Genomic DNA, 57,671 nt, shown 5'->3' with positions numbered 1-57,671 from the left:
CATACTATAATCGGGGTCTGGTTCTTTCTTATCTTAAAGAATATCACCGAGCAATTGAAGATTTTAACCAAGCATTAAAGCTGAATCCTGATGATGTGCAAGCCTATTGTGAGCGGGGTCTTGTTCGGAGTATTCTTGATGATTATCAGGGTGCGATCGCAGATTATGACCGGGCGTTACAAGAAAATCCGACTCTAGCTTTAGTATACGGTTTTCGGGCGAACGCTCGTCGCCGATTGGGAGACTATCAAGGCGCAATTGAAGATAGCAATCGCCTATTACAACTCAATCCTAATTTAGCTGAAGGATATTGCGATCGCGCGGCGGCTCGTCGTTCTTTAGGAGATCATAAAGGAGCAATTAAAGATTACGATCAGGCATTACAGATTGATGATAACTTAGCCGCAGCTTATTATGGTCGGGGTATTGCCCGCGAAGCCCTGCAAGATTTACAGGGAGCAATTGATGATAACACCCAAGCAATAGAACTTGTTCCTGAATTTTCTCAAGCGTACTGCAATCGCGGAAATGCTCGTCGTCTTTTAGGAGATGAACACGGAGCGATCGCAGATTATAATCAAGCATTAGAAATTAATCCCAATTTAATTGAAGCATATTACAACCGAGGTTCTACCCGCTATGCTTTAGAAGAATATGAAAGTGCGATCGCAGATTATACCCAAGCATTACAAATTAATCCCCAATCTGCTGCATTTTACAGCGATCGCGCCAATGCTCGCTATGCCCTAGAAGATTATCAAGGGGCAATAGAAGATTACAGCCGCGCGATCGCGATCGACTCCAGCTTTGCTGAAGACTGGTACAATCGGGGTCGTAGCCGTTCTTTATTAAAAGACTTACAAGGAGCGCTAAAAGACTTAAACCAAGCCTTACAGCGTCAGCCAAATTGGGCTTCAGCTTTCATCCTTCGGGCAGATGTCTACCAAAATCTGGGAGACTCTCAAAGAGCGATCGCCGATTTCCAGAAATCCGCAGAATTATATTACCAAGAAGGAAATATCCAGTATTATCAACAAATTATTCAGCTAATTGAACAACTTCAATAAAGATAGAATGTATCGGTAAAATCGATAAGCTCAAAGATCATCCTTGCTGTAGTGGCTCAACGGCAGTGGGTTGGAGATGGCTTAAATCAAACTGAGCAATTTGTTCAACCAACTATTAAATATATTAATCGGAATCTGCACTAAATGTTCCTAATTTATCAAATAGAGAATTAGAACTTAGTAGAGCATTTCATTAATTCGTAGCAAATTAAATTTGGCAATACCCTGTATTGTTAATGCATCGGCTTGCATTGTTAATGCATTGGCTTGCTTTGTTAATGCATCGGCTTGCATTGTGAATGCATCGGCTTGCTTTGTTAATGCGTCGGCTTGCTTTGTTAATGCATCGGCTTGCTTTGTTAATGCGTCGGCTTGCATTGTGAATGCATCGGCTTGCATTAAAAACGCTACGCTTTTACACAAAACTGTACTTAGTCTACTGAGATTGAAGTTTTACAGATGAATAATATTTGGGTTGGTGTGATTAACACATGCTTGCACTATTTTACCTGTGCCGTGCCGTGTCATGGTACTACCACTACACCTCTGTGTGTCTTCAGAAGTTGCGGAAGCCTTCCATGAAGCGGCGGTCAATCCAATCTTTGTAACGCCACAAGAGTTTATGAGGTGGTAAAGTGATGATACCTCGTGTTGCAATCGCTCGTTCATCTCCTGTACCAATTAAACTCAAATATTGTTTTTGTGGTCTATAAGGTTGGAGCGACTTACCTAATAAAATTCTCTGCAAATTCTCAAATAAAGGTTTACCTTGCTTAACAGCGAACACCCCAGCTTTCGGACGCGGATAATTTACGATTGTGGCAATGTCACCAGCAGCAAATACCTGCGGGTGCGTTTGAGATTGCAATGTGTCCTCTACCAGAATAAAGCCTTGCTCATTAGTTGCTAGTCCAGAGGTTTTTAACCACTCCGGCGCTGATGCTTGTGTTACCCAAAAAATTTTATTACAATCTACTGTAAAACCAGATTCACATTTAATCTCAAATATTTCTTTAGTTTCCTTGTGGTTTGGCGATGCGATATTACACACAGTTTCTCCAAGATGGAGCTTAATACCTCGCTCAGTTAAAATTTGCTGAAGTTGATGCCGCACTGATTGATGGTAATTGGGCATCAGTTCTTGTCCACGCTGGAATAAATGAATTTCCAGATTTTGAATTGGTTGTTGAGTTTGACGTAAAATCCGATGTAAATGAGATTGCATCGATAACGCCAATTCTACACCGCCAGCGCCTCCACCTGCGATCGCAATCCTAACTAATTCTTGAGGATTTTTACCTACAGCTTCAATTAGTTCATACCAATGTTCCAATACCTGCGATACTGGTTTAACTGCGATCGCATATTCTGCTGCACCTGATACAGACACTCTGGCCGGAGTGCTGCCAATATCAATAGACAGCACATCAAAATCTACCACAAGTCCGTTAGCACAAAGAACTTTGTTGTTTTCCAAGTCTAGGGCAACTACTCTGTCAATATACAACCGTGCTTGAGCAAAGTTCGCTAAAGGTCGCAAGTCAATATGACATTCATCGTGGCTGTAAAATCCGGCAATGTGTCCTGGCAACATTCCAGAGTAGGCTGTCTCTTTGGCTGCGGTAATCAACGTCAAACGAACTCCAGCTAAAGGCTTCATCCCAAACATTTTCAAGACAATCGCATGGCTGTGACCGCCACCAATCAGCACTAAATCTTTAACTATCGGCTGTAAGTTTTGCTGCATTGAAGTACTTAATAGCAATTCTATTTGAGTTGTGAGATTTTTCGTGTTAGCGTAGCGGCGACTGTAAAACATGACTGTCCCCGAAGTTCTAATGTCTGGGTTGGGCTACGCCAACGCCGAAAGCCCTAGCTCAGACTTGATTATTAGTAGTTTTTCACAAATGATTTATCGTAAATTAAAGAGTTTAAGATTCCCAATGTCAACACGTAGCTTTAAATACCCCGCAGTCGCCACAATCGAAGTGGAATGTGGTCTTCTCCCTTGGGGAGACGCTAAAAGCGATAGTGCAGCCTCTGGTAGAGAGCCTCTGCGGTCTGCCCAAGAGGAGCAACTCCGGGAGGAACCCCCACAAGGCGCTGCTGTGCTTATGTAACTCTCTTCTCTACGAGACGCTGCGCGAAGAATGCGTGAATCCGTGAATGCGTAAATTTTGAATTGTTAATGATGCTTTTCATCTCATGAAAAATATTTCACCAAAAAATAACATACAGCTATCAAAAATATTCGTGTGGATACATGCTCTCCAGGAACAAGTTAAAAAAACTCAGCATCAGTCGCTAAAAGAACGCTTAAGAATAGCAAGTGAACAGCTAGGAAATAAAACAATAGAAACCAGTCTAGTTGTAATTAATGATTTAGAGCAAATTGCCCATAATCATCCAGAGTACCACTGGATAATCATAGACATTCTTACTACTTTTGTGCGAGAAAATTCTCCTTATATTCCCCAAGAGCAAGTAACAACCAACCAGTCAACAAAAGTTCGTGTAGATATTCAAGCAGCCCTTACTGTTATCGCAAGAAGAGATGCAAACAAAGACCCAGAAAATGAGCAACTTGATTTGAGCCACACGGACATGAGAGGAGCAAACTTGAATGGGGCGAACTTAGAACAGATAAATCTCTATCAAGCTAATCTTGCTGGGGCTAACTTGAGAGAAGCTAATCTTGCTGGGGCAATTATCAGTGCAGCGAACCTAGAAGGAGCTAACTTATATCTAGCTAACTTAGAAGGGACAATCCTCAGTGCAGCGAACCTAGAAGGAGCTAACCTCTCTGGAGCTAACCTGCATTGTGCAAGTTTATATCTAGCTGGGTTGCATGGGGCAATTCTCAATGATGCCAGACTCGATGGAGCAAATCTCAGGGAAGCCAAATTTTCTGATTGAGCAACGTACAAGTATATTCGATGTCATTCCCTAGTTCAATGAGTGTCTTGACACCTATTATAATTTTCTGCTAAATGCTATACTATTTTTCCCCAACATCTAAGTAATAATTCTAGGTTGTAAGGAAAATCTTTACCATGTCTTCTAAAAAGACAGACGCTCTGTTGAATTGGTTGATAACTATAACAGTTATATTTGGCTTCTCATTGACTGTAATTTTCTTCGCCTTGTCTAGTATCAAGCAATTGTCAATTCAGGAAAAAATCCAGTATAGAAACCAAGCATTAACAACTACTGCAATAGTTTTTCTAGCATGGGCAGCAATGTTTAATACTTATTATGCAGCAAAGCGTGCCCAAGCGATGCAGAAAAATGCGATCGCAGCTGAGAAAAACCTCGAAATTGGCATTCAAAATACAAAAGTCAATCAAGACAGATTGATTGCAGAGCGCTTTATGGGGGCAATTTCCCAGCTTGGTCATGAAAAGGTTGAAACCCGGACAGGCGCAATTTATGCATTAGAAAGAGTTGCTCAGGATTTTCCTAAAGAACACTGGACAATCATGGAAATTCTCACTGCCTTTGTGCGAGAGAATGCACCAAAAGAGCAGGTAGCAGAGCAACAAAAGGCGGAATACTCACCAGCAGGTTACTCAAGTAGGCGTAGAGGTGGGTCGCGTCCGACACAGCAGTTGGAGCAAAACGTCCATGAAGAATTGCCAAAAATACGCACCGATATTCAAGCAGCCCTAAGTGTTATTGGCAGGCGTAATTTACTCGAAGACCCAAAAGAGCAGAAACTTGATTTACGTAATACTGACATTAGAGGGGCAGACCTGCTCAAAGCTAACCTGCAACAAGCAGACCTACGTGGGGCTGACCTGAGTGGGGCTGACTTGCGTGAAGCAGACTTGAGTGAGGCTGACCTGAGCGGCGCTAAACTCGTTAAGTCTATTCTCTATGAAACCAAATTACTAAACGCTAATTTATGTGGAGCTAACCTCTGTTGGGCTAATCTTAACCGCGCCAATCTTTGTGGGGCAAACATGCGTTCAGCCAACCTCTCTGGAGCAAGTCTGCGTGTAGCTAATCTGCAAGGAGCAAACCTCTATAAAGCTAACTTGCAACAAGCGACCTTGAAACTCGCCAACCTCTCTGGGGCAAAGCTATTTTTAGCTAACTTGCAAGGAGCAAAACTGGGTAAAGCCAATCTACAGATGACGGGTTTGATTGGTGCTAACCTCTGTGGGGCAAATCTAAATGGTGCTAACCTTTCTGGGGCTAACTTGAATGCAGCCAAACTCCAGCAAACTGAAGTTTATTTTGCCAACCTCTCAGAAGCCAGCTTAACGGAAGCTGACTTGTATCAGGCTAACCTGATTGGAGCAAACTTATATAGGGCAACCTTTTATCAAGCTAACTTGACTCAGGCAAACCTCATGGGAGCTAACTTTTCAGAAGCTAATCTCAGTGATGTCAAACTGGAAGGGACAATTTTAACAGGAGCTAAAAACTTAGAATTGCAGCAGATTAGAGAGGCACTTGGCGATCGCACCACTCGCCTTCCTGATTATATCGAAGCACCGACACATTGGCGGCAATCAGGTTGAGTTATCGCAGCATCATTAGTTATTTGGGCGCATTCTACCGTTTTCACAAAATACTATAGTTTCTACCAAAAGTCACCGTAATAATTCTGTAACTAAAAATATCTATACTATAACAGTGGCGATCGCACAACAATTTTACCGGAAAATCTTCAACCACCCAAACATTGGAAAGCTCAAGTTTTACCGTTGAACCTTTGAGCTTCATCGTTGAACCTTTGAGCTTCATCGCTGAACCTTTGAGCTTCATCGCTGAACCTTTGAGCTTCATCGTTGAACCTTTGAGCTTCATCGTTGAACCTCTGAACTTCACCGTTGAACCTCTGAACTTCATCGCTGAACCTCTGAACTTCATCGCTGAACCTTTGAGCTTCATCGCTGAACCTTTGAGCTTCATCGCTGAACCTTTGAACTAATACAGGTTCAGTTAGAGACGAAAACAGAGAAAATATTCCCTAAGTAGGATAATTAGTATAGGACACCTGTCTTATGCTAATTATCCTAATGGGGATCAAATACAGAGATGTCTGTAACAAAGCGGCTGGAAATTTTAGATTTAATTCGGGAGCTTCGGCAGCAACTCAATCTTTCTCAGAAACAGTTTGCTACTAAATTAGGAGTTTCTTTCAAAACAGTCAACCGTTGGGAAAATGGGCATACAATGCCTTCACCGATAGCGCTAAAACTAATAGAAGAAATGTTACGGAAGATGGGTGAACCCGGTAAAAGGCTGCTAAGTCAGTATTTTCCAGAAGCAGAGTAGGGTTATGAGTCATAAGGTGAGGACATCTAAACCCCAAAACATCTTTCCTAGCAGTAAAAACAAGGGCGGATTCATCCGGGAGCAACTGCTGCATTATGTTATTGCTTTGCTATCCGTTGCCCTAGCACTGTGGACAACCCTGCTGCTCCATCCATATCTTGCTCCAACGCCTGCGGCACTGTTTTTTGCTGCGGTGATGGTGAGTGCCTGGTACGGAGGCTTAGGGCCAGGGTTACTTGCAACCGTTTTGTCTACTTTGGCAGTCAATTACTTCTTTTTCAAACCACTCTATTCGCTGAACATTACAAATCTGAATATTCTAATCCCGCTAGTCGTGTTCATGCTGACAGCAGGGTTAATCAGCTGGCTCAACGAATCACGCCGCGCAGCCCAACGGCAAGCTGAGACAAGTCTGAAGTCATTACGCGAAAGCGAAGCAAGGTTTGGTCGCTTAACAGAGTCTAGCGAGGAAGCACTGCGGCAACTAGAAACAGAACTTCGGTTGATTACAGATACGCTGCCAGTTCTAATTTGTTTTGTAGATGCAGAACAACGCTACCGCTTCAACAACCGAGCCTATGAAGAGTGGTTTGGGCATTCAGCAACAGAAGTTTATGGGAAGCATCTTTGGGAAGTTTTGGGTGAATCCGCATATCAACTGCTTCGTCCTTATGTGGAACAAGTACTGGCAGGAGAGCAGGTTACTTTTGAAAGTGAAATACCTTATAAAGATGGTGGGGCACGTTACATTAATGCTACTTACGTTCCCCAGTTTGATAAACAGGGAACAGTTGAAGGGTATGCAGGGTTGATCACTGACATCAGCGAAAAGCAAGCTGCACTACGCGAACGCAACCAGACAGAAGCAGCATTGCGTGAAAGTGAAGCCCGCTTTCGCCAGATGGCAGACACCGCTCCCGTACTGATTTGGATGTCCGGCACTGACACACTTTGTAACTACTTTAATAAACCCTGGCTAGATTTTACCGGGCGGACTTTAGAGCAAGAGATGGGCAATGGGTGGGCAGAAGGTGTTCATGCCGATGATTTTCAGCGTTGCTTAGATATATACACCAATGCCTTTGATGCCCGACAAAAATTTAGAATGGAATATCGGCTCAGACGCATTGATGGGGAATTCCGTTGGCTTTTGGATACTGGTGTGCCTCGGTTTGCACCAACAGGGGAGTTTCTTGGCTATATCGGCTCCTGTGTTGATATCCACGATCGCAAGTTGGCAGAAGAAGCGCTACGTGACAGTGAGGAGCGATACCGAATTTTAACGGAAGTGTCACCACAGGCTATTTGGATGGGCGATAGCGATGGTGGTATTAGCTATTGTAATCAATACTGGCTTGACTACAGTGGACTGACAATGGAGCAGACCTCTGGCTATGGGTGGATTTATGCCATTCACCCGGATGACCGCGATCGCGTAGCCCGCCACTGGCATCGCGTCTTTAAAACTTCGATGCAGGCTGTTGCTAACCCTACAAACTACGAAATAGAAATTCGCTTCCGGCAAGTTTCTGATGGTAGCTATCGTTGGCATATTGTCCGGGGTTTACCATTTCGAGATGCAGACGGACAGATTATCAAGTGGGTGGGCATTGCCAGCGACATTCACGATCGCAAAGTTGCCGAAGCCGCCCTGCAACAACTCAACGAAATGCTGGAGCAACGGATTCAAGAGCGCACTGCCCAACTCCAAGCCGCCAACAAGGAACTCGAATCGTTTTCTTATTCAGTCTCTCACGACTTGCGAGCACCGCTTCGCCACATCGCCGGTTTTATAGAATTGCTTCAAAAGCGGCATAGCTCAACAACTTTAGATGAAACGAGTCAGCGCTATTTGAACATAATTGCCGAAACTGCAAAACAGGCAGGAATACTGATCGATGAGTTGCTGACATTTTCTCGCATGGGGCGCACCGAAATGCGCTATATCAACCTGAATATGGAGGAATTGGTACAAGAGGTAAAACGCGATTTGCTCACAGAAACCCAAGGACGGATAATCCATTGGCACATCGAGTCACTGCCATTCATCCAGGGCGACCCCTCCATGCTGCGGCTCGTGCTTCGCAACCTGATGGGCAATGCCGTAAAATATACCCAGGCTCGAAACCCAGCAGAAATTACTATCGGAAGCACTGACAATGAAAACGAAGTTGTCTTTTTTGTACAAGATAACGGCGTAGGTTTTAATATGCAATATGTCCACAAGCTATTCGGAGTATTTCAACGCCTGCATAGCGACCCACAATTTGAAGGCACAGGTGTTGGATTGGCAAACGTGCAACGCATTATTCATCGGCATAATGGCCGAGTCTGGGCAGAGGGTGTAGTTGACAGTGGAGCCAGCTTTTATTTCTCACTGCCTAAGTTGTTGACACAGGAAAGTGAATGAAAGAACTCAAGCGAATTCTGCTAATTGAAGACAGCGCCTTAGATGCAGAGTTAATACTAGCTGCTTTGTCGGAAAACCATCTCGCTAATGAAGTCGTGGTAGTACGTGATGGAGAGGAAGCACTGGATTATCTTTATCGCCGGGGGTTGTTTCGGTTGCGAATGGAAGGGTATCCTGTTGTAGTGCTGCTCGATTTGAAACTACCTAAAATCGATGGACTAGAAGTGCTGGCAGAACTCAAATCTGACCCAGTTATGCGAGTGATTCCAGTCGTAGTCCTAACTTCTTCGCGTGAGGAGCCGGATCTAGTTCGATGCTACGAATTAGGGGTGAATGCCTATGTTGTTAAGCCAGTAGATTACCATGATTTTGTCGATTCTATTAAGGGTGTGGGGCTGTTTTGGGCAGTGATCAATCAGCCACCCGTTGGCGCTCTACCTCCGGCACCTTATCGTCAACAGGAGAGTAATTAATGAGTGTCCTTCGTTTCCTGCTTTTGGAAGACAGTCCCTTAGATGCAGAGCTTACCGAAGCGATGTTAACCGAGGGGGAAATTAATTGCGACCTGATCCGAGTCGAAACTGGCGCTGATTTCCTGGCTGCTTTGGAAGCAGAGACTTTCGATTTAATTCTTGCTGATTATGCGCTGCCATCTTTTGATGGAATTTCTGCCTTGGAAATTGCCCGAAATCACTGTCCAGAGGTTCCTTTTATCTTTGTCTCTGCCGCACTCGGTGAAGAATTAGCGATCGAAGCCTTGAAGAAGGGTGCAACTGATTATGTGTTAAAGCAACGACTAGGGCGGTTAGTTCCCTCGGTGCAACGGGCATTGCGGGAAGCTAAAGAGCGCCGTCAGCGCAAGCGAGCAGAGGAGTCTTTACAGAAGAGTGAAGCCAGGTATCGCAGAATTGTTGATACCTCTTATGAGGGAATCTGGATGATTGACCAAAAAACCCAAACAGAGTATGTGAATCAGCGATTGTCACAGATGTTGGGCTATACAGCAGAAGAAATTCTCGGTCGTTCCTTATTTGATTTTATGGTTCAGGCTGATGGGATAGCACCCGAAGCGAAACTGGAGTGGTTTAAGGGAGAAGGGAGTGATCTTAAAGAAAGTCAATTGTGCTGTAAGGATGGTTCATACATCTGGACACTGATTTCTACTAGAGCTATTTTTGGTGAACAAAATGAGTTCTTAGGTGCGATCGCTATGCTAACTGATATCACCGATCGCAAACGCACCGAATCAGAACGCGATCGCCTTTTCCAACTTGAGCAAGCAGCCCGTGCAGAAGCAGAAGCCGCTAACCGGATAAAAGATGAGTTTCTGGCGGTACTTTCCCATGAACTGCGATCGCCCCTAAATCCAATTCTCGGTTGGGCAAAACTGTTGCAAAGCCGTAAATTTGATGATATATCGCTCAAAAAAGCGCTTGAAACTATTGAACGCAATGCCAAATTACAAGCTCAACTAATTGAAGACTTGCTGGATGTTTCTCGCATCCTCCAAGGCAAACTCAACCTCAAGATGATGCCAGTCAATCTCGCATCCACCATTGAAGCTGCAATGGACACAGTGCGTTTGGCAGCAGGGGCTAAAACCATTCAGATTCAGACGATGCTTGATCCGATGGGGAAAGTTCTCGGTGATTCAGTTCGCTTACAGCAAGTTCTCTGGAACCTGTTATCAAATGCTGTCAAGTTTACATCGGCTGGAGGACAGGTAAATGTGCGATTGGAGTGCATCGACGCTCAAGCCCAAATTACCGTCAGCGACACAGGTAAGGGCATTCACCCTAACTTCCTACCTCATGTGTTTGACTATTTCCGCCAGGGTGACAGTACCACAACTAGAAAGTTTGGTGGGCTAGGGTTAGGTTTAGCGATCGCGCGTCACTTGATTGAGATGCACGGTGGAACGGTTTCGGCTGAAAGTCTTGGCGAGGACAAAGGAGCGATCTTCACAGTTAAGTTTCCCCTGATCAAGGACGATGCAACAATTAAGGATGACACGAATACTGATTCCTCAACTGGCGTTTTTGCCTCTTCTCCCCTCACAGGTTTACAAATCCTGCTTGTGGATGACAATACTGATACCCGCGACTTTTTCACCTTTGTGCTGGAACAGTTTGGAGCGATCGTCACCGCAGTAACATCAGGAGAGGAAGCATTACAAGTGCTAATAGAGTCAAAGCCAGATATCTTACTTAGCGATATTGGAATGCCAGAGATGAACGGCTATATGCTGATACAAGAGGTGCGGACTCTGGAAGCACAAATAGGGAGAAAACAGATTCCCGCGATCGCTCTGACTGCTTATGCAGGCGAAATCAATCAGCAGCAAGCACTAAAAGCAGGGTTTCAACAGCACATCGTTAAACCTGTAGCCCCAGAGGAATTGCTCATGGCGATTTCTAATTTAGTGCAATCGGTTTAGGTGTTTGTTAGAAACCTGAGTAAAATCAGTCAGACCGGAAAACTTATGACAAATAGGTTGGTCAATTTAAAATCCAATTCCGAAAAACAACTTTCAGGAGTTAAAGATATCACTAAAAATTATATTAATATCAAATTCAAAGACATTTCTTATGAATTTAATTTTATTTAGTTTTCATGACAAAAAATATTTCCTTTTGGCTGAATTTGCCTATTGATTGTTGGCGCTGTTACAACCCATAAATTTGAAAACGTTTACTATACCTGAGTACTTTCAAAAAACAAAAGTAGTTCGTTAGTAACATAAGTCTCTTAATACAGGAGAAGAAGTTTTTGTGATCTTATCCACCTAAATCGCAGTATATTGGTAAATTCTCCACAATTTCCATTTTTTATGAACTCTGAATCGATAAATCAACAATAACTAACAAGGTAAGGAAAAAAGCCAATACGCTTGGGTTTGTGAAAAATAGCTTTGTTGGGTCTACGTTCCGGGACTGACAAATAAAAAAATACTCAACTACTTCTTGTGGGGTGGGCGACACGAGAGCCTTTGGCTGCGGGCGGGCGAGACGCCCACCCCACAAGTAGTAGTAATTTATTTGTTGTCAGTCCCTCCTCAAACGCCACTTGCTTCTCCCTCTCGTGAGACGCGCAATTTCCAAGTCGGGAAACCGCACCTGTAGCAGTGGCTCCCCAACTTACGCAGTTTAAGGTTTTTGGCGCTAACCCAAGCGTATTGGGATAAAAGCTTAATCTATTTAGTTTTTTCTGCGCCGCTAGTTAAGAGGTAATCTATGGTGCGAAACTCAAAGCTAGGGTACAGAACGTCCCCTAAGTTTATTCTGCGTCCATCCATTGCTATAGGTATAATTGCATCTTTATTGGTTGGCGGAATCAGTTTTTATATAGTAAAACGCTGGCACAATTATGCAAATTCAGAGGCACAAGTGCCAGCAACACAATTGCCACAGTTAAAAACAGTAACAGCTTTAGGGCGGATTGAACCACAGGGAAAGGTAATTAAACTCTCTGCTGCGGTGTCTGCAGAAGGAAGTCAGGTAGAAAAGTTGTTGGTGAAGGAGGGAGATCCGGTAAAAGCAGGACAGGTGGTTGCGATTTTGAACAGCCGCGATCGCCTGCAAGCAGCATTAAAAGAGGCACAGGAACAAGTGAAAGTAGCCCAGGCAAACCTAAACCGCACTCAAGCAGGTGCTAAACGCGGTGAAATTGCCGCTCAAAAAGCCGCGATCGCCCGCCTAGAAGCAGAACGCCAAGGTGATATTAATACCCAAGCAGCGACAATTGAGCGATTCCAAGCCGAAGTGCGTAACGCCCAAGCAGAAGACGAACGCTATCAGCAACTAGATCAACAGGGCGCAATTTCCGCCTCCCAACGGGATAGCAAGCGTTTAAACTTGGAAACCGCCCAAAAAAGCCTACAACAAACACAGGCACAATTAAATCGTACCCAATCGACTAGCCAGCAACAGGTGAAAGAAGCCACAGCAAAACTTGATGAAATCGCCGAAGTCCGCGGAGTAGATGTAGAAGTTGCTCAAGCAGAAGTCAATCGTGCCGTAGCAGCGATGAATTTAGCAAAAGTCAATCTCGAACAGGCCCAGGTGCGATCGCCCCAAAATGGACAGGTATTTGAGATCCACACCCATCCAGGGGAATTGGTATCAAATGATGGCATTGCAGATATTGGACAAACCAGCCAGATGTATGTAATAGCTGAAGTCTACGAAAGCGATATCGCCAAAGTACATTCAGGGCAGCAAGTGCGAGTATTTGGTGATTACCTCCCGATTGAATTGCAGGGAATCGTAGATCGCAAAGGCTTACAGGTGCGGCGGCAAAATGTCATCAACACAGATCCCGTCAGCAATATCGATAACAGAGTAGTAGAAGTCCATATCCGACTAGATGAAGCCTCCAGCCAAAAAGCTGCCACCTTAACTAATATGCAAGTTAAAGCAGTAATTGAATTGTAAAAAGGGCATTGGGCACTTGTACTGAGCGTTCGCGTAGCGTCTCGTAGAGAAGTCGTTGGCGCAGCCTCTCGTAGAGAAGTATAGGGTATTGGGCATAGGGAAAGTTGAGCTTCTGATGTGGATGAACGGAGTTCTGAAGTGGATGAACGAGTCTCTGAGGTGGATGAATGAGTCTCTAATTTTCCTTGTCTCCCTTGTCCCTTTGTTCCCTCATCCCCCACTCCCTACTCCCCACTCCCCACTCCCCATTTTTTTATGATGCAATTAATCAAACAACTGCGACGGCGAACCCCTCTAGGATGGCTGCAACTGAATCATGAAAAAAGCCGTCTGTTGGTGGCATTGTCAGGCATTGCCTTTGCGGATCTTCTCATGTTCATGCAGCTAGGCTTTCAGACTGCGCTCTATGACAGTAACACCAGACTACATCGCAGTTTGCAAGCAGACATTGTTTTAACCAGTCCCCAAGCCCGTAACTTGCCAAGCTTGTCTACATTTTCTCGTCGGCGACTTTACCAAGCAATGGATATACCAGGGGTGAAGTCGGCCGAACCAATGTATTTCAACAACACAATCTGGAAAAATCCCCAAACACACCGCGAGACGGGGGTGTTAGTTATCGGGTTTAACCCAGATAAGCCAGCCTTTGACTTACCGGATGTTAACCAGCAATTGCAAGCGATCAAAATGCCGGATACCGTCTTATTCGATCGTGGTGCAAGAGGAGATTATCAAAAAGCGATCGCTCAAATTGACCAAGGTAAAACCCTGACTGCCGAAATAGAACGGCGCACAATTACCATTAGTGGCTTATTCCAAGTCGGGGCTTCCTTTGGTTCTGATGGCAATCTAATCACCAGCGATGAAAACTTTTTGCGGCTATTTTCTGGGCGACAGTCCAGCAGTGTCAGTCTAGGTTTGATTCTTCTTAAACCAGGCTATGACCCGAAAAAGGTAGCAGCAACATTAAAAGCCTATCTCAGAGATGATGTCAGAGTATTAACCCACGCCGAATTTATTGAACTTGAGAACAACTTCTGGAGAACAAATTCCCCAATTGGGTTTATTTTCAGCCTGGGTGTATCGATGGGCTTTGTGGTGGGCGTAATTATCGTCTATCAAGTCCTCTCCACCGATGTTAATGCCCATGTTCGGGAATACGCCACCTTCAAAGCAATGGGATATAGCAATTACTACCTGCTAGGTGTCGTGCTTGAAGAATCGTTGATATTGGCAGCACTGGGCTTCTTCCCCGGATTGGGAGTGTCCTTAGCACTTTACCAACTGACTCGCAGTGCCACAAATTTGCCCATGTACATGACTGCGATTCGAGCGTTACAGGTATTAGTGCTGACTATCATTATGTGTGCAATTTCCGGTGCGATCGCCACCCGCAAACTCCAAGCCACCGATCCTGCTGATATGTTTTAGAACTAGGGGAGTGGGGAGTAGGGAATAGGGAAGAATTTTTACAACTGGTAACTTCTAACTCCCCACTCCGTACAGACGCGATTAATCGCGTCTCTCGCCACTCTCCACTCCCCACTCCCCACTCCCCATCCCCCAAATATGTTTCCCGTCATCTCCATCCAGAATCTCGACTACCACTTTGGTCACGGCTCACTCCGCAAGCAAGTTTTATGTAATATCAACTTAGAGATTAACGCCGGTGAAATTATTATCATGACTGGCCCCTCTGGTTCTGGAAAAACTACCTTGCTAACCTTAGTGGGTGGGTTGCGTTCTAGCCAATCTGGTAGTTTGCGGGTGTTGGGACGAGAACTTTGTGGTGCTAGTGGTGAACAACTAGTGCAAGCGCGACGCCATAACGGTTATATTTTCCAAGCACATAACTTGCATGGTAGTTTGACCGCACTCGAAAACGTCAAAATGGCTTTAGAATTGCACAGACATCTTGGGTTAAAAAAGATGCAAGCTAGGTCAGCCCAGATGTTAGAGCAGGTAGGATTAGGAAATCATTTGCATTACTATCCTGATAAACTGTCTGGGGGGCAAAAACAAAGAGTAGCGATCGCTCGTGCTTTAGTCAGTCATCCTCAAATAATCCTCGCGGATGAACCTACCGCCGCCCTTGATAGTCAATCGGGACGAGATGTAGTCAATCTCATCCAAAAACTGGCAAAAGAACAAGGCTGTACCATCTTGATGGTTACTCATGACAACCGCATCCTAGACATTGCCGATCGCATCGTTCACATGGAAGATGGCATCAAGTCAAAAGTAAACCTATCAGCCTAAATTTGTGCATTAGTTAGATTTATGGTTTTTTACAGCTAAAGCGCTACTACCAGCCTTTAATAAAAGTTTCTAGTTAGAGGATGTTTGAAAAGTATTGGGCGAATAAAATTCGCTACTACACAAACTCTCGTCTACCTCCGTGGACTAACGATAAATCAAGGTTTTTAACCCACGGAGGTGGGTTTCGCTTGTGTAGCCAAGCCAGTGCGTTGGGCGGCTTTGCCGACTTGAAGCACCTGGCGCGCGACTTCCAGTCGCCAGGGCTACTTCAGCCCTATTTTGTTCGCATAGCCTCTTTTAGAGACGCTACGAGCAAATTTGAAGATATTTACATTATTTAACGCTGTGTGCAACTTTTACTCAAACCTAACCCCCCAGCCCCCTTCCTCTATAGGGAAGGGGGAAATTCAAAGCCTCTCTTCTTTTAGCTTTTAAAAGAGAAGTCAGAATATTTAAGTTGCACATCGCGTTTATTTAATATAGTTTGATTTATCCTCGCCGACTGACTTACCTGGTTTGGGTGATTTACCTATACCGATTTCAGCCTCGCAGTGTGATATTAGTGTCCAGTTGAACAAGTGTCCAGTTGATACCAAGATTTCCTTCAAGTATCATTATGTGATGACTGTAACCACAACGAGTTTCCTTTGTTGCCTAACAAGTGACACCTATGGCAAGCCACGAGAGCCTTTTTGCCATCAATCTAGTTAAATTTTATGCTGATTGCCAATGTCATACACCTTGGTTATTAGAGTTAAGACCAATTCACTAAAATTACAGATCAAATGATTCCTTCTTGTAATCCATAAATACCTGGAGGATTTCCGAAAATTTACGGTTTTCAACAATATAAGCTTCAAACAGGAAACACTAGTTGTAATAAACTAGTCTATTTTTCAACACAAGCAAGGGATTTTTTGTAGCTCTATGATTATTGAGAATAGCGCTAGTAGTTCAAACAAAAAGTTGCTCGGTTTTGATGTCAAAGCTTTGACAACCAATCGCCGTGCAATAAATATCTTAAAGGGAATATTTGCTGTTCTCCCTCTCACCTTGGCATTGCCTGTAGATGCTTTGCAAGTACAGGTGACTCCAACTAATCCTAAATTAGGAGATACACTATCAGTAAAAATTAATTTAGATAATTCTGAGAATACTACAAATCCCACAGTTGCTACTGGTAAAAATACGTACCCAACCTTTAAAATTGCACCCAATCAGTATCGGGCTTTTGTTCCCACAACTCCACTAGAAAAATCTGGAACTAGAACACTTCGGGTCGCCGGAGATGGTCAAGTACAAAACTTGGCAGTGAATGTGCTTAATCGCAAGTTCCCCGTACAACGCATTACTTTGCCACCAGGGAAAGCCGGAGTGGATGCCACAGAGTATGAACTTAAGCGTGTGGCAGCTTTTAAGGCATTACAAACCCCACAAAAGTATTGGAATGGAGTATTCCTAAAGCCAAATACAGGGCGGATGAGTACAAACTATGGTGTACGTCGCTACTATAATGGTACATTTGCAAAAGACTACTATCATCGTGGTCTTGACTACGCTGGTGCTGCCGGTTCACCAGTAATTGCCCCAGCCTCTGGACGAGTTGCTTTGGTAGGTAGGGTATCCCAAGGGTTTCGGATACACGGTAACGTAGTTGGCATTGACCACGGTCAAGGAGTAACCAGTATTTTCATGCACCTGAGTCGTATTAACGTTAAAGAAGGTGATTTTGTGAAAGCTGGTCAACTAATTGGTGCAGTAGGTTCAACAGGTGCTGCTACGGGGCCACATTTGCACTGGGGTCTGTATGTCAACGGACAATCTGTTGATCCAACACCTTGGCGAACTAAGGTCGTTAACTAGTAGAGGCGGAATTGATCGCGTTTGTGCATAATTTGTGTTTTTTTTGCTGAGAATTAGGCAAAAGAAATTGGGTTGATACCGTCCCTACCAAGCTTTGCTAACTAAATGATGATAAGCATTATGAGCATCGAAAAAATTGTAGAACAAGCTCTCCAGGATGGTTATTTGACACCAGCAATGGAAGCAGAAGTCGGTAGAATCTGTGACAACGCCTCGGAACTCTCAATTGAAGAGTATATGGCGCTGGATCGGTTGATGGGAGCACTATTGACTGGTGAGGTAGTGGCGGTACCTCGCAAACAATTCATTAACGTTATGGAAGAATTGGTACTGACGGAAGCGATCGCGCGAGTCGCAGAAATTGAAGCCAGTAGTGAAACTTCTCTGGATGTCGGAGATATTGCTGCTTACGCTCTCAATCGGCTACCACCTTTGTATGCTACTACAGAAGAAGGTGCTAGCTTCCAGCGCCAAACGGCTCAGGCACAACTGCAAGAATTAATTTCTCAGCAAGTAAGTGAGGCAATTAACCGTTACCTCGATCAACCTAATTTCTTCCCAGAACGGCAAGCATTAGGCAAAAACATTGGCAATGAAATTGTCCGCCAAGTTAGTGCTTTACTCCAGACATACGCACCTAACTTTGAGCAAAATGACCAGCCAAAGGACGAGCCAAAGGACAACGACCCTTAATTAATTACGCACTACCACTGTTGTTCCTAAACTCACTTGCTCATACAACAATCGGACATCAGAATTACGCATTCTTAAACAGCCGTGGGATACAGCCGTTCCTACCAGGTCAATATCCGGTGTGCCATGAAAGCCAATTTCATTCCGTCCATCTGACCAAAAACCAATCCATCTGTCTCCCAAGGGACTATCGGTACCAGCTTGAAATACTTTGCCCGTAATTGGGTGACGCCAGATTGGATAATGTCGCATATGGATCACCTGGAAAGAACCTGTGGGCGTTTCCCAACCTTTCTTACCGATAGCAATTGGGTAGCTGGCGATCACCTCATCTCCTGCGTATACATAGGTGCGGCGATCGCTTAAAACAACCACTACTTGCGTCTTGGTATTTGCCAGCCTACTAGATGGTATTTGTTGGGCTGAAGCCTGAGACCATAGAGTTTTGGGCCAACTATCCGCAACCGGATTTTGTCTTTCTGCTTGCGCCACCAGCCGCGTCTTAGTTGGTACAGTTGCTTTAGCTAGATTATTCTTAATGATTTGGGGCTGAGTTTGAGGCTTAATACCAGAAGACCTGAGTGTAGCAGCCCTCAGAGTAGTTGCTTTGGCTATATTCTTCTTAATTATTTTCGACTTAGTTTGAGGCTTAATCGCAGAGGGCTTTGGTGTAAACGCTCTCTGGGCAGTAGTTGAGCCTTGGGTGACTTCACCAGGCGGCACAGATGCACCCAGCGCAATTTCCCCTAAACTCACTTGGGAAAGATTCTTGTAGACTCCTTCTGGGCGGCTTCCCTTGGGATTGGTTAGGGTAGAATCTCGCCGCATCGAACTAGATGCAGACTTCTCAGACAGCCGTGTTGCCGTAGTAATGCGCCAATGGACAGCTAAAGATAAAAATGCTGTGCCAAAACAGAGCAACATTACCATACGCCCTACAGATTCGTTTCTTACCATTGCCATCGCCTATTGTTTATCCCTGACATATCCAGCCGAGCAATTGGATGCGTTCATCATCCGATTATCAAAAATTTATCAATACTTATCATTTCCGATATAAATCTGCCAACACCTCTGGGCAAACTAAGACTATGCAAATTGTCCCAGCAGCAAAACTCCAAGAGTTTTGGGGGTTGTAAGCCAATACTTAGACTTTCTGGTGGAACTGAAATGTAGCAATCAATGATTAATGGTGTCGGTGGGAGAAAAACCATGCTTGAAAAACTATTGCTAGCAGTCACAATTACATTTTCCCTGAGTTTCTTTTTTCAAGTTCGCGTACCAAAGCAAAATAACCCTGGTGCTACCTACGGGTCACAAGTAGAACAATCAGCAACTATTCTAGTGACAAAATCAAAAAAATAAATCACCCTTATAGTAACTACAGCAACCCAACTTCCAGAAATTATTACCTGATTTTTAAAGGCATCAAGAAGCTAGAATTACAAAATTTTTATCTTCATCCTTATAACCAGATTTAATTATTTTTATCAAGCGTATATACCCAGTTGTCAAAAGTAGCAAAATGTGCATATAACTGCGCTTTTGTTAGTTGATGGGTCTTGGGCAACTATGCGAACAGTATAAGGAAAAAGTGGCTCTCCTTATTGCTATAAATGTATCCAAAATTGTCTGCCTCAGTGTTCCAGTCATAAATCCGTCACCTTAGCATGGAACTTCTGTCTCATTAGCAGGTCTAATAGATAGGGATGATTTAGAGCCAGTACGATCTATGAGTCAGTCGATCACTGTATCCTGGTCAACGGTTGATGCAAAGTATCCAGAAGCATCAGTGCAAGTTGACAAACTCCCTAACCACGATTTAATTTTGCGCTGTCAAGCGGGACTGCGACCAGATCGTGTTGCGTTTGCAGAACTATTACGCCGCTATCAAAGTCAAGTTGATAGAGTTCTATACCACTTGGCTCCAGATTGGGCTGACAGAGCCGATTTGGCTCAAGAAGTTTGGATTCGAGTGTATCGGAATATTAACCGATTACAAGATCCTGCTAAATTTCGGGGCTGGTTAAGCCGCATTGCCACCAACTTGTTTTACGACGAGTTGCGGAAACGTAAGCGGGTTATGAGTCCTTTGTCACTCGATGCTCCCCGTTCGCTAGAGGATGGTGAGATGGATTGGGAAATCGCCGGCGATACCCCAGGCCCAGAGGAAGAACTGACAACTAGAGAATTTTACGAGCAACTGCGGGAAGCGATCGCGGATCTACCAGAAGTCTTTCGTACTACCATTGTCCTCAGAGAAATCGAAGGCTTGGCATACGAAGAAATTGCCGAAATCACTGGAGTTTCCTTAGGAACTGTCAAGTCAAGAATAGCCAGAGCGAGAACGAGGCTGCAAGCTCACTTGCAGATTTATCTAGACTCCTAATTTACAATATCTTGCCTCTGCCATTAGGCAGAATTTAAGCATTGATTAAGAATTACCATAAAGTAGATCGCTTCTGCCGTTAGGAGGGAAATTGACAAATTTTCCAAATTTTCCCCCCAGTTTACCCGTTTATGAATTGGTAATAATGTTAAGATGACTACTGATTCTCAGTTTTTCGACCGTTCACCTTTGCGACTTCCTCAAGATTTGCCAGATGGAATGGGCAAGCATACCAATGAATCAACGGGTCTTATGGATATGGTGAAGCGCGATCGCTTCGAGTTATTGAGTGCTTACCTCGATGGTGAAGTCACAGCCCCCGAACGCAGGCAAGTAGAAGAATGGCTGGCAAATGATGCCTCAGTTCAATGCTTGTATGCCCGACTGTTAAAGCTGCGCCAAGGCTTGCGGACTCTCCCAGTCCCAACAGCCCAACATTCACCAGAAGCAACAGTTGAGCAAGTATTGACACGTTTGCGCCGCCGTTCCCGTTTAAACTGGGTGGTGGGGTGTGCAGCAGTTGCGGCTTGTGCGCTCGGCGCAGTATCGGGCTTAGTAGCTGGTGGTTCCAGGACGCCGCAACTGGCACAAGGGCCACAAATAGAACCGATACAAACGTCCTCAGTATCTATGGTTCCCCCTTCCCCTCTGATGGTGGGCCTAAATAACCCGGTAATTGAAATTCCGAAAGCAGCAGTAGCCTCTCCAGAAAATTCAATCTATCAGGTACAGCCGCAACGGCAGGACTCCAAACAGGACATAAACTAATCGCAAAGTTAATAGTTCATAGATCATAACTGTACTTTGTGGTTAAACCACAGCCGCTCCAGCAGCCGTCAGGTTGGAGGAAGCCTCCTAATTGCTCAACTCGCTCTAGAGTCATTAAATAAACCCAAGCCCAACCGAGAGAGAGCGACTGTGGCTGATAAACCTCGATAATTTGTCGATTATAGAGGTTTTCTGCCGTTTGTCTATTGGGCTGGTAATCTTCCAGCACATCTAGCTCATTTAAAATCCTTGAGTTGGGAAAAGAGAGTAAATATCCGTGAACTTGGCTATCCCCTAGCGTCATCGCTGGGTAGCCCATTGGCAAAGCAAACAATTTACCTTGTACAAAGGCTCTTTTGACATCTACTACTTTGCCAGCACAGTATCTTTGATAGTTAGCTTCACCTGGTTTAAGCGTGCCGTAGACAAAAACCCCTACTAAATTAGAAAATTTTATATTTGATTCAGCCATCGCCTATTTTTACCATCTGAATCGACAGCAATAAAAACTTATCATAGTGAATACCTTTAGATATTAATTCTAGAGGTATTTTTATTTACTCAGATTAATAGTTAAGCAATTAAGTACTACTCTTGCCCTTATTCCTGTCTAGCTTCTCTTGAATAGCTTCTCTACAAAATTCAGGAGGGTTATCTTGTTGCTGCACTTCCTCTTTCATTGTCTTAGTCATGCGTATATTCATTTTCTCGGTCAATGGCTCCTCTCTGTCAGTAGTAAATTTTTTTAAATTTTCTGGATTTCCTTTAGGATTAGCCATTCTTGAGAAATGTAAACATAACTTGATCTACGTGGAAGCGAGTAAATAAGATTTTAAATCGGTGGTGCTTTCATCCTGGTAAATGGTTCACCACCGATACCACTTTTACAAATGGGTAATTCTATTTTATGTTCACACGGTCAGAACTCGAAATCAAAACCACTGCCCAGTTGAGAGACTTATGTAGGCGTTACGGATTAAAGCCTGCTGGGAATGGAGGCTACAAAACTAGTTGGATTGTCACCTTGATGGCATTCCCACAGATAGCACTCGTTCAACTAAGGCAGGGAAGAGGGTTGAAGTCACCAGGTTTTAGCGTTACTCAATTCCTTGAAGGGGTGGTAGATGAGATGAATTCACCCACTGATGAGCAAGCAGCACTGATCAAGCTGACGATGGAAGGCAAAGCTATGAGCTATCCTGACAGATACGACCAAGAGAATTTGCTTAACTTGCACAAGGCTAAGATGCACCTTGAAATGGCGATCGGGCTGCTAACCCAGTAAATCAGTTTAGAACTATAACACATCTAGTCCCCACCATCCTAAGCTTAGGGACTTTTTTATGTCCTATATACCTCAACTTGTTGAACTTTAGGGATATAAGATAGATACAAATAGGGAGTAGAAAGAAATATAGGGCTAATGTTTGATTTCTGAAAAAGCTCAGTACAGATCGAAAAGCCTAATTCCTTATTCCCTACTCCCTACTCCCCACTCCCCGCCTACGTAGATAATTTCAAAAATCAAATACGATTCCTATAGTAAATTGATTTTGTAAATTAAATTAGAAAATTACTAGACAGATAATTCCCTCAAGATAGTGGCTCAAATGTACTAGTAAGGGTCAAATATTAGAAAATTAGTAGAAGTAAAGTGTAACAGGCATGAAACCATTGGAAATACGTGATTCTGTTGATTCTCGATATAACCCAGCAGCGATTGAGGAAAAATGGCAAAAAACATGGGTAGAACTTGGCTTAGATAAAACACCGACAGCTAGCAACAAGCCAAAATTCTATGCTCTTTCCATGTTCCCTTATCCATCGGGCAGCCTACACATGGGTCACGTCCGTAATTATACCATTACCGACGTAATTGCCCGCCTCAAGCGAATGCAAGGGTATCGGGTAATACACCCAATGGGTTGGGATGCCTTTGGCTTGCCAGCAGAAAATGCCGCCATTGACCGTGGTGTACCGCCAGCAAAGTGGACTTATCAAAATATGGCCCAGATGCGGCAACAATTGCAGCGTCTTGGTTTATCCATCGATTGGGAATGTGAACTTGCTACCTGTTCACCAGATTATTACAAGTGGACGCAATGGATTTTCTTGCAGTTTTTGCAAGCGGGGTTAGCTTACCAAAAAGAAGCAGCAGTAAACTGGGACCCGATTGACCAAACTGTATTGGCAAATGAGCAAGTCGATAACGAAGGACGTTCTTGGCGCAGTGGGGCCATAGTTGAGCGCAAATTATTGCGCCAGTGGTTTTTTAAGATTACCGACTACGCCGAAGAATTGCTCAATGACTTGAATAAGTTAACAGGTTGGCCGGAACGCGTCAAGTTGATGCAGGCAAACTGGATTGGCAAATCCACAGGCGCTTACTTGGAATTTCCGATCATTGGGATAGATGAAAAAATCGGCGTGTATACCACACGTCCAGATACCGTTTATGGTGTCAGCTACCTGGTGTTAGCACCAGAACATCCCTTAACAAAGCGCGTCACCACAAAAGAACAACAAGCGGCGGTAGAAGCCTTTATTAAAGAGGTTTCCCATCAAAGTGAGTTGGAACGTACTTCTGAAGACAAACCAAAGCGGGGTATCTCTACAGGTGGGGTGGCAATTAACCCGTTTACAGGGGAAGAAGTGCCGATTTGGATTGCTGACTATGTACTGTATGAGTATGGTACTGGGGCAGTGATGGGTGTACCAGCACACGATGTCCGAGATTTTAAGTTTGCCAAAAATTACGATTTGTCAATTGATTTTGTTATCGCTTCCCCAGATGATGTTGCAGGTTTTGATTTAACTCCAACATCAGAGATAGATGAAGTCACGCAACTCATCCAAATTGAATATAACCAGGCATACACTGAACCAGGAATTTTAATTAATTCTGGGGCTTTTACTGGCATGACTTCCACAGATGCTAAACAAGCAATAATTGAATACGCCGAACAACAAGGTTTTGGTAAAGTGCGGGTGCAATATCGCTTGCGGGATTGGTTAATTTCGCGGCAGCGTTACTGGGGCGCACCGATACCTGTAATTCACTGTCCCAACTGTGGGATAGTGCCAGTGCCTGATAAAGATTTGCCAGTAAAGTTGCCGGAAGAGGTGGAATTTACTGGACGTGGCGGTTCACCTTTAACTCAGTTGGAAAGCTGGGTAAATGTGCCTTGTCCAACTTGTGGTACTCCGGCGAAGCGGGAAACCGACACGATGGATACTTTTATTGATTCCTCGTGGTATTTCTTGCGCTTCCCTGATGCTAAAAATGAGCAACAGGTTTTCGATTCCAGTAAAATCAATGACTGGATGCCAGTTGATCAGTATGTGGGTGGGATTGAACACGCGATTTTACATTTGTTGTATTCGCGCTTCTTTACTAAGGTACTACGCGATCGCGGTTTGTTAAACTTTGACGAACCCTTCCAACGCCTGTTAACTCAAGGTATGGTACAGGGTTTAACTTACCTAAATCCCAACAAGGGCGGCAAAGATAAATGGATTCCTTCTAATCTGGTCAATTCAGCCGACCCCCGCGACCCCCAGACAGGCGAACCACTGCAACGTCTCTACGCCACCATGTCTAAATCAAAAGGCAACGGTGTAGCACCAGAAGATGTAATTGCCAAATATGGTGTAGACACAGCGCGGATGTTCATCTTATTCAAAGCGCCGCCAGAAAAAGACCTGGAATGGGATGAAGCCGATGTGGAAGGACAATTCCGCTTTTTAAATCGGGTTTGGCGCTTGGTAACAGATTATGTTGCGGCTGGGGTATCCCGTAAGAAAGCCCAACTCGCCGATTTAACTAAGGCAGAAAAGGAATTGCGGCGGGCGATTCACACGGCTATTCAAGCGGTGACAGAAGACGTGGAAGACGAATATCAATTCAACACAGCTATTTCAGAATTGATGAAGTTGAGTAATGCCTTAACTGATGCTGATGGGAAAAATTCACCAATTTACGCAGAAGGTATTCGGACTTTGGTGGTATTGCTAGCACCCTTTGCACCACATATTGCTGATGAATTGTGGCATTTATTGGGTGAAAGTGATTCAGTTCACACCCAAACTTGGCCATCATTTGACCCTGCTGCTTTGATAGCTGATGAAATCACTTTAGTGATTCAAATTATGGGTAAAACTCGCGGCGCAATTCAAGTACCAGCACAAGCAGATAAAGCAGCCTTGGAGAAATATGCGCGTGAATCAGAAATTGCCCAACGTTACATCGAAGGTAAAGAGATTAAAAAGGTAATTGTCGTGCCTGGAAAGTTGGTGAATTTTGTAGTTAGCTAAGTACAGCTTTGCGTAAAATCGTGGCGAATTCAGGGTTAAAATTTTAACGCAGATGCGCTTTGCCTTTCCGCAGGTAGGGGCGCAGAGAATTCGTTACGAATTATTAATGAGATGTTGTACTTAGCAATCGATAAAATTGCAAATGTAGCCTGATATCATGTCCGCTTGATTGCTTATTAAACCCGAAGAACCCCAAAGAGCCAAAGCTACCCTTTGTCTCCCCTCCCCGCTTGCGGGGAGGGGTTAGGGGTGGGGTGTAATGACTATGGTTAGCATAACTAATTATGCGGACATGATATGACATAACATTTTAAAGCCAAATAAATTTGGCATATTCGCTTATATCCCCCGGTTTCTAACCGGGGGCTTTACGCATCACGATTCGTAAGCGAATCGCTGCATTCAGATGTAAGCGTATCTCCTGCCTCAGTGATATTTCTTCTGACTTCTGCTGAACATTGCTACTTTAATCTGGCGCTGGTAGCGATCGCTAGCCAATCTTTGTGTATAGTTGCAAATTACACATGAAAATCATTTATTTATCACTATATGGAATAGTAGCGATACTTTGTCGAGTCCTGATTTCTGGTTGCTCTAACTGAATCAGGATGATAGTCAGCAAATATAAAATAATAATTTAATACTTAGCACAATTGGGCTGTATTCCAAAATGGAATATGGAAATGGAATTTAAGATATCGGAAAAATTATCGTGATCAACTGTGATACAGTCAAAACTACGGTAGCACTGTCGGGTTATGGTATATTACCACCATCAGATCCTAAAATTGTCTACTTGTAAACTCAGAGTAATTTCCAGTCGCTCTCAAGCTTTCGATTTTGACTAAGACTTTGCCCGATCAAGTTTTAGCTGATTTGTTAGTGATGAAAAATTAGGCTTTGTTGGATTACAAGCAAACTTAGACAAATAACCAAGCAGTGTCAATTACAAACGCCCAATCATGGTAGATATTAAGTTTGCATACTGGATTCCCAACGTTAGCGGGGGGTTAGTAGTAAGTAAAATCCCCCAACGGACAGATTGGACTTATGAATACAATGCTCAACTGGCTCAAACAGCTGAAGAAGTCGGATTTGAATATGCTCTAGCACAAGCCAGATTTATCGCCAGCTATGGCGCTGAGTTCCAGCTAGAGGCACTTACAACCGTATCAGCCCTAGCTCCTGTCACCAAAAAATTGAAGTTAATTGCAGCAGTTCACCCTGGATTGTGGCATCCGGGAGTGGTTGCTAAAATCGGTTCCAGCATTGATTTTCTGTCAAACGGTCGGTTTGCACTAAATGTGGTTAGCGGCTGGTTCAAAGATGAATTCACCATCTATGGTGAACCGTGGTTAGACCATGACGAACGCTATCGTCGTTCGGAAGAATTTATCCGTGTTCTGAAAGGTTTGTGGACAGAAGAAGAGTTTCACTTTAAGGGCGACTTCTATCGGATAAATGGTGGCTGGGTGAAACCCAAACCGATTACCCAACCTCATCCCGAAATCTTCCAAGGCGGTAACTCGAAAGCAGCCCGGCGTATGGCTGGCCGCGTCTCTGATTGGTATTTTATGAATGGCAACACCATAGAAGGGGTGCGAGAGCAGATTGAAGAAGTGTCTGCATTAGCTCGTGAAGAAGGACGCAAAATTAAATTTGGTCTGAATTCCTTTATCATCGTGCGAGATACGGAAGCAGAAGCCCATGAAGTATTGCGCGATATTATTGCCCAGGCGGATGTCGAGGCAGTGGAAGGATTTCGCCAAGCAGTGAAACACGCGGGAGCTTCTACTCGTGAACGTGAGGGAATGTGGGCGAATTCCAATTTTGAAGACTTGGTGCAGTATAACGATGGCTTCCGTTCAGGCTTGATTGGTACGGCTGACCAAGTTGCTGAGAAGATTCGCCAGTTTTATGAAGTGGGAGTTGATCTAATTCTCGGTGGCTTCTTACACTACTCGGATGATTTGCCTGCATTTGGTAAGACAGTAATTCCGATTGTGCGCGAACTAGAAGCTAACCGTCGCAAGGCTGATGAGTTAGTTGTGGTATAGCAGATTCTTGAGAGTTAACGACTTGTGCAAGTAGTTGTCTAATTTATCCGGGCTTTATTTGGGAAGTAGTTCAATGGTTAACATTGCTACAAAAAATTGATCATTCAAAGAATCTTACTCAGATTCAATCTGTGTATTGGCATATTGTAATCAGCCTTACAAATTACCACTAGCCAATGTATTTAGATCATTGTCTGGTTAAATACTTATCACAATCAAGAAGGAGTTATATTATGACATCAGTAATTAATACTGAACAGAAGGCGCATATCATTCAGGATGACAAAGAAGCGATCGCGATCGCCCACGAACTAGCAGCTGAGTTTGCCAAGGGCGACTCAGAGCGCGACCAAAATCGGCGTTTACCTGCTGAAGAAGTAGAAAAGTTCTCCCAGAGTGGATTGTGGGGAATTACAGTCCCGAAAGAGTATGGCGGTGCTTTTGTATCGAATGCCACCCTGGCAGAAGTAATTAAAATCATCTCCGAAGCCGACTCTAGCCTTGGTCAAATTCCCCAAAACCACCTCTATATGGTGGAAGCAGTTCGCTTGGATGGTACAGATGAGCAGAAGAAGTTCTTCTTTGATTTGGCTCTACAAGGCAAACGGTTCGGTAACGCCTTCTCTGAAATTGGCACTAAGTCTGTTACTGATGTCCAGACAAAGTTAGAACCAGATGGTTCTGACTTTGTACTCAATGGACGTAAATACTACTCTGCTGGGGCACTACTAGCACATTGGGTTCCCGTCATTGCCAGCAATCAAGATGGTAAGACAGTAGTGGCATTTGTCGAAAGAGATGCCCCAGGATTGACGCTACTTGATGACTGGACGAGCTTCGGACAGCGTACCACCGCTAGCGGCACTACCATTATTGAAAATGTGAAAGTGAAGGCAGAACATGTCATTCCGCACTACTTAGCCTTTGAAAGGGCAACACCAATGGGTGCGATGGCTACGCCCGCCGAAGGCATCGCGCAAATCATTCAAGCCGCCGTAGACGTGGGGATTGCCAAAGCCGCAGTCCGTGACACCATCTACTTTGTCCGCAACCATACCCGCCCTTGGGTTGACAGCAATTTAGAAAAAGGATATGAAGACCCCTTAACGCTCTATAACTTAGGCAATGTCCAAATTCAGGTTCACGCTGCTGAAGCATTGTTGCGGCGTGCGGGTGAATTTATCGACATCGCCAACGAGTCAGGTTTAGAAGAACCCAAGGTAGTTGAAGCATCAATCGCAGTTGCCGAAGCCAAAGCATTGGCGACGGAAGCAGTATTACTAGCTACCAACAAGTTGTTTGAACTAGCAGGTACTAAGTCCACATTGGAGCAATTCAACTACAATCGCCACTGGCGAAATGCCCGCGCTCACACACTTCACGATCCCGTGCGCTGGAAATACCACGCTGTTGGTAACTACTTTCTCAATGGTGTTTACCCCCCACGCCATCCTTGGCTGTAATTGCGGTATTCTCTATTGGGGTCAATCTAATTCATAATTAATAATTAATAATTCATAATTGCAAGACGCTCTCTACGTTCGCGCAGCGTGTCGCAGACAGACGCTCTGCGGACAAGCTACGCTAGAGCGTGTTGGCTCTGAACCCACCACGCTCTTGTAGACCACGCTCATTTTTTGAATGAGCGTGGTTGCTCTGAACCCATAAAATTTATCAATTATGAATTAATAATTATTTGGTCAATCAATTTTGGATTTTGGACTTTAGATTTTAGATTGACCCCATTTGCACCTTTGCTGAATATCTAAAAGGTGAATGTTGTTCTCACAATCAGGTTAACAGGAGAAGTTGCAAGGGATGCAATTAATCGAAACTAAAGAGTCTCAAAATTATCTCGATCTAGCTAAGTCTTTAGCAAAGGAATTTGCCGAGACTGCTGTGGCACGGGATGCAAAAGGGGGAACACCAAAGCATGAACGCGATCGCTTGCGCCAAAGCAACTTGCTGAAACTGATCGTACCCACAGAATATGGTGGTTTAGGGCAAAGCTGGATTACTGTTCTGCAAATTACCCGCGAGTTTGCCAAAGTTGATAGCTCGATTGCTCACGTATTTTCTTACCACCATTTAGGTGTAGTAATTCCTCATATCTTTGGTTCGACAGAGCAAAAACAGTCGTATTATTCAGAAACTATTCGCAACAATTGGTTTTGGTGCAATGCGCTCAACCCTTTAGATAAAAGAACTACTCTGACACCGGACATTACCAACCGCATCTTTGAAGTTATGGGCGCACGCGCTACCAGTGCAAAATATGGCTTTGACCGCTACTGGCGCAATCTCCGCACTTTCACTCTCCATGATCCAGTGGATTATAAAGTTAGAGACATCGGTAACTGGGCATTAAATGATAAATTACCAAAACCTGATTTTTATTCCTAGTTTTTCGCTTCCGAGAAAATCAACGCCCTAATCTTAAACCTCTTTCCATAAGCATCTGAGGTTCGATATTCTCAACTTTAGCTATTGCTTCTAACTGACGAATCCCAGCGATCGCATCAACAATATTACCTGATTGGGCACGCAACCAAGCCGCGTGAGGTGCATAGTCAATGCTTTGTACTATTTCGTAACCTGCTCGATTAATTACCTCACGCTGGGACTCGACATCAACGCCTTCAGCAAAGCGGATGAAAACCAGTCCAGTTGGTACTGCTACCGAACCATTGGGTTCTAGTGTATAAATTGGAGTTACTGTTCTCTGTTCTGATTGATTGGGTTCCCCTGGAAAAACTGCGTAGGCGTAGCCCGTCGTAGACATTGCACCGTCGTTAAGTTGTAAAATTGCTCCTGGTGGCATCGTGTTGGGTTGATTGTAGTGGACTGCATAGTACCCAGGTTTACGAGTGTAGGATACAGAAGTGCAATTGCGAATTTGTTCAGGATACTCAGAAAAGTAGTCTTTTTGAAATCTCACTTCAGCAATCAAGGGTAAAGAGTACAGTTGGGGAAAATACTCAGCCGGAAAATAAAACATCTTTCTCAAATTCTAATGATATTAATTTAAACGCATAGGCCCTTCTCTACGAGACGCTACGCGTAGCTTGCTTCCACGAAGTGGTACATATTCCCGCAGGGCAGGGCGCAGAGAATTCACTACAAATTAATTAAATGTTGTATTTAGAGAGATTAAATTTGTTTATAGCTATTTTTAGGTAAATAGACCACGCGGTAGGGGCACAGCATTGCTCATACGTGTCAACTTAACGTGAAAGCCTCGCAATGAGGTTATATCAAGCCTACTCAATTATCAATTAAGTCCTCGGAACCCCACCCCGCTTTTGTCTAGCGACAAAATCTCCCCTCCCCGTTCACGGGGAGGGGATTAAGGGATGGGGTAAAACGCCTGTGGGATAAGCGTTTTAACTTAAGTTGACACCAATGAGCATTGCTGTGCCCCTACGATAGATGTGGTTCAAATAGATAAAAACTGCTGTAAGCTGTATCTTTTTAATCCCGTAATACAGTTAGTAACTTTATGGACAAATGTCCTCAAGCAACTTTTCCCGGTGTTACCCGGAATGGATAAACTGCAATACCCTCTATCCCTAGACTAAACGTCGCTGGGACTACCTTTCTTATGATGTTCAGGCTAGCGTTAATATCTGCGTGGATAAGTTTATCCTCGCTGGATCTGTACCAAGCCCGTTTTATTCGCTTACCACTGAATGTATGTTTTTCACCTTTTTTGTAAACAGGTATTGGGTCTAAATTAAGAAACGACGAGGCTGAAGTAAACTTATCTTTGTACTTAGGTAATTTTGGGCGGCCATGAAATTTTGATGGGTTTTGTTTATATGCTTTTTGCGCCTCAAAAAATGATTTCCAGTTTCGATGTAGAACCATTAAAACTTGGTTACTAACTTTCGCTGGTAGTGCTGCATAGGATTCATGCTTTTTAACCAGATGGAACACTGCAACATTATTTAGATAAGCGGAATCCTTAATAAAAGACTGCCTGACTAAATAGTTGGCATAATTGTATAGGTTTTTAGAACGCCATGCCAAATCATCAATTTCTTTGTAGAATTGATGATTTGTCTTGATAATATGCCGTTCTACCAATCTCATTCCTCAACTCCATTTGTTTTCAGTTCTGCAATTAACTTTTCAGTTTTACCTTTAGCCCTTCTTAATCCATAAATACGTTGTACGAAGGATGTAATTACCGAAACTAAATCTTGCATCAATTCATCTTTTCCATTATCCGCATCATTAACAATTTCTAGTTTTTTGCCTGTCGCTTCCAATAACAACTTAATGTAATTCAAGCGAAACCTAGTTATTCTATCCCGATGCTCTGCAACCAAAATATTGTAATTTGAATCCTGCAAAGCATTCGATAAAAGTTTCCTATTATCATTAAGTCCACTCCCAACCTCTTTGACAACTTTGTAAATGCGATAACCTCTTGCAATAGAATAATCAGTTAATCTAATGGCTTGGCGATCTAAATTTGCCTTTGCTTCTGCCGATGAGACTCTGGCATAGATTAGAGCAATTCGCTCTTGTTCTATTCGATCATCAGACTCAATAATGATTGTCCCTGTTGACGGAATTTGATAGCCCTTTAGCTGTCCGGCTTTCCACCAACGATGCGCTGTTTTGTAACTTACTCCAACTTTCTTTGCGTAATCAGATAATTTCATCTACCCATATCACATCTATTGGGTATATATGGGTATAAAATCAATAAATATTTACAACACATATAACACATGAAAACGGAGAGGGATTGAGGGTGAGGTTTTATATTTAATTTGACCCACTTACTTAATAAAAAATCACGACTTTAAGAAAAAAATCACGACTTTAAGAAAAAAATCGTGACTTTAAGAAAAAAATCACGATTTTAAGAAAAAAATCATGATTTTAAGAAAAAAATCACGACTTTAAGAAAAAAATCACGATTTTAAGACGCAAAGCTTAGAGATAAGACGCAATGGGTTAAAAAAGCGGCGTTGGGGGGTCTAAAATCGGAAATATTCAGATAAATCTCAATTTTTTAACTTAATTGCCATAATGCACAGTCCGATTACGAAACTTAAAAGTACATGAGCTTAGAACCAAAGCTGTGTGTTAATAACTAAAGAAGATACAGATAGTCAGAGTAGGAGATGGAACCTTTAACTACTGCGGCGATCGCTGTTGGCACTATAATTGCTACCAAAGCCTTAGAAAAAACTGGCGAAAAAGTAGGCGAAACTTTATGGGATAAGACTGGCAAGTTTCTTGTTACGCTCAAAAAACATTCTCCTCATACTGTAGCTGCTATAGAGAAAGCACCAGAGCAACCACTTGATTATGGCAAAGCTGTACTAGAGGTTGAATCGGCTGCTAAAGCTAATCCTGAAGTGGCACAAGCTGCACAAGAATTGGCACAAGCAGCAAAAGCGGAACCAAATCCTAAACTTGCTGAAATTCTGGCTATGCCTAACCTGCAAAAATTGGCAGATAAAATTGGTCAGGTTGTCATGCCAGGAGGGACAGGAAATATTGAAAATCAGTCCTTTTAAATTATCGTGTGACCTAACCCCCAGCCCAAAAGGGCGGTTAGAAACCGCACGCCAGTCGCCTCAACGGGGGGAACCCCCGCACAGCGCTGGCTCGTCTACACAGGCAAAACCCACCTCCGTGGGTTAAGAATCCTCGATTTTGTATTAGTCCACGGAGGTGGACTTTGTTTGTGTAGCCGCGAATTCCATTCGCCAAGGCTCTTACTTTAGCTATTAGCCTTAGAATTGATTCTGAGAGGGCGGTTAGAAACCGCGTCTACACAGGCAAAACCCACCTCCGTGGGTTAAGAATCCTTGATGAGTGTATTAGTCCACGGAGGTGGACTTTGTTTGTGTAGCCGCGAATTCCATTCGCCAAGGCTCTTACTATCTATGCCTGAAGACTCTGGGAAGTATGCCGAAAAAATTGGTGCTTTTGCTGCCTCTGGCGCTCAAGTTAACATTGGCACTCAAATTATTAACGGGAAGAAACAGCTAACTCCCACAAAATCTATCCCTCGCGGTTCTATTCATTTCGTCGGGCGAGAAACCGAACTGACAATGCTGCATGAAGACTTGCAGCGCAGAGACTATGTAGCAATAGCGGGAATGGGTGGCGTAGGCAAAACTGAATTAGCCACCCAATACGCGAGACGATATCAAGAAGATTATGGCGGCATTGTCTGGTTTAACGACAGAGAAACCAATCTCGCCGCCGAAGTTTTAGAGTTTTTCCGGTTACAGTTTGATTTTGAGATTCCCCAAGAATTAGGAGGAAGACTTTTAAGCCTTAAAGAACAAGTCGCTTGGTGTTGGTCTAGATATCCTAACTCCACCTTGCCTATTTTAATCGTCTTCGATGACGTAACCAACCTAGCTAACCTCCGCGAAGTCGTACCCGATGTTCACCGCTTTCAAGTCTTAGTTACTACTCGACTGCGGCATTTAGACCCGAATTTTATTCAAGAGATTCCCTTAGATGTTCTCTCGCCCCAAAAAGAACCAGGGAAAGCCTTAGAACTGTTAAAACGACTGTTGGGGAAAAAAGATAGGCGAGTTGAAAACCAACCACAAGCCGCAACAAAAATATGTGAATGTCTGGAATATTTGCCCTTGGGGATAGAGTTAGTAGGAGGTTATTTGGTACGCGACCCGGAAATGTCTTTAGATATGATGTTTGGGCGATTGCAAGAACGTAAATTAGCAGAGTCAGCTTTACAAGACCGGGAAACTCTCAACTCAACTCAACTGGGAGTCAAAGCCGCCTTTGCTTTAACTTGGGAAGAACTCGACCCACTGGCGCAACAACTAGGAAGATTTTTGAGTTTATTTTCTCCTACACTGATTCTTTGGGATTTGGTTATTTGGGTGGCGACAGGTGGAGGGGAAACAGAAAATCAGCAAGAAAGACAGCTAACTTGGTCAGAAAATGAATTAAACGAAGCTAAAAAGCAACTCTACGGGCGTAACTTGCTGCAACAGGTAGAAGAAAGAGAAGGATGTTATAAAATTCATGCCTTAGTGCGGTGGTTTTTGCAAGAGCAGTTAGCGGCGTCTGGTGAAACCAAATTAGTTTTAGAAACAACATTCACCACTGCCATGATAGCCGTTGCCCAAATACTTCCCGATTCACTAACTTCTGAGCAGATTGGATTTTTCAGTTATTTTGTTCCCCATATCCAAGACCTGGGACAACGTTTAATTACAGAGATAAAGCAAGCAAAAGAGGCAGAGATAATTTCTCCAGCATCAGTCTCCAATGATGAAGTAATTTTGGTATTCGTGGGGATAGGAAGATTTTATGAGGGACAAGGATTATATAAATTAGCAGAACCCTGGCGTGAAGAATGCGTAAATATTTGCCAAGCTCTGTTTGCTGGCGACCATCCCGATGTCGCTGGTAGCTTGAACAATTTAGCTTTACTCTACGAAAGCCAAGGGCGGTACAGCGAAGCCGAACCCCTTTTGACCCAAGCCTTGGAGATGACAAAGCGGCTGTTTGATGGCGACCATCCCAATGTGGCTACTAGCTTGAACAATTTAGCAGGACTCTACGAAAGCCAAGGGCGGTACAGCGAAGCCGAACTCCTCTACACCCAAGTTTTGGAGATGATAAAACGGCTGTTTGATGGCGACCATCCCAATGTGGCTACTAGCTTGAACAATTTAGCTTTACTCTACAATAATCAAGGGCGGTACAGCGAAGCCGAACCCCTCTACACCCAAGCCTTGGAGATGAGAAAGAGGCTGTTTGCTGGCGAGCATCCCTATGTAGCTGGTAGCTTGAACAATTTAGCAGTACTCTACAATAGACAAGGGCGGTACATCGAAGCCGAACCCCTCTACACCCAAGCCTTGGAGATGAATAAGCAGCTATTTGATGGCGACCATCCCAATGTAGCTACTAGCTTGAACAATTTAGCAGCACTCTACTATAGCCAAGGTCAGTATAACAAAGCCGAACCTCTCTACACCCAAGCCTTGGAGATGTATAAACGGCTGTTTGATGGCGACCATCCCAATGTGGCTGGTAGCTTGAACAATTTAGGAGGACTCTATAAAAGCCAAAGGCGGTACAGCGATGCCGAACCTGTCTACATCCAAGCCTTGGAGATGACAAAGCGGCTGTTTAATGGCGACCATCCCAATCTGGCTACTAGCTTGAACAATTTAGCTTTACTCTACAATAGACAAGGGCGATACAGCGAAGCCAAACCCCTGTACACCCAAGCCTTTGAGATGTGCGATCGCATTTTAGGAGTTAATCATCCCACTACAGCGACAATTCGTAAAAATCTAGCAATCCTGCAACGCCAGTCTACTCCCCGTCCTATCTGGAAACGTCGGTTAGGTCAGTTTGTCCGAATCTTTTTGGCGATGTTGATTCTACCGTTTTCCCGGCTGTGGCGATCGCTTAAACAACTAATTCGTAATTAAAACATTGGCTTTGCGCGTCACCAAACAGCCCGTCGTAGCGATCGCTTTTCTCTTATCAATATAAATGCGTCACCGAACAGCCCGTCGTAGCGATCGCCTACGATGAGAGAAGCTAATCGCAGAAGTTTCTCCAAAGACAACGCCTAACAACCTTGATAAGATGGAAAAAATAGTTAAACCTAACTGCCAAGGTTATGAGTAGCATTAATATTTCCTTGCCTGAGTCGATGAAAGTCTTTGTTGAGGAACAAGTAGCTCAAGGTGGCTACGGTTCAGTTAGCGAATATCTCCAAGAGTTAATCACTCAAGACCAAAAACGCAAGATGCAAGAACATATAGAAGAACTTTTAATTGCAGGACTTGAAAGTGGAGAGGCAATAGAAGTTAATGATGAATGGTGGCAGCAAAAACGCACACACTTGATAAACCAGCTGCATCAAGAGAAATAATCACAAAGCGGATAGTCATTACACCCAAAGCCAGTTTAAATATTGATGAGTATTTTGTTTACATTGCCCAAGAAAACCCCGACACCGCTCTTTTATTTTTTGACTCTGTAGAGAAACTTTTGCACAGTTAGCAAGAATGCCTAGAACGGGTAGCCGTTATCCTCTGGATAACCTTTGTTTACAAGGTTTACGTAAATAGGCTGTTAAGGGATTTAAAAAGTATCTAATTTTTTACTTTGAGCGAGATGAAAGCATTGAAGTTGTGCGGATTCTCTATGCAAGGCAAGATATAGAAAGGATTTTAGAACAGGAATGATATTGATTAGCGATGTCTACGACGGGCTACGCCTACGCTTTTCTCTTATCAACATAAATGCGTAGGCGTAACCCGTCGTAGCGATCGCTCTTGTCTAAAAAAATCCTTTTAGGGACTTCCAAATAAAAAAATACTCAAAAAACTGACGAAAAAACTCTCTCCTCCTCATTCCTCTGTGTTCTCTGTGTCTCTGTGGTTCGTTTATTTGGGTAATTTATTTCTTGGAAGTCCCTTACCAGATAGTCTCGACAGAATACTGTGCAATTTTCTGGTCGATGGTCACAATGAACTGTCAAAATTATTTAGGATATCTTCTGGTAAAGGCTCGTTAAAATCTGGTGCGATGATAACTTTACCTTTATCCAATCCTGGAATTCGAGGTGAGGCTGTATCTGTGACGACTAGGCGTGCAACTGGAATCCCTTTCTGTGCAATCACGACCTCTTCACCAAGTAATACCTGACTCAGCAATTCAGAAAACTTGGCAGTTACTTCAGAAACATTGACGGTGATAGTCATTTGCCCAGGTAATTGTTAATTACTAATATTTCTGAGGATAACACTGGCTATAATCGCATTTTTTAGTCTTATGGCGATGACCTGATTATTAGACAAGCAGCTTGTCGTCAAACGATGTCTACGATGGGCTACGCTTACGCTTTTCATCAACAACAGCGCGATCAACTCACTCTACCGTAGGCGATCGCCTTTTACAATTGGAGTGTTAATTGTATTTACGTCTATGAACTTTCCTCCCCAACTCCAACAAAAGATTGAAAAATGGGCAAGCAGTCAGGGAATTTCGACTGAGCAGTTTGTTTTGCAAGCTATTGCAGAAAAAATTGACGCGCTGAGTCAGCAAGTCACTGAAGAAGATACTCAACAAAATTCTGAGATAACCAATGTACTGCCCCTTAACCAATCAAACATTTATCGAAAAGAAGGGATTTTAGTTGTAGAGGCAGAATTACCACAAAACTTTGATGTTAATGCCTTTATAGATTAGTCCCCAACAAGCCGAGATGATTATTGTAGATATGTCACAGTATTTAGAGGCAGTTCCACTGCTTTTCAATGACTATCAGACTGCAATCGCTCAAATGGCAACCTTAAATCTTCCAGGTGGCGGTATTTTTGATGCTTTAATTGCTCAAGCTGCTTTAAAAGCAGAGGTAGAAGCTTTGTTGACCCTGAATCCAAATCACTTTACTCGTTTGGGAAATGCAATCGCTGATATTGTGCAAATCCCTGAATAGATGCGTAGACGCAAAGCAGCTTGTCGTCAAGCGATGTCTACGACGGGCTGTGACGCTCCTGCGTCGCTAACGCTACGCTATCGGTGACGCTTTTCATCAACAACAGCGCGATCGCGCACGCTGATGCAGCAAGCTTTAAAAGTAAGGCATAATGCGGTTTCCCCATGCCCAATTTTCAAGATATTTAATATCCCAGGAGATTAAATTATGGTTCAGGTTCGCTATGGTGGACAGAACGGCCAACAGTATGAACTTGCGATCAGTAACGAACACCTTGTAGTGCGTACCGAAAACCGCAGTACTCTTGTTGGTGCAAGAGCGTTTGAAGCCGCCCCTGTGTCACCCACAGCTCGTAGCATCCTCAATCAATTTGAGCTAACAACGCGGTTTCGGCAAGCGGGTGTTGAAATTCTCCAAGCGAAAGTTCCGAATCAGGGTGTGGCTTTGCGCGATCGCGCCCGTGAAATTCTCAACCAAGAGTCTGAAGTCCAATTTGCCGGACGTGTTCTTGTTGATCCAATATCCAGACAACCTGTAGTTTACACCGAAAACCTCTTCGTTAAATTCCATAACGAAGAAGAGTCAAGGGTTTGCCAAGAAGTATTAGGACGTTACGGCTTAACAATTAAACGCCAACTTGAATATGCACAAAATGCTTACTTTGTCAACGCACCTGCCAATACTGGTATAGCCGTCTTTGACATCGCCGAGAGACTTCTGAATGAGGAATCAGTAGAACTGTGCCATCCTGAACTAGCGCGTGAATCACGCCAACGTCAGGTTTTCCCGCAGCAGTGGCACTTAAAGCAAACAACAATTAATGGTAAGGTAATCAATGCCCATGCCAACGTTGAGGCAGCTTGGAAGTTAAGCGATGGCACAGGGGCAATTATTGCAATTATCGACGACGGTGTGGATCTCGATCATGAAGAGTTCCATTCTTCTGGAAAAATTGTTGCCCCGCGTGATGTTACACGTAAAACTAACAATCCCAGACCGGGAAACGACGATAACCACGGGACAGGCTGTGCAGGAGTAGCTTGTGCAAACGGCAATTTTGGTGCATCTGGAGTGGCTCCGGGTGCAAAGCTGATGCCGATTCGTTTAGCTTCGGCGCTGGGGTCACAAGATGAAGCAGATGCTTTTGTTTGGGCGGCTGAAAATGGTGCTGATGTAATTTCTTGTAGCTGGGGGCCAGCAGATGGTGTTTGGTATGAGCCAAACGATCCTTTACACAACCAGAAAGTACCTCTGCCTGATTCCACACGCCTTGCTATGGAGTTTGCAATTAATAAGGGACGCAACGGCAAAGGCTGTGTAATTTTATTTGCGGCTGGCAATGGTAACGAAAGCGTCGATAATGATGGCTACGCCAGCTACCAAAAGGTGATTGCGGTGGCAGCTTGTAACGACTTCGGCACCAGAAGCGCTTACAGTGACTTTGGTCAGGCGGTGTGGTGTGCCTTCCCCAGCAACAATGGCGATAGTTCTCAAACCCCTGGAATTTGGACAAGCGATCGCTCTGGTGTACTTGGTTATAATTCGGGTAATCGGAATCTGGGTGATGTCCCAGGCAACTACACGAACCAATTTGGCGGAACTTCCAGTGCTTGTCCAGGTGCAGCCGGTGTAGCAGCCCTGATTATTGCCAGAAACCCTAATCTGCGTTGGGACGAAGTGCGAGATATTATTAAACGCTCCAGCGATCGCATTGATCCATCTGGAGGTAAATATGATGCCAATGGTCGCAGCCCTTTCTACGGTTACGGTCGGATGAATGCTCTCAAAGCTGTAGAATTGGCCAAGCCAACTCAAAGATTGCCCATTAGCATATTCAAAGCAGTGGAAGATATCCCAATTAACGACTTGCAGATATCAACATTGTCGTTGGCGATCGCTAATACCGGCCTCGTGAAATCCATCAAAGTTAATGTAGACATCGAGCATACTTTTATTGGGGATCTTATAGTTACTCTCCTCCCGCCAGCGCAAATAGGCGTACTTCCGATCATCCTGCACGATCGCCAGGGCGGAGGTACAGATAATATTAAAACAACCTATGACGAGGTAAATACTCTTAAACTTGCTGCCTTTAAAGGTAAAAGTCCCCAAGGAACCTGGACTCTTCAAGTTGCAGATAAAGCTGACGCAGATACAGGAAAGATTCGCAGCTTGAGCATTGAAATTGAATTTTAAGCCAATACAGTTTAGTTACAGCCTTTTTCATCTATTTAAACAACCGTTTTAAAATCTCGTTTCTAGCCAGAGGCTAGAAATGCTCCTCATTGCGGTGCCAATACGGTTAGGATAAGGTTTTTTGATGACACGCCGCTAATCCCAAAGACGCGATAAATCGCCGTCTTTACAATAATCAGCCCTTTGTAGAGACGGCGATTTATCGCGTCTCTTGCCTTAACCGAACCGTATTGATTGCGGTGCCGCAATATCATGTCCGCCAAATTACCCGTAATAAAAGAACCCCACCCTCAACCCCTAAGAGCAGGCTCTTAGGGGAGCTAAAGCGCAGCTTTGGCTCTTTGGGATTCCGGGTATTATGTTTACAGCAGTTTTCATGTATTTGAACCACATCTGTCGTAAGGGCACAGCAATGCTGTGCCCCTACCCGCGTGGTCTATTTACCTGAAAATAGCTATAATTGCCCGGACATAATATTAGCTGTCACCTACCCACAGTTGAGTAAAACGTTCAGCCGTCCATCCAACAATATCTGATACTAGTAATCACTGGGAAAAAGAAATCTCACAATATTTGGATTGAATATAGAGCTAATTACTAATTCTAATGGGACTTCCAAAAAATCAAATCACCAGTAAATCATAATGATAATCATCGCATAGCGTAACGCACCACCTCGAATTTTAGATGCGTTAGCACGAATACAGCCTTTCCTAATCATACAAGCTACATCATAGCCCCCTCCTCGCTTGCGGGGAGGGGGTTGGGGGTGGGGTTCAGTACCTACTCAAGCGAGAAACGCTATATCCGTAACGATTCCCAATCCAAAATCTAAAATCTAAAATCCAAAATGGTATTAGCTTTGAGTTACAGGTTCTTTCGCCAAGAACTTCTCTAATTCTGTCAGCGCATCAGCATCAACCTTAGTTTGCATTGGGCAGAACTTCGGCCCACACATCGAACAAAACTCAGCAGTTTTATAGATATCTGCTGGCAGAGTTTCATCGTGATATTCCTTAGCTCTTTCTGGATCGAGTGATAATTCAAACTGACGGTTCCAATCGAAGTTGTAACGCGCCTTGGAAAGTTCATCATCTCTATCCCTTGCACCAGGGCGATGTCTAGCAATATCAGCCGCATGAGCTGCTATTTTATAGGCAATCAACCCATTTCTGACATCTTCGGCATTTGGTAGACCCAAATGTTCTTTAGGTGTTACATAGCACAGCATTGCTGTACCGTACCATCCAGCCATCGCTGCTCCAATGGCTGAAGTAATATGGTCATAACCGGGAGCAATGTCTGTCACCAATGGCCCCAACACATAGAAAGGTGCTTCAGAACACTCTTCCATCTGCTTACGGACGTTGAACTCAATTTGATCCATTGGCACATGTCCAGGCCCTTCCACCATCACCTGTATATTATCTTCCCAGGCTTTGCGAGTTAGCTGTCCAAGGGTTTTCAACTCAGCTAATTGGGCTTCATCTGAGGCATCATGGGTGCAGCCAGGACGCAGGGAATCTCCTAAACTGAAGGAGACATCGTACTTTTTGAAAATCTCAATAATATCTTGGAAATGGGTATAAAGCGGGTTTTGTTTGTGGTGATGCAACATCCACCGCGCCAAAATACCGCCGCCGCGAGAGACAATACCAGTGATGCGGTTTCTCACCAAAGGCAAATGCTCAATCAAAATCCCTGCGTGGATAGTTTGATAGTCTACTCCCTGCTGGGCGTGCTTTTCGATTATATGGAGAAAATCATCAGCAGTCAGGTTCTCAATTGTGCCGTGGACACTTTCTAAAGCTTGATACACTGGCACCGTACCAATGGGAATAGGTGAAGCCTTAATAATGGCGCTGCGAATTTCATCCAAATTACCGCCGCCTGTAGATAAGTCCATTAAGGTATCAGCACCATACTTCACCGCCAGATGCAGCTTATCAACTTCTTCCTGAAGATTAGAAGAGTTGGGGGAAGCGCCGATATTAGCATTTACCTTACATTTAGAGGCGATGCCAATAGCCATCGGCTCTAGGTTAGTGTGATTAATATTAGCCGGGATAATCATTCGTCCCCGCGCCACTTCCTCACGAATGAGATCAGGGGAGAGTTTTTCTCGTTGGGCGACGTAGTGCATTTCTTCGGTGATAACACCTTGGCGGGCGTAGTGCATTTGAGATACATTACTCTGCCCACGTCGTTTAGCAACCCATTCTGTCCGCATATTGTAATTCCTCGATAAACAGCTTCCCTCCGCTGGTATTACCCAGACTCAGGTGTTAAGGGTGTGATCTCAGCCTGGTTATGTAGGCACCCCTAGCATGGATGTAGTGTAGCACCTTGGTTATATCTGGGAGCAAGGATGTTAACAATTTATCAGGTGAGGATGGTGTTAAGCCGTTTTTTCGGAGTCTAGCGATGTCTACGACGGGCTGTGCCTACGCTGTTTCTGTTGAATAATGTCTAATATTGCATTGTGGATTTCCTCTGGAGTCATTGAGGCGGGATAAGTCGCAGAGGGAGGTTTTGCCGTCAAACGATCTGCAAATGCGTAAAAAGCCTCTTGATCATCTTGGTGTGCAATGACGTAGGCGCGTAATTCTGCCTTGCTCATAGCATCAAAGTTTGGTTTACTCATGGATATTCCCAGTTGCCATCACGACTAATCAGAATTTCTATACTTTTGTAATTTTAAGCATATCCACTGAGAGTTAACTAGTTAGACAAATTACATAATAGCTGTGATGATAGTTATCAAGAGACTTTTCAATGGTTAATTCAGTATCTGATAATTCGGATGAGAAAGAGTTTTGGGAAAATGTAGATACTCAATTTGAGGAAAAAGTCCAAGATTTTTCTAAAACTCTAAATATAGCTGTTATTGGAAAAGTTAGTTCTGGTAAAAGCTCATTAATTAATGCTTTGCTCAAAAGAAGTCGCAAAAAAGCCATAGCAGAAGTGGGTGCTGAAGCTGGTGTAACTACAAAATTAAAAGTATTACGACTTGATGAACGAGTTAGGCTAATCGATTCACCGGGACTTGATGATGTCCGTACTGAGAATAGTAATATTACACGAGAATTTCTCAAACATATTGATGTAGGTATTTTAGTTGTAACCGGAGCCGCAGATGCTTCCCAGAAGAGATATTTAGATGACCTTCGAGCGCATTGTGAATCTGTATTTGTTGTTCTCAATAAAATCGATGAGTGGGGTAAGCTTTCCCCGTTGGCTTTAGAAAAGGTGATTACTCAGTGGAAAGAGGTACTTCAGATAGAAAAAATTTACCCAGTCTGTGCCTTCGGCTACGATATTGATACTCCCCCTAGCACTCCACTAGATATTCGTGGTGTATGTTGGCTTCGGGAGGATATCGAAAATTTTTTAGGTTCAAAGGGAAAGGATCTACTACTCGCTCGTCACATGGGTGAGAAAAAATCTTATGCAATAGGCATTATAGCAACTGCATTAATTGCAGTTACTGTTCAAGCATTTATTCCTGGCAGTGCAGCTTATATAACAGCTACACAAGCTGCCGCGATTGTCTCCTTATCCTATCTGTATACTGGTGAAATTCTGTCATCACAAGCTGCTTTTGCTTTACTTCGTGCATTTGCAAGTGAGGCAGCTACAACAACATTGTTTCTGTGGTTTAAATCATTCCTACCACCAACTGGAATTATTGATATTGCAGCAGCAGTAATCGCTGTGAGCATTACTCTTGCTATTTTAACTACTGTCAATTCTATACTTGCTGATGGAGCAAAACTAGAGGAAGATGAACTTCTTAAGTCAAAATTCCGAACTAACCGGAAGCAGGCAGAGACGGCTTTAAAAAGTTTAGCTCTGACAGATTTGAAAGATTTACCATCTTTGAAAGGAATGCTAGAGAAATTTCTCTAGCAAATGTTAATTAATTCCAAAAAAGGCGATCGCACGTCTGACACCCTTCAACCAAAAGCTTTTAAGCACTAGGTACTATGGGGCGAGTTTCAACCTCCCGTCGTCAGACACGAAGAAAATTGCATACGATTAGTATTATTAGCTATCCTCTCGTTAAGAAGCAGTCTAAAGCAACACCGAGTAAACAGAAAGTAGCCTAATTTCTCTGGGATTATAGTCATCAAACTCATTCTCGATTGCGCGAACGGTGAGATGAATTATGACTATTAAACGTCGGCAATTTCTCAGAACCTCTGGACTAGCTACCTTAGCCACCCAGATACCAGCATTTACTGCCCAAGGTAAGCCATCTCCAAACACCATCCAGAAACCGCCCCGTCTGCAAGTGGGCGATACCGTGGGATTAATCGCCCCTGCGGGTATCGTTGACGCTAAAGACATCGAAGCAGCGCAAAAATCAATTTCACAGTTAGGGTTAAAAGTCAAGCTGGGGGCGCATATTTTAGATCGTTACGGCTATTTAGCGGGTAAAGATGCCGATCGCGCCCAGGATCTAAACTTGATGTTTAGCGATCGCACCATAAAAGCAATTATTCCCATGCGCGGTGGTTGGGGCTGTAATCGCATTTTACCCTTAATCAACTACTCGCTGATCCGCTCCCATCCGAAAATTATCATCGGTTACAGCGATATTACGACGCTATTGTTAGCAATTAATGCCCGTAGTCAAATGATTACTTTTCATGGGCCAGTTGCTACGTCTACCTGGAATCAATTTACAGTCGATTACTTCAAGCGCATCCTATTTAATGCTGAAGCTGTGACTATGCAAAATCTCAACCCTAGCGAAGTGCGGATGGAGATAATAGCACCGGGAAAGGCGAGAGGTAAACTTGTGGGTGGAAACTTGTCAGTTTTATCAGCAATGGTTGGTTCACCTTACCTACCTTCTTGGAACAAAAGCATCCTGTTTGTGGAAGAAGTTGGCGAGGATGTTTATCGTATAGATAGGATGCTGACGCAGTTAAAAACTGCTGGGATACTTAATCAAATTGCTGGCTTTATCTTTGGGCAATGCACTAAATGTAGTCTTGGAGATGAACCATCATTTACATTAATCCAAGTATTGCAACAACACATACTTCCTTTAGGTATTCCTGCTTGGTATGGTTCAATGATTGGTCATATTAAGGATAAATTTACCTTGCCAATCGGTGTAGAAGTGGAAATAAATGCCGAACTTGGGACAATACGAATGTTAGAGGCGGCTGTTAGCCTTGTGTGAATGAGGCAGGAGGTTGGAATAAAAAATAGTGGCTCACATTTATATCTAAATTGCAAGCCACTAAATTGGAGATTTTGGTGTTCTTGACTTTAACCCTTGCTCGTGTCTGACTTTTCACTGTATCTGGAAAACAGGGCAAACGCATCTAAATTACTGTTGCTCAGAACCAAAGTTGAGAACCAACGAAAAAATCATAATTTATCGTTTGCTTTAGTTTCCCAAACTCAAAGCAATGTCTACGACGGGCTAGGCTTACGCTACATCTGTGTCAAGAAGCAGCTATTAATGCGACTATTTTTGAGCTTATTGAAAATAAAATCTTTTGGTTGACATGATGCGATCGCCCTGGCTGCGCCTTGACTCCCCCACTATATTTGCAGCGTCCAGACAAAGGACTATGTGTATCAAGTTTGGAAATGCTTACTTATGATGACCAAACCATTTAGAGGCGATCGCTCCTAAAGCTGCTCCAACCACTGGATTACTGAGAAACTTAAGAATTGCTGGTTGTTCAGCCATCACTTCGTGGAAGATGTCAGGATGGCTATGATATGTGAAAGATGCCACCTTGCTGAGGTCATCTGCACTTATGTGGTTAGGGTTGTGGGTAGAAAGTCCCAAATCTCGCTCCAGATGGCGCTCGTCTAGACCTCTTTGCTTTAAGTGCTTGAAAAATGCCCGTGCAACATCATCCCGTTCGTTAGGCTTAATCTGAGCGATCGCTTTTTGGAGTTCTGGCTCCAACTGGCTTGGTGGAATGCTGTTATGGTTGAAAGATTGACTAAACAATTGCCGACGTTGATCGTGAGATGAACGTTGGGCAAAATCGTCAAAATTTTGATATTCCTGAGTTGGGTCAGATGAAACATCATCTAAAGACTCTGTATTACCGTGAGCCAACTCGTTGAGAATTTCGCGTTTATACTTGTCACTGCTGCTCATTTTAAATGTCTCCTTTTCTACTTACAATCAACTGAATTAATTCCGGTTTTCCCAAGATTTTGAGTTGTTATTTATACTCAACTTCATGAGATTGCACATCATACTGAGCCGTCAAAATCAGTTTTTTGTCTGGTGCATACATCAAAACTTTTAAGTCTTGATTGGGGAAATTTTTGTGAAAACCTTGGAGTAAGGATTTTGCTAATGGTCGCACTTCGGTCGGACGAACTTGAGACGCAATCACGACACCTAACTTATTGTTGTCACGTACATAAGCATCTTGGACAATTCCTTTGGCTGTGCTGACAACCCAGTTCCCAAAATCTTGACCCTGTACACTGTTACCGCGTGACAATAAGGCATAGTCAGCACTATGACTGATTCCAGACGGTAATTGAGTTGGTTGTTTAGCTTGAACAGTACCACTACAGGCGGCAGTCGTTGTTAGTACTAATACCAAGACTAAAGCTGTTAAAACCCGACGAAACTGTTGAATTATTTTCAATTTAAGCACCTCATCTAAACTAATGACTCTTCTGCAATATCAATCTTCTGAAAGTAATTTTGAGTAGAAGTAGGTAGAAAACCCGCTCCTACTAACTCAAATGCAATGACCTTTGTAGTTTAAGTAGGTTAACAAGTGGTGGGAGTAAAAGGTTGCATAGCTTCTATCAAGCAGTGCGAATTGAACGCCTAAATCTAAATCTCCATCACAAAAGGTAATTGCGAATTAAGAAAAAGCGAATTGCGAATTGTTTTAACCCCGGCCAGTTTTATTCTCTATTCGAGTTCCATCAGTGTCAACATCTAATTCTTCGCGTCGAATGGTTTCTTGAGCTTCAACGGTTTCTTTGTCTACAACTTTCTGCACTCTGACTTCTTCGCGCAAAAAAGCTTCCTTTTGGATGTCTGCAACTTCTTCATAGAGGTCTATATGCGCTACCTCGCCCTCGGAAAAGTCAGCCGCTTCAGCAGACACAACTTTGCCTGTGTCTTGAGAAGTCACTCGCTCAATCACGACTCGCTCTTTTTCCACCGGAACAGCAACTCTTGCAGTTTCGGTTTCAACATGCTTACTAATCGCTACTTCTCCACTTTTCCGGCGCTGTTTATTAGCAACTAGCCTTTCTTGGTAAAGTTTGAAAGTTTGGTCTTCGTGAGCGTTGACATCATACAGATCCGCGTCGTGTGCGTAGGTGTAGCTGTCAGGACTTGGAGTAGTGCCGCCAGCTGTCGATCCTAGCGCAGCAGAACTTTCTACAGACGGTGTGCGATATCCTCCACGCACCTGTTCTTCATAGTCGTAGTCAAGCGTTGTATGCTCTTGATATTCAGGTAAATTTTCCGCTTGCTCTCTTGTTATACCAACGACATATAGACGGTTTGCTGTAGAGTCAATACGCGATTTACCTACTGGTAGTAAGATTTTCTTGCCAAAAATCCAAAAGCCGATGTCAACAATTAAATAGCGGAATGCTCCTTGGTCGTCTACTACAGCATCATTTACTGTGCCTAGCTTCTCATCAGTTCCTTGAACATACACACCCATTCCTTTGATGTCGTTACCTTCAATAGTATTACGGTAATCTGTATCAAATTCGCTTATTTTCTGGAGTGGCATTCTTTTATTCCTTAAAATCTTGCTGTGTCTCTTTTATAAATTACACAATTTAGTTTATATACATCTTCTCTCCGAGGATTGACTTCAATCATCTTGATATTTCATCAATCGAAGTAATTAAATATAGTTTTATAACCCAAAAGGATGATACAGGATAAGGCTTTTAGTATTAATTTATTACTCTTAATGAAATTGATTATAACTAAACTTTTCTAACTTCTGTGACTAGTTTCTAGCATTTGTGTGACTACTTACTAGCACTAAATTTCAAGCCTAAATTTAGCTAAATCGATACATACCATTAAACCTAGCTAGTTTAATATGTTTATTAAAACCTTACACTTAAATCAAATATCCTCACATTCTTAAAGATTTATTGCCTGAAGTTGTAATGCTTGCTCTATCACTCTTGTTGAAGACAGAATTTATTCCAAAAGATTGATGAGAAGTAAATCTAAAAATGCCTAAATATTATTAAAGTCCTAATAAATTCGCAAACAATTCAAGGCCCAAATTATCTTGCTCAAACGACAGGCCGGGTTCACCAGCAACAACCAGATATACTCAGTCAAATTATGAGTGGTGCTGCGGGGAGCTTTACAGGTGGTCAAGGTGGTAACATTATGAGTAATCCATTAGCTAAGGGAGCGATCGCTGGTATCGCAGCCCTAGCTGTCAAAAAGTTGATGCAAAGAGGCAACCAAGGAAATTCCGGGCAGTATGATAATATCCGCCCAGCTAGCGAAGACCCGTATGGAGATCCTGCTGACCAACAGTACCGCTAGTAACGTCAAGCAGCAAAGCTGCAATTCGTAATTACAATCAGTGAAAACTTGAACTCATCACTGATAATTATGGTCAAGTAAAAATCAGTTTTTTTACTTGACCACTTTTTATTAGATTGGTATCACCTGGTGTCAAATATCTTGCATTGTTGGTGGTTATTTAAAGCGACTCAAAGCGGCTGAGAGTTATATTCTAGCAAGGTCAAGTAGAAGAAAGTCAGCTTTATTTCATCATTGTAAATTATCTACGTGAGCAGTGGATTTGTAGAAAAATGAAACAGTTAGCAAAAACATTATATAGTAAACTTCTGCATCTATTTCACCAGGTAATGGGAATTACCATTTCCCGTAATCCAAATTCAAAGGAAACTAATGTTGCTCTTGATGAAGAATCTCTGGAAGACTCAACTACTCAATTATCAAAGCAAATTCCTCTTCAAGAGATTAATAAATCTGAGCAAAATTTACTATTAAATTACCAGTATTCATCAAAACCTCGGCAATTCAAAAAAGCTTCTTTATTTCCTGATAGTAAGACTAATGTTGCTGCCTTGTCGCTAGTTTTGTATGGAGTTGCTGAAGTCTTATCTCAAAAAATGAATCTGTCATGGAATCAAGTAAATAATACTTTTAGTTACGAAAAAGAAGCTGAAACGGGAAAAGCAAAAATCTTTTATTATCTAACAGATAATCCCGAAACTCCACAACCAGAAACTCTGGCAGAAGAGGCAGCTTTAGTTGTTATAGACCAATTTGATCCAAGGGCGTGTGCTATTCACCTGATTTACTGTGCCTTAGTAGCTAGTCTAGATCAACCTTGGTCAGGCAATTTTGTAATTGATGATAAACAACTACTTGAATACACAGGGCTTGTTAAACGCAGGGACTTATGCAAGCATGAAAAATTGAGTATTTTGTACGACTTGTTACGGCAACCTGCCCAGGTACTAGCTTGTATTGCATGTCCTAAACAGGGAAAAGTAGGAGCTTTTAGTGTTGCTGATTTAAAGATTTGGGACATCAGCATAATACGAGATTTTGAAACAGATAAAGCTGGCAATAACAAGCTAGTGGGTTTAAAGGTGATAGGTCAAGCTGGAGTATGGACAAAATACTTCCTCAACAAATCTAAATACCACTACCACACTGGAATTATTACCAAGAAAACCGTACAGAAACTATTTAGTATTGGTAAACAAAATGCTGGCGCGGCTAGAATGCTAGTTTGGCTAACCTTCCAAATCCAACCGGAATTCCAGGATTGTGTAATGGGCAAGACTCTGATGGAGATTGCTTACGGTGCAGACAAAGTGTCAACAGCAGAGCAAGACAGACAGCTTAGACGGCAAATGGCTGATGATTTGGAAACTGACTTGAAAGTTGTCAAAGAAGCCGGATGGCAAGCAGAACTGGAAACAGGCCCAGCTTGGTTAACAAGCAGCAAAAGCGCTAAAAGACCTATAGGTTACTGGAATCAAATACTCAATTCTAAATGGCGTTTTCATTTACCAGCAGAAGTACAAGAACGCTTGACCCTGGACTCGAATCAGCTAAGTGCAAACAATATCCAGCCTCTATCAGGTAATGTCATTAGAGAAGCGAGAAAAGCAAAAGGCTGGTCTAGAGCATTTTTCGCTACAACGATGGGGAAAAGCGTTTCTTGGGTTGATGCAGTCGAGACGGGTACACGTCAGGTTTCTCAAAAGGACTTGCCCAAGTTGCTCAATACACTGGAACTACACCTTTAGGACTTACGCAAAATATCTCTGAAACTCTGATTTCTCCGTGTCCTCTGCGCCTCTGCGGTTCGTGATTCCGTAACTCGTGCGTAAGTCCTAACCTTAACAGGCATTGATTTCACTAAACGTTTCTTGTTTCTGCCTCCTGCCTCTGTTGTTAATATTTTGATATGACAGTATGAATTTCTCCTCGCTATGTTACGACTAACAGAAGTAAAGCTGCCGCTTGATCATCCTGAAGATGAGATCAAGACTGCCATCCTCAAAAAGCTGCAAATCACGGACGAAGATTTGATCAGCTATTCCATCTTCAAGCGTAGCTACGATGCCCGTAAGAAAGGAGAGATTACCCTTGTTTATATTCTGGATGTAGAAACGACTCAGGAAACTCATCTACTCAAGCGCCTGAAAAAAGATCCTCATGTGATGGTCACGCCAGACATGAATTATCGCCCAGTGGCACAAGCACCAAGCAATTTGGCGATTCGCCCCATCGTGATTGGTACTGGGCCTTGTGGATTGTTTGCGGGTTTGATGCTCGCGCAAATGGGCTTTTGTCCAATCATTTTAGAACGTGGCAAACAAGTCCGCGATCGCACTGCTGATACCTTTGGTTTTTGGAAGAAAAAATCAGACTTCAACCCAGAATCTAATGCCCAGTTTGGCGAAGGTGGGGCGGGTACATTCTCCGATGGCAAACTCTACAGTCAAGTCAAAGATCCTCAGCATTATGGACGTAAGGTACTAACCGAACTCGTGAATGCGGGAGCCTCACCGGAAATTCTCTATATCAACAAACCGCACATCGGCACTTTCAAATTGGTGGGAATCGTCCAAAGTATGCGTGCCAAAATCGAATCCCTCGGTGGTGAAATTCGCTTTCAAAGTCGGGTGGAAGATATCAATATCGAAAATGCACAGGTGCGGGGAGTTACCCTCGCCAGTGGGGAATATATCGCCAGCGATTATGTAGTTCTGGCAGTAGGTCATAGCGCCCGCGATACCTTCCAAATGCTATTTAATCGTGGAGTTTACATAGAGCCTAAACCTTTCTCCATCGGCTTTCGGGTCGAACATCCCCAGACTCTCATCGACCAATGTCGTTTCGGCGCTCAAGCTGGTCATAAGCTTTTAGGTGCTGCCGATTACAAACTGGTTCACCACTGCCAAAATGGTCGCTCCGTCTATAGTTTTTGTATGTGTCCGGGGGGCTTGGTGGTTGCAGCCGCATCAGAACCGGGGCGACTTGTCACCAATGGGATGAGCCAATATTCTCGCAATGAGCGCAATGCCAATAGTGCGATCGTTGTGGGCATCACCCCCGAAGATTATCCGGGCAATGCCTTGGCGGGAATTGACTTGCAACGGCGCTTGGAAGAAGGGGCTTTTGAATTGGGCGGTGGAACTTATGAAGCTCCAGGGCAGTTGGTGGGTGACTTTCTCAACGATCGCCCTTCTACAGCATTGGGCACAGTTAAGCCGTCTTATACACCTGGGGTACATTTGGGTGATTTGAGCCAGAGTTTACCAGATTATGCGATCGCCGCCATCCGTGAAGCACTTCCGGCTTTTGACAAACAAATTAAAGGATTTGCGATGGACGATGCCGTGTTGACTGGGGTGGAAACCCGCACATCATCACCGATTCGGATTAAACGTAAAGAGGATTATCAGAGTTTAAATACAGTTGGTCTTTATCCGGCTGGTGAAGGCGCGGGATACGCAGGGGGAATCCTTTCGGCGGGTATCGATGGGATCAAAGTGGCGGAGGCAGTTGCTTTAAGTATTTTGAGGAATTGCGATCGCTGAAATAGTGAATGCGATCGCAGCTTAAATTGTCATGTTCAGTGGAGAGAAACATCTGTGAGATTCTTCTCTCCACTGCGTTTTGCTCAGAATGACTTTTGCAACAGGTTTACTAGACCTGTTTCAGCCAGTAGGTACAACTACTTTCGCGTGTTTGTTAACGTAGTCCACAAATAATTGTTTCAGCCTGGGACTAACGCCAGCGTGTTCAAAGAATCCAAAACCCAGATTCTTAGCTCTTGCTAAGGTTTCCTCTGGTGTTAATCCTTCCTGGATAGCGATACTCAACAGCGCAATTCCAGTTGATCGCATTCCGGCTGCACAATGTACAACTGCTGGTTTAGGAATTTGTTCTATTATCGTCAGAATTTTGGTAATCAGCTCTTCATTCAAATTTTTTAAATCCACCTTCAGTGGAACATTCTTATAATACAGCCCCAATGCTTCCGCTACTTTTTGCTCATCTTTGGAAAATCCTAGTTCATCAGGCGATCGCAAATTTAGAACGGACTTAAAACCTTCTTGGATAGCTTGCTCAAGCTGTTTTGGTATGACTTGTCCTGTGGTTGTCAAATTTTCGTTAATCTGTATGGCGTTGATCACATTCACTCCTTTTGACTTTTTAATGTCTTCCAGCTTGGTAAATACTCTCAGGGAGCAAGCTTTGAGAAGATATTCAATTAAACACGGCAAAATTAGCTAAATATCGCACGATATTGCTTGATTACTTCAAAATTTGCCTTTTGAAGTTCGTTATTTTATTGCTTAAAACAATAATATACGGTTTGCCGATAGACTTGCCGTTGTTTAGAACATATTATATGTTTCCTCGATATGTTTACAGTAATTTATACTTAGGGAGTGATCCTCATTGAGCAACTTTGGTGAGCAATTGGCTGAAAAGTTTCGTAATTTAGTATAATTACATACAATATAATTATGTTAAATAACTACTAATAGTAGTAACTCAGTACTAAAAACTATAGCTAAAGTTCCCATAGATTAAGCACTAATGATACTTAATCAACCATGCAAGAAATTTTATGCTTTAAGCATCAGTAATTTTTCTTGTTTATTAGACTGAACAGGATATAAATAGTGACTGATGAACTACCCCTGCGGGTGTAGTTGCTTACATTAGACCTCTTGTAAAAATCCTTGAATTACCCCTCCCCAACCCTCCCCGTATATGTTGGGGAGGGGGCAAGATTTCAAGTTTCCTCCCAATACATCGCTACGGTGTACACACAAGTACTATCTGAAAGGGTTTCAGGCGTTATAGACCCCTTAAATTGTCATTACGAGCGCAGTGATAACGGAGCGAAGTAATCACATAATCCCGTGGTTAAAGCGATTGCTTGTCTACGACACGCACTTGCGTTCGTCGTTCCTCCTCGCTGCGGACAGGCTTTCAGTCTCGTCAGGGGCAAGTCAAGCATTTGGTGTATTTCCCTTATGCTGCATCAGTTTGAGGCTTGTTTATCCTTGAAAAATGTTTAAGTCCCGCGCAAATAATTAGAAGATAGTGTAGGGTGTGTTATCGCCGAGAGTAAGGCACCATTTCCGATTTTCGGTGCCCTGCATCAGCCGTAACACACCCTACAGTAACAAAAAGTCAAACAGGCATCTAATCTGAATGCCAGCCCTGAACCTATGAGCGCTAACGGAATATCTCTTCGACCTGCCCAGCAAACAGATGCGTGGGTGCTGAGTGCAATTCATATTGCTGCTATCAAAGCTCTGCCTGCAACTTTATACACCCAAAAAGAACTTTTAGCTTGGCGTAATTACCGCAATAAACCTGATGGTTCAAATATCTTGAAGAGTATGAAAGTGGAAACATTTTGGGTTGCGAGCGAGGGAGATTTTGTTATAGGTTTTGCTAGTTTTATTGTTGATGAACTCATCGGGCTGTATGTCCATCCTAAATATCAAGGTAAAGGGATTGGCCGTGCTTTAGTTCAACATTTTTGTGATCAAGCAACTGAGCAAGGTATAGATAAGGTAATTACAACTGCTAGCCTTTATGCAGAAGGGTTTTATTTACGACTGGGATTTACTGCTATCCAAAGAACACCTCATTATTTAAGAAGTGGGGTAGTTGTCCCAGTTACTCAAATGAGTAAAACATTAGCTACTGCACCAAAATAAATTTCAGAGGGTAAAGATAGATTTTCAATAACTTTAAAAATGCTGGAATCAAGATTATTTTTCCCCAAGTTGCGACCACTTTTTCTACATAACCTATGATGTAAGTAAGTACTTGCCAGCATAAATGAATAAAACTATCCGTTCATCAACTCTCACCCGTACACGTTTGATAGAAGCCGCCTCGCAGGTATTTGCCAGTTTAGGTGTTCAAGGAGCAACTACCCGTGAAATAGCTCGTGTTGCTGGTGTGAATGAGGTGACTTTATTTCGCCACTTTGCTAGCAAAGAACAACTTCTGGGAGCAGTAATCGAAAATGCCTTTGCACTCCAGACAGAAGCCCTTGCACACCCCGAAGCGTGGACGCAGGATCTAAAAATTGATTTAATACAGTATGCCCATCTTTACAATACTATGCTAGAGGCACAGGAAGACTTAATTCGTACCTTCATTGGAGAAGCTAAACGTCATCCACAGGCAGCCAAACAAGTGATTCAAGAAGCTGCCAAGCCCTTAGGAGAAAAACTGGTAGCTTACCTGCAATCGAGTCAGAGAGGAGGCACCGTCAGAGCAGACTTTGATCCATTTCCAGCAGTCGATATGTTTACAGGAATGCTGTTAGCTGGAATGCTATGCCGCAGTGCAAAATTCAATCAAGGTAGCTATAGCTGTGAGGACTATATCGAAACCTGTGTAGATATTTTTGTACGCGGTATCAGTGCCACTCCCCTCTCAGTTGTCAATACGGCTCTAAGCGATGAACCAAATTAGACAAAATTGAAGATATATGAAAATATTGAAAGGTAAAGTTGTCAGTGGTTTAGGAAACTTTTCTTACTGGATTGAGAAACTCCAGGAGTATTACTTGAGAAAAACGGGAATGAAATTCTTCCCTGGAACTTTAAATATTCAGCTAGATCAACCTTACCATCTCCCGAAAAATGTAATTCGTCTGGAAAATGAAGAATATGGAGGGACTGTTTCTGTTAGCATTGTTCCCTGCCAGATATTTAGAAGAGATGCTTTTATCTTAAGAACAGACAAAAACAATACTGAGAATGGAGATCATCCGAAAACAGTTATTGAGATAGCTTGCGATGTTAAACTTCGCGAGGTATATAACCTTAAAGATAATGATTTGATTGAAATTGAGATTCACGATGTCAGATTTATCTGAATTAAACAATCTGCTTGCAGATGAAGCGTTAATCCATTACGCGAGTGGTCGGGAGCAAGAGCGGTTATCAAAAGGTGCAGGTCTGCTGGAATTAGTCCGAAGCCAAGAACTTATTAGCCGCTACCTACCACCTCCACCCGCAGTGATTTTCGATGTTGGCGGTGGCGCTGGCGTCTATTCTTTTTGGCTTGCTCAACAGGGCTATGAAGTCCATCTCATTGATGCGGTTCCTTTGCACATAGAGCAAGCCCAACATTTGTCTCAAGCTCAACCGGAATATCCTCTAGCTAGTTTGGCAGTTGGAGATGCTCGTCAACTCAATCGGGCGGATAATAGCGTTGATGCTGTTCTCTTACTTGGGCCTCTCTATCATCTGACTGAGCGCACAGATCGTATTATTGCTTTGCGTGAAGCTTATCGGATCTTAAAAACTGGAGGTTTTGCTTTCGCGGTGGGAGTTTCTCGCTTTGCTTCAACCTTAGATGGATTATTTCGGGGACATTTAGATGATCGAGAGTTTGTAGAGATTGTTAAACAGGATTTGATTGATGGTCAACACCGCAACCCAAACAACCATCCTAACTACTTCACAAAAACCTTCTTTCATCATCCAGAAGAACTCAGAGCAGAGGTTGAAGAAGCGGGTTTACATTTTGAAAAGATTTTAGCGATTGAAGGGCCAGGGTGGTTACTACAAAACTTCCAAGAACACTGGAATGAGCTAGGCCGCCGTCAACGCCTTTTAGAAGCGATTCGTTGGTTAGAAACCGAACCCTGTATATTGGGGATGAGCGCTCACATCATGGCTGTTGCCCGTAAATAGGCGGTAAAGTAGAGCGAAGCGATCGCTATTAACTAAAAGCGCTTGTTGTTTTGCCAGCACTTGTTTGCGTAACAAGAGCAGTAGTTGAGTATTTTTTTTGGAAGTCCCATAACTTTAAGAATTAATTATTTAACCCTTTCAAGGTGACTCGTAAAATCTCTTTTATTCTCTCTGCGTTCTCCGTGCCTAACAAGGTTTAAAAGTTATTTATTGAACCACTCCAGACGCAGAGAACACAGAGAAAAGAGGAATTATTATCCAAAAATTTTACCCACCTTGAAAGGGCTAGTCCTATTATTTATAGAACTCCCTTTTTCGTAAGATTAAACTCCTGACGCCTTAGCGAAGTGTCTTTGGTTCCGCTTCTGACTCCTGAACTTTATGCTTATTTAAAGTTCTTGTCCCGTTGGTCGGATGAGGATTTCGTTGACATTAACACGCGGTGGTTGCGTGAGTGCGTAAACGATCGCAGCAGCAATATCTTCGCTTTGCAGAGGTTCAATTGACTTGCGCCGTTCTTCAATCCGTTGTTTGGCAACGGGATCGGTAATTTGGCTGTCAATTTCCGTATCCACCAAACCTGGTTCGATAATGGTGACGCGGATATTGTCCTTGTGGACTTCTTGGCGCAATGCTTCAGAGAGGGCATTCACACCCCATTTAGTAGCATTATAAACACCGACGCCCGCTCGCGCTGTCCGGCCGGCCACTGAGGAGATATTGACTATATGCCCGGATTGTTGCGCCTTCAACAGAGGCAAAACAGCATGAGTAGCATATAGCAGTCCTAGTACATTCAGGTCAAACGATCGCCGCCAGTCTGAACTATTCCCAGCTTCAATGGTACCGAGTAAGGCAATCCCGGCATTATTCACGAGGATATCGACCCTTCCCAATTCTGCGTTTGCCTTTGCCACCAAGTTATTTACCTGAGTTTCATCAGTCACATCGGTGACAATCGGCAATGCCTTGCCACCACTAGCTTCGATGCGTTCTGCTAATGCCTGAATGCGATCGCCACGCCTAGCAGCGAGTACTACTGTTGCTCCAACTGAAGCCAAGGCGATCGCAGTTGCTTCTCCAATTCCGGCTGAAGCGCCAGTGATAATTGCTACCTTTCCTTCTAATTTACCTGTCATACGATTAGCTCCTTAGTAATTGAATATTGGGCATTGGGCATTGGGCATTGGGCATTGGGCATTGGGCATTGGGCATTGGGCATTGGG

General features: G+C 43.4%; 55 protein-coding genes and 1 riboswitch (1 of these 56 running past the window's edge). Of the genes, 37 read left to right on the top strand and 18 right to left on the bottom strand.

Going from position 1 to position 57,671, the window contains the following annotated elements; translation table 11 throughout:
* Positions 1–1,067, top strand: the 3' portion of a protein-coding gene (locus HWQ23_RS08215) for a tetratricopeptide repeat protein (protein ID WP_292826183.1). 754 nt of this gene lie to the left of the window's left edge; only the last 1,067 of its 1,821 coding nucleotides appear in the window; its start codon lies beyond the left edge, outside the window; its stop codon occupies positions 1,065–1,067.
* Positions 1,068–1,244: 177 nt separating this feature from the next.
* Here the strand turns inward: HWQ23_RS08215 and HWQ23_RS08210 are convergent, their stop codons facing one another.
* Complete coding sequence (locus HWQ23_RS08210) at positions 1,245–1,466, bottom strand: hypothetical protein (RefSeq protein ID WP_292826180.1); 222 nt, start codon at positions 1,464–1,466, stop codon at positions 1,245–1,247.
* A 157-nt stretch (positions 1,467–1,623) separates the two neighbouring features.
* Positions 1,624–2,814, bottom strand: a complete 1,191-nt coding sequence (locus tag HWQ23_RS08205) for an FAD-dependent oxidoreductase (RefSeq protein ID WP_292826288.1) — start codon at positions 2,812–2,814, stop codon at positions 1,624–1,626.
* Positions 2,815–2,884: 70 nt separating this feature from the next.
* On the opposite strand from HWQ23_RS08205, the gene HWQ23_RS08200 reads away from it, so the two are divergent.
* The 3 genes from HWQ23_RS08200 to HWQ23_RS08190 all read left to right on the top strand — a co-directional run bounded on the left by HWQ23_RS08200 (position 2,885) and on the right by HWQ23_RS08190 (position 5,593).
* Positions 2,885–3,187: a hypothetical protein gene (locus tag HWQ23_RS08200; RefSeq protein WP_292826177.1), complete on the top strand. Its 303-nt coding sequence runs from the start codon at positions 2,885–2,887 to the stop codon at positions 3,185–3,187.
* Between the two features lie 133 nt (positions 3,188–3,320).
* On the top strand, positions 3,321–3,983 hold the full coding sequence (locus HWQ23_RS08195) for a pentapeptide repeat-containing protein (protein WP_365740772.1): 663 nt from the start codon (positions 3,321–3,323) through the stop codon (positions 3,981–3,983).
* Between the two features lie 137 nt (positions 3,984–4,120).
* Positions 4,121–5,593: a pentapeptide repeat-containing protein gene (locus HWQ23_RS08190; RefSeq protein WP_292826174.1), complete on the top strand. Its 1,473-nt coding sequence runs from the start codon at positions 4,121–4,123 to the stop codon at positions 5,591–5,593.
* Between the two features lie 43 nt (positions 5,594–5,636).
* Here the strand turns inward: HWQ23_RS08190 and HWQ23_RS08185 are convergent, their stop codons facing one another.
* On the bottom strand, positions 5,637–5,987 hold the full coding sequence (locus tag HWQ23_RS08185; RefSeq protein WP_292826171.1) for a hypothetical protein: 351 nt from the start codon (positions 5,985–5,987) through the stop codon (positions 5,637–5,639).
* A 126-nt stretch (positions 5,988–6,113) separates the two neighbouring features.
* Between HWQ23_RS08185 and HWQ23_RS08180 the strand changes: the two genes are divergently transcribed.
* From HWQ23_RS08180 to HWQ23_RS08140, 9 genes are all read left to right on the top strand, one after another.
* Positions 6,114–6,353: a helix-turn-helix domain-containing protein gene (locus HWQ23_RS08180; RefSeq protein WP_292826168.1), complete on the top strand. Its 240-nt coding sequence runs from the start codon at positions 6,114–6,116 to the stop codon at positions 6,351–6,353.
* Between the two features lie 4 nt (positions 6,354–6,357).
* The gene (locus HWQ23_RS08175) at positions 6,358–8,763 is read left to right on the top strand and encodes a PAS domain S-box protein (protein WP_292826166.1); all 2,406 of its coding nucleotides are present in this window, start codon (positions 6,358–6,360) and stop codon (positions 8,761–8,763) included.
* Entirely contained in the window at positions 8,760–9,236 is a 477-nt protein-coding gene (locus tag HWQ23_RS08170; protein WP_292826163.1) for a response regulator, read from the top strand. The genes HWQ23_RS08175 and HWQ23_RS08170 overlap by 4 nt, the downstream gene beginning before the upstream one ends.
* Positions 9,236–11,200, top strand: coding sequence for a hybrid sensor histidine kinase/response regulator (locus HWQ23_RS08165; RefSeq protein ID WP_292826160.1), 1,965 nt, complete (start codon positions 9,236–9,238; stop codon positions 11,198–11,200). The genes HWQ23_RS08170 and HWQ23_RS08165 overlap by 1 nt, the downstream gene beginning before the upstream one ends.
* Positions 11,201–11,999: 799 nt before the next feature.
* Positions 12,000–13,196, top strand: a complete 1,197-nt coding sequence (locus tag HWQ23_RS08160; RefSeq protein WP_375466603.1) for an ABC exporter membrane fusion protein — start codon at positions 12,000–12,002, stop codon at positions 13,194–13,196.
* A gap of 258 nt (positions 13,197–13,454) precedes the next feature.
* Positions 13,455–14,627 (top strand): ABC transporter permease DevC, encoded by a 1,173-nt coding sequence (gene devC, locus HWQ23_RS08155; protein WP_292826282.1) that lies wholly within the window; start codon positions 13,455–13,457, stop codon positions 14,625–14,627.
* 138 nt (positions 14,628–14,765) lie between these two features.
* Entirely contained in the window at positions 14,766–15,455 is a 690-nt protein-coding gene (locus HWQ23_RS08150) for a DevA family ABC transporter ATP-binding protein (protein WP_292826154.1), read from the top strand.
* 927 nt (positions 15,456–16,382) lie between these two features.
* Complete coding sequence (locus HWQ23_RS08145) at positions 16,383–17,318, top strand: M23 family metallopeptidase (RefSeq protein WP_292826151.1); 936 nt, start codon at positions 16,383–16,385, stop codon at positions 17,316–17,318.
* Between the two features lie 120 nt (positions 17,319–17,438).
* Positions 17,439–18,011 (top strand): late competence development ComFB family protein, encoded by a 573-nt coding sequence (locus HWQ23_RS08140; RefSeq protein WP_292826148.1) that lies wholly within the window; start codon positions 17,439–17,441, stop codon positions 18,009–18,011.
* On the opposite strand, the gene HWQ23_RS08135 is transcribed toward HWQ23_RS08140, so the two are convergent.
* Positions 18,012–18,968 carry a L,D-transpeptidase gene (locus HWQ23_RS08135; protein WP_375466594.1) on the bottom strand — a complete coding sequence of 319 codons (957 nt, stop codon included), beginning with the start codon at positions 18,966–18,968 and terminating at the stop codon, positions 18,012–18,014. It abuts the gene before it with no gap.
* 47 nt (positions 18,969–19,015) lie between these two features.
* On the opposite strand from HWQ23_RS08135, the gene HWQ23_RS08130 reads away from it, so the two are divergent.
* The 4 genes from HWQ23_RS08130 to HWQ23_RS08115 all read left to right on the top strand — a co-directional run bounded on the left by HWQ23_RS08130 (position 19,016) and on the right by HWQ23_RS08115 (position 21,168).
* Positions 19,016–19,150, top strand: a complete 135-nt coding sequence (locus HWQ23_RS08130) for a hypothetical protein (protein ID WP_292826142.1) — start codon at positions 19,016–19,018, stop codon at positions 19,148–19,150.
* 73 nt (positions 19,151–19,223) lie between these two features.
* Positions 19,224–19,376, top strand: a complete 153-nt coding sequence (locus HWQ23_RS08125; protein ID WP_292826139.1) for a hypothetical protein — start codon at positions 19,224–19,226, stop codon at positions 19,374–19,376.
* Between the two features lie 367 nt (positions 19,377–19,743).
* The gene (locus tag HWQ23_RS08120; RefSeq protein WP_292826136.1) at positions 19,744–20,400 is read left to right on the top strand and encodes a sigma-70 family RNA polymerase sigma factor; all 657 of its coding nucleotides are present in this window, start codon (positions 19,744–19,746) and stop codon (positions 20,398–20,400) included.
* A 153-nt stretch (positions 20,401–20,553) separates the two neighbouring features.
* Positions 20,554–21,168 (top strand): anti-sigma factor family protein, encoded by a 615-nt coding sequence (locus HWQ23_RS08115; RefSeq protein WP_292826134.1) that lies wholly within the window; start codon positions 20,554–20,556, stop codon positions 21,166–21,168.
* Positions 21,169–21,184: 16 nt separating this feature from the next.
* Here the strand turns inward: HWQ23_RS08115 and HWQ23_RS08110 are convergent, their stop codons facing one another.
* A complete protein-coding gene (locus HWQ23_RS08110; protein ID WP_292826131.1) occupies positions 21,185–21,640 on the bottom strand; it encodes a gamma-glutamylcyclotransferase family protein in 456 nt (151 codons plus the stop codon).
* Between the two features lie 109 nt (positions 21,641–21,749).
* Positions 21,750–21,947 carry a hypothetical protein gene (locus HWQ23_RS08105; RefSeq protein ID WP_100900714.1) on the bottom strand — a complete coding sequence of 66 codons (198 nt, stop codon included), beginning with the start codon at positions 21,945–21,947 and terminating at the stop codon, positions 21,750–21,752.
* 128 nt (positions 21,948–22,075) lie between these two features.
* Here HWQ23_RS08105 and HWQ23_RS08100 point away from each other — a divergent pair, with 128 nt between their 5' ends.
* The 5 genes from HWQ23_RS08100 (at position 22,076) to HWQ23_RS08080 (ending at position 29,942) form a co-directional block, all read left to right on the top strand.
* Positions 22,076–22,453: a hypothetical protein gene (locus tag HWQ23_RS08100; protein WP_292826126.1), complete on the top strand. Its 378-nt coding sequence runs from the start codon at positions 22,076–22,078 to the stop codon at positions 22,451–22,453.
* Between the two features lie 380 nt (positions 22,454–22,833).
* Positions 22,834–25,482 carry a leucine--tRNA ligase gene (gene leuS / locus HWQ23_RS08095; protein ID WP_292826123.1) on the top strand — a complete coding sequence of 883 codons (2,649 nt, stop codon included), beginning with the start codon at positions 22,834–22,836 and terminating at the stop codon, positions 25,480–25,482.
* A gap of 962 nt (positions 25,483–26,444) precedes the next feature.
* Positions 26,445–27,539: a dimethylsulfone monooxygenase SfnG gene (gene sfnG, locus HWQ23_RS08090; protein WP_292826120.1), complete on the top strand. Its 1,095-nt coding sequence runs from the start codon at positions 26,445–26,447 to the stop codon at positions 27,537–27,539.
* 233 nt (positions 27,540–27,772) lie between these two features.
* Positions 27,773–29,002: an SfnB family sulfur acquisition oxidoreductase gene (locus HWQ23_RS08085; RefSeq protein WP_292826117.1), complete on the top strand. Its 1,230-nt coding sequence runs from the start codon at positions 27,773–27,775 to the stop codon at positions 29,000–29,002.
* Positions 29,003–29,357: 355 nt separating this feature from the next.
* Complete coding sequence (locus tag HWQ23_RS08080; protein WP_292826114.1) at positions 29,358–29,942, top strand: acyl-CoA dehydrogenase family protein; 585 nt, start codon at positions 29,358–29,360, stop codon at positions 29,940–29,942.
* Positions 29,943–29,961: 19 nt separating this feature from the next.
* Here HWQ23_RS08080 and HWQ23_RS08075 read toward each other — a convergent pair whose 3' ends face one another.
* The 3 genes from HWQ23_RS08075 to HWQ23_RS08065 form a co-directional block, all read right to left on the bottom strand.
* Positions 29,962–30,537, bottom strand: a complete 576-nt coding sequence (locus HWQ23_RS08075; RefSeq protein WP_292826111.1) for a hypothetical protein — start codon at positions 30,535–30,537, stop codon at positions 29,962–29,964.
* A gap of 515 nt (positions 30,538–31,052) precedes the next feature.
* Positions 31,053–31,631: a hypothetical protein gene (locus tag HWQ23_RS08070; protein ID WP_292826107.1), complete on the bottom strand. Its 579-nt coding sequence runs from the start codon at positions 31,629–31,631 to the stop codon at positions 31,053–31,055.
* Complete coding sequence (locus HWQ23_RS08065; protein ID WP_292826104.1) at positions 31,628–32,209, bottom strand: IS607 family transposase; 582 nt, start codon at positions 32,207–32,209, stop codon at positions 31,628–31,630. The genes HWQ23_RS08070 and HWQ23_RS08065 overlap by 4 nt, the downstream gene beginning before the upstream one ends.
* A gap of 468 nt (positions 32,210–32,677) precedes the next feature.
* On the opposite strand from HWQ23_RS08065, the gene HWQ23_RS08060 reads away from it, so the two are divergent.
* Together HWQ23_RS08060 and HWQ23_RS08055 are read left to right on the top strand one after the other, a co-directional pair.
* Positions 32,678–33,076 (top strand): hypothetical protein, encoded by a 399-nt coding sequence (locus HWQ23_RS08060; protein ID WP_292826101.1) that lies wholly within the window; start codon positions 32,678–32,680, stop codon positions 33,074–33,076.
* A 372-nt stretch (positions 33,077–33,448) separates the two neighbouring features.
* Positions 33,449–35,992 (top strand): tetratricopeptide repeat protein, encoded by a 2,544-nt coding sequence (locus tag HWQ23_RS08055; RefSeq protein ID WP_292826098.1) that lies wholly within the window; start codon positions 33,449–33,451, stop codon positions 35,990–35,992.
* A gap of 17 nt (positions 35,993–36,009) precedes the next feature.
* Here the strand turns inward: HWQ23_RS08055 and HWQ23_RS08050 are convergent, their stop codons facing one another.
* A complete protein-coding gene (locus tag HWQ23_RS08050; RefSeq protein WP_292826095.1) occupies positions 36,010–36,132 on the bottom strand; it encodes a hypothetical protein in 123 nt (40 codons plus the stop codon).
* A gap of 54 nt (positions 36,133–36,186) precedes the next feature.
* Here HWQ23_RS08050 and HWQ23_RS08045 point away from each other — a divergent pair, with 54 nt between their 5' ends.
* On the top strand, positions 36,187–36,441 hold the full coding sequence (locus tag HWQ23_RS08045) for a type II toxin-antitoxin system ParD family antitoxin (protein ID WP_292826092.1): 255 nt from the start codon (positions 36,187–36,189) through the stop codon (positions 36,439–36,441).
* 595 nt (positions 36,442–37,036) lie between these two features.
* Here HWQ23_RS08045 and HWQ23_RS08040 read toward each other — a convergent pair.
* Positions 37,037–37,276, bottom strand: a complete 240-nt coding sequence (locus tag HWQ23_RS08040; protein WP_292826089.1) for a type II toxin-antitoxin system Phd/YefM family antitoxin — start codon at positions 37,274–37,276, stop codon at positions 37,037–37,039.
* Positions 37,277–37,499: 223 nt separating this feature from the next.
* Here HWQ23_RS08040 and HWQ23_RS08035 point away from each other — a divergent pair, with 223 nt between their 5' ends.
* From HWQ23_RS08035 to HWQ23_RS08025, 3 genes are all read left to right on the top strand, one after another.
* Entirely contained in the window at positions 37,500–37,763 is a 264-nt protein-coding gene (locus tag HWQ23_RS08035; RefSeq protein WP_292826087.1) for a hypothetical protein, read from the top strand.
* A gap of 16 nt (positions 37,764–37,779) precedes the next feature.
* A complete protein-coding gene (locus tag HWQ23_RS08030) occupies positions 37,780–38,013 on the top strand; it encodes a hypothetical protein (RefSeq protein ID WP_292826085.1) in 234 nt (77 codons plus the stop codon).
* A 207-nt stretch (positions 38,014–38,220) separates the two neighbouring features.
* A complete protein-coding gene (locus HWQ23_RS08025; RefSeq protein WP_292826082.1) occupies positions 38,221–40,209 on the top strand; it encodes a S8 family serine peptidase in 1,989 nt (662 codons plus the stop codon).
* Between the two features lie 856 nt (positions 40,210–41,065).
* Here the strand turns inward: HWQ23_RS08025 and thiC are convergent.
* Positions 41,066–42,439, bottom strand: coding sequence for a phosphomethylpyrimidine synthase (thiC, locus tag HWQ23_RS08020; RefSeq protein WP_292826079.1), 1,374 nt, complete (start codon positions 42,437–42,439; stop codon positions 41,066–41,068).
* 7 nt (positions 42,440–42,446) lie between these two features.
* Positions 42,447–42,543: riboswitch (TPP riboswitch) on the bottom strand.
* 94 nt (positions 42,544–42,637) lie between these two features.
* Entirely contained in the window at positions 42,638–42,853 is a 216-nt protein-coding gene (locus HWQ23_RS08015; RefSeq protein WP_292826076.1) for a DUF6887 family protein, read from the bottom strand.
* Between the two features lie 131 nt (positions 42,854–42,984).
* Between HWQ23_RS08015 and HWQ23_RS08010 the strand changes: the two genes are divergently transcribed.
* Together HWQ23_RS08010 and HWQ23_RS08005 are read left to right on the top strand one after the other, a co-directional pair.
* Positions 42,985–44,118: a GTPase gene (locus HWQ23_RS08010; RefSeq protein WP_292826073.1), complete on the top strand. Its 1,134-nt coding sequence runs from the start codon at positions 42,985–42,987 to the stop codon at positions 44,116–44,118.
* A 259-nt stretch (positions 44,119–44,377) separates the two neighbouring features.
* Positions 44,378–45,403, top strand: a complete 1,026-nt coding sequence (locus HWQ23_RS08005) for a S66 peptidase family protein (RefSeq protein WP_292826070.1) — start codon at positions 44,378–44,380, stop codon at positions 45,401–45,403.
* A gap of 420 nt (positions 45,404–45,823) precedes the next feature.
* Here HWQ23_RS08005 and HWQ23_RS08000 read toward each other — a convergent pair whose 3' ends face one another.
* The 3 genes from HWQ23_RS08000 to HWQ23_RS07990 all read right to left on the bottom strand — a co-directional run bounded on the left by HWQ23_RS08000 (position 45,824) and on the right by HWQ23_RS07990 (position 47,966).
* Complete coding sequence (locus HWQ23_RS08000; protein WP_292826067.1) at positions 45,824–46,345, bottom strand: hypothetical protein; 522 nt, start codon at positions 46,343–46,345, stop codon at positions 45,824–45,826.
* 67 nt (positions 46,346–46,412) lie between these two features.
* Positions 46,413–46,850, bottom strand: coding sequence for a hypothetical protein (locus HWQ23_RS07995; RefSeq protein ID WP_292826064.1), 438 nt, complete (start codon positions 46,848–46,850; stop codon positions 46,413–46,415).
* 252 nt (positions 46,851–47,102) lie between these two features.
* Complete coding sequence (locus tag HWQ23_RS07990; RefSeq protein WP_292826061.1) at positions 47,103–47,966, bottom strand: DUF2382 domain-containing protein; 864 nt, start codon at positions 47,964–47,966, stop codon at positions 47,103–47,105.
* A gap of 623 nt (positions 47,967–48,589) precedes the next feature.
* On the opposite strand from HWQ23_RS07990, the gene HWQ23_RS07985 reads away from it, so the two are divergent.
* The 3 genes from HWQ23_RS07985 to HWQ23_RS07975 all read left to right on the top strand — a co-directional run bounded on the left by HWQ23_RS07985 (position 48,590) and on the right by HWQ23_RS07975 (position 52,299).
* The gene (locus tag HWQ23_RS07985; protein WP_292826058.1) at positions 48,590–48,751 is read left to right on the top strand and encodes a hypothetical protein; all 162 of its coding nucleotides are present in this window, start codon (positions 48,590–48,592) and stop codon (positions 48,749–48,751) included.
* A 272-nt stretch (positions 48,752–49,023) separates the two neighbouring features.
* A complete protein-coding gene (locus tag HWQ23_RS07980) occupies positions 49,024–50,499 on the top strand; it encodes a helix-turn-helix domain-containing protein (RefSeq protein WP_292826055.1) in 1,476 nt (491 codons plus the stop codon).
* 186 nt (positions 50,500–50,685) lie between these two features.
* Positions 50,686–52,299, top strand: a complete 1,614-nt coding sequence (locus HWQ23_RS07975) for an NAD(P)/FAD-dependent oxidoreductase (protein ID WP_292826052.1) — start codon at positions 50,686–50,688, stop codon at positions 52,297–52,299.
* 120 nt (positions 52,300–52,419) lie between these two features.
* Here HWQ23_RS07975 and HWQ23_RS07970 read toward each other — a convergent pair whose 3' ends face one another.
* Complete coding sequence (locus HWQ23_RS07970) at positions 52,420–52,899, bottom strand: protein tyrosine phosphatase family protein (protein ID WP_292826279.1); 480 nt, start codon at positions 52,897–52,899, stop codon at positions 52,420–52,422.
* 1,101 nt (positions 52,900–54,000) lie between these two features.
* On the opposite strand from HWQ23_RS07970, the gene HWQ23_RS07965 reads away from it, so the two are divergent.
* The 4 genes from HWQ23_RS07965 to HWQ23_RS07950 all read left to right on the top strand — a co-directional run bounded on the left by HWQ23_RS07965 (position 54,001) and on the right by HWQ23_RS07950 (position 56,445).
* Entirely contained in the window at positions 54,001–54,447 is a 447-nt protein-coding gene (locus HWQ23_RS07965; RefSeq protein WP_292826050.1) for a GNAT family N-acetyltransferase, read from the top strand.
* 124 nt (positions 54,448–54,571) lie between these two features.
* Positions 54,572–55,216, top strand: coding sequence for a TetR/AcrR family transcriptional regulator (locus HWQ23_RS07960; RefSeq protein ID WP_292826048.1), 645 nt, complete (start codon positions 54,572–54,574; stop codon positions 55,214–55,216).
* A 16-nt stretch (positions 55,217–55,232) separates the two neighbouring features.
* Positions 55,233–55,622 (top strand): DUF120 domain-containing protein, encoded by a 390-nt coding sequence (locus HWQ23_RS07955; RefSeq protein ID WP_292826045.1) that lies wholly within the window; start codon positions 55,233–55,235, stop codon positions 55,620–55,622.
* Positions 55,606–56,445, top strand: coding sequence for a class I SAM-dependent methyltransferase (locus HWQ23_RS07950; protein ID WP_292826042.1), 840 nt, complete (start codon positions 55,606–55,608; stop codon positions 56,443–56,445). The genes HWQ23_RS07955 and HWQ23_RS07950 overlap by 17 nt, the downstream gene beginning before the upstream one ends.
* Before the next feature lie 389 nt (positions 56,446–56,834).
* On the opposite strand, the gene HWQ23_RS07945 is transcribed toward HWQ23_RS07950, so the two are convergent.
* A complete protein-coding gene (locus HWQ23_RS07945; RefSeq protein WP_292826040.1) occupies positions 56,835–57,584 on the bottom strand; it encodes an SDR family NAD(P)-dependent oxidoreductase in 750 nt (249 codons plus the stop codon).
* Positions 57,585–57,671 lie beyond the last annotated feature (87 nt).

The organism is Nostoc sp. JL33 (assembly GCF_017114985.1).
Classification (GTDB): Bacteria; Cyanobacteriota; Cyanobacteriia; order Cyanobacteriales; family Nostocaceae; genus Nostoc.
The sequence above is the reverse complement of the archived record's forward strand: the minus strand, read 5'-3'. Positions and strand labels throughout refer to the sequence as shown.

Excerpts from the sequence above, each read along its gene's own strand:
- HWQ23_RS08210 (WP_292826180.1), bottom strand. The coding sequence starts at position 1,466 with ATGCAAGCCGATGCATTCACAATGCAAGCCGACGCATTAACAAAGCAA.
- HWQ23_RS08205 (WP_292826288.1), bottom strand. The coding sequence starts at position 2,814 with ATGCAGCAAAACTTACAGCCGATAGTTAAAGATTTAGTGCTGATTGGT.
- HWQ23_RS08200 (WP_292826177.1), top strand. The coding sequence starts at position 2,885 with ATGACTGTCCCCGAAGTTCTAATGTCTGGGTTGGGCTACGCCAACGCC.
- HWQ23_RS08190 (WP_292826174.1), top strand. The coding sequence starts at position 4,121 with ATGTCTTCTAAAAAGACAGACGCTCTGTTGAATTGGTTGATAACTATA.
- HWQ23_RS08185 (WP_292826171.1), bottom strand. The coding sequence starts at position 5,987 with ATGAAGCTCAAAGGTTCAGCGATGAAGCTCAAAGGTTCAGCGATGAAG.
- HWQ23_RS08180 (WP_292826168.1), top strand. The coding sequence starts at position 6,114 with ATGTCTGTAACAAAGCGGCTGGAAATTTTAGATTTAATTCGGGAGCTT.
- HWQ23_RS08175 (WP_292826166.1), top strand. The coding sequence starts at position 6,358 with ATGAGTCATAAGGTGAGGACATCTAAACCCCAAAACATCTTTCCTAGC.
- HWQ23_RS08170 (WP_292826163.1), top strand. The coding sequence starts at position 8,760 with ATGAAAGAACTCAAGCGAATTCTGCTAATTGAAGACAGCGCCTTAGAT.
- HWQ23_RS08165 (WP_292826160.1), top strand. The coding sequence starts at position 9,236 with ATGAGTGTCCTTCGTTTCCTGCTTTTGGAAGACAGTCCCTTAGATGCA.
- devC (WP_292826282.1), top strand. The coding sequence starts at position 13,455 with ATGCAATTAATCAAACAACTGCGACGGCGAACCCCTCTAGGATGGCTG.
- HWQ23_RS08150 (WP_292826154.1), top strand. The coding sequence starts at position 14,766 with ATGTTTCCCGTCATCTCCATCCAGAATCTCGACTACCACTTTGGTCAC.
- HWQ23_RS08145 (WP_292826151.1), top strand. The coding sequence starts at position 16,383 with ATGATTATTGAGAATAGCGCTAGTAGTTCAAACAAAAAGTTGCTCGGT.
- HWQ23_RS08140 (WP_292826148.1), top strand. The coding sequence starts at position 17,439 with ATGAGCATCGAAAAAATTGTAGAACAAGCTCTCCAGGATGGTTATTTG.
- HWQ23_RS08135 (WP_375466594.1), bottom strand. The coding sequence starts at position 18,968 with ATGGTAAGAAACGAATCTGTAGGGCGTATGGTAATGTTGCTCTGTTTT.
- HWQ23_RS08130 (WP_292826142.1), top strand. The coding sequence starts at position 19,016 with ATGCGTTCATCATCCGATTATCAAAAATTTATCAATACTTATCATTTC.
- HWQ23_RS08125 (WP_292826139.1), top strand. The coding sequence starts at position 19,224 with ATGCTTGAAAAACTATTGCTAGCAGTCACAATTACATTTTCCCTGAGT.
- HWQ23_RS08120 (WP_292826136.1), top strand. The coding sequence starts at position 19,744 with ATGAGTCAGTCGATCACTGTATCCTGGTCAACGGTTGATGCAAAGTAT.
- HWQ23_RS08115 (WP_292826134.1), top strand. The coding sequence starts at position 20,554 with ATGACTACTGATTCTCAGTTTTTCGACCGTTCACCTTTGCGACTTCCT.
- HWQ23_RS08110 (WP_292826131.1), bottom strand. The coding sequence starts at position 21,640 with ATGGCTGAATCAAATATAAAATTTTCTAATTTAGTAGGGGTTTTTGTC.
- HWQ23_RS08105 (WP_100900714.1), bottom strand. The coding sequence starts at position 21,947 with ATGGCTAATCCTAAAGGAAATCCAGAAAATTTAAAAAAATTTACTACT.
- HWQ23_RS08100 (WP_292826126.1), top strand. The coding sequence starts at position 22,076 with ATGTTCACACGGTCAGAACTCGAAATCAAAACCACTGCCCAGTTGAGA.
- leuS (WP_292826123.1), top strand. The coding sequence starts at position 22,834 with ATGAAACCATTGGAAATACGTGATTCTGTTGATTCTCGATATAACCCA.
- sfnG (WP_292826120.1), top strand. The coding sequence starts at position 26,445 with ATGGTAGATATTAAGTTTGCATACTGGATTCCCAACGTTAGCGGGGGG.
- HWQ23_RS08085 (WP_292826117.1), top strand. The coding sequence starts at position 27,773 with ATGACATCAGTAATTAATACTGAACAGAAGGCGCATATCATTCAGGAT.
- HWQ23_RS08080 (WP_292826114.1), top strand. The coding sequence starts at position 29,358 with ATGCAATTAATCGAAACTAAAGAGTCTCAAAATTATCTCGATCTAGCT.
- HWQ23_RS08075 (WP_292826111.1), bottom strand. The coding sequence starts at position 30,537 with ATGTTTTATTTTCCGGCTGAGTATTTTCCCCAACTGTACTCTTTACCC.
- HWQ23_RS08070 (WP_292826107.1), bottom strand. The coding sequence starts at position 31,631 with ATGAGATTGGTAGAACGGCATATTATCAAGACAAATCATCAATTCTAC.
- HWQ23_RS08065 (WP_292826104.1), bottom strand. The coding sequence starts at position 32,209 with ATGAAATTATCTGATTACGCAAAGAAAGTTGGAGTAAGTTACAAAACA.
- HWQ23_RS08060 (WP_292826101.1), top strand. The coding sequence starts at position 32,678 with ATGGAACCTTTAACTACTGCGGCGATCGCTGTTGGCACTATAATTGCT.
- HWQ23_RS08055 (WP_292826098.1), top strand. The coding sequence starts at position 33,449 with ATGCCTGAAGACTCTGGGAAGTATGCCGAAAAAATTGGTGCTTTTGCT.
- HWQ23_RS08045 (WP_292826092.1), top strand. The coding sequence starts at position 36,187 with ATGAGTAGCATTAATATTTCCTTGCCTGAGTCGATGAAAGTCTTTGTT.
- HWQ23_RS08040 (WP_292826089.1), bottom strand. The coding sequence starts at position 37,276 with ATGACTATCACCGTCAATGTTTCTGAAGTAACTGCCAAGTTTTCTGAA.
- HWQ23_RS08035 (WP_292826087.1), top strand. The coding sequence starts at position 37,500 with ATGAACTTTCCTCCCCAACTCCAACAAAAGATTGAAAAATGGGCAAGC.
- HWQ23_RS08030 (WP_292826085.1), top strand. The coding sequence starts at position 37,780 with ATGATTATTGTAGATATGTCACAGTATTTAGAGGCAGTTCCACTGCTT.
- HWQ23_RS08025 (WP_292826082.1), top strand. The coding sequence starts at position 38,221 with ATGGTTCAGGTTCGCTATGGTGGACAGAACGGCCAACAGTATGAACTT.
- thiC (WP_292826079.1), bottom strand. The coding sequence starts at position 42,439 with ATGCGGACAGAATGGGTTGCTAAACGACGTGGGCAGAGTAATGTATCT.
- HWQ23_RS08015 (WP_292826076.1), bottom strand. The coding sequence starts at position 42,853 with ATGAGTAAACCAAACTTTGATGCTATGAGCAAGGCAGAATTACGCGCC.
- HWQ23_RS08010 (WP_292826073.1), top strand. The coding sequence starts at position 42,985 with ATGGTTAATTCAGTATCTGATAATTCGGATGAGAAAGAGTTTTGGGAA.
- HWQ23_RS08005 (WP_292826070.1), top strand. The coding sequence starts at position 44,378 with ATGACTATTAAACGTCGGCAATTTCTCAGAACCTCTGGACTAGCTACC.
- HWQ23_RS08000 (WP_292826067.1), bottom strand. The coding sequence starts at position 46,345 with ATGAGCAGCAGTGACAAGTATAAACGCGAAATTCTCAACGAGTTGGCT.
- HWQ23_RS07990 (WP_292826061.1), bottom strand. The coding sequence starts at position 47,966 with ATGCCACTCCAGAAAATAAGCGAATTTGATACAGATTACCGTAATACT.
- HWQ23_RS07985 (WP_292826058.1), top strand. The coding sequence starts at position 48,590 with ATGAGTAATCCATTAGCTAAGGGAGCGATCGCTGGTATCGCAGCCCTA.
- HWQ23_RS07980 (WP_292826055.1), top strand. The coding sequence starts at position 49,024 with ATGAAACAGTTAGCAAAAACATTATATAGTAAACTTCTGCATCTATTT.
- HWQ23_RS07975 (WP_292826052.1), top strand. The coding sequence starts at position 50,686 with ATGTTACGACTAACAGAAGTAAAGCTGCCGCTTGATCATCCTGAAGAT.
- HWQ23_RS07960 (WP_292826048.1), top strand. The coding sequence starts at position 54,572 with ATGAATAAAACTATCCGTTCATCAACTCTCACCCGTACACGTTTGATA.
- HWQ23_RS07955 (WP_292826045.1), top strand. The coding sequence starts at position 55,233 with ATGAAAATATTGAAAGGTAAAGTTGTCAGTGGTTTAGGAAACTTTTCT.
- HWQ23_RS07950 (WP_292826042.1), top strand. The coding sequence starts at position 55,606 with ATGTCAGATTTATCTGAATTAAACAATCTGCTTGCAGATGAAGCGTTA.
- HWQ23_RS07945 (WP_292826040.1), bottom strand. The coding sequence starts at position 57,584 with ATGACAGGTAAATTAGAAGGAAAGGTAGCAATTATCACTGGCGCTTCA.